Raw genomic sequence first — 57,671 nt, 5'->3', positions numbered from 1 at the left:
GATTCAACTTGTGTATACTGCTCTACTCCTATCCAGAAAAAACAGACTAAATAATGTCACAAGAAAATCATCTCGCGTTAGTCTGCGCCCTCAGTAAATGGGTCGAAACCCATCTAGGGCGGGTCATCTACCTTGAAGAGTTAGCCGTGTATTCAGGCTATTCGCTTTGGCATATGCAGAAAATATTTAAAGAAGTGACCGGGGTATCGCTGGGTAAATACATTCGGGAAAGACGCTTAGCGGGCGCGGTTTATCAACTAAGAAGTAGTGATAGTACGATTTTTGATATCGCATTGGACTTTGGCTTTGGCTCACAGTCACATTTTACTTACATGTTCAGAAAACGTTACGGTATCACTCCGTATGATTTCAGGCAAAATACTGATATTGACCTGAATATCGCGTTGCCCTTGCATGCTATTCATCAGAAGCTGGCATAACACTCCGCAATGCCCACGATTCGCCTGAATGCTTACCACTGCTTTCCGGCGAATAACGCTTTTCAGTTCTTTTTATAGCAATTCTGTACATCAATAGGTTGTGCTTCGTTACGTTGGCGATCCGCCATATAGGTCATCGCAAACATGACACTGACGACAATGAGTGCCGCCAACAGTAAACCGATCAATGCGATGACTTTGTTGTCATCAAACAAGCTCTTATCCATACACTCCCCCTAATTTCTATGGCGTATCATTAGATTAACCATAGGATCGCAATCAATGTTATTGCAATCAGCAAACATGATGTTGTAAGTAAAACCACGAGCGCAAATTGCGCATCGCCAATTCCCGCAGAATAATCACTATTCGGGGTAATATTTTGTTGTTTTTTCAAAGCAATACCTACTGATTGGCGCACACCAATCCTAACTCTATATAAGAAAAATCGCATTTTATAATGGATACATTTCTATCGGATATCAACCTAATCATTAGTTATTCCAACGCGATCCTGTCGTACTCTGTGTTATAGATCAAGCCCATCCATTGTAAAGTTAGGGATAGGCGCAAAATACATTAGCTTTGATTAAGTGTTTGTGGCGATAATATAATGTCATCTCTGTTCAGTGGACAATTACTGTATCACCGACGTTATTATACCGTAATTACCCCTGTGGCGAGGCTATACAGAGCGGCTAAAGCGGTAATCATGGCCACGGCAAAAAGACATTTTTCAATCGGCGCGAATATTGCTCTCTTTTGCTCACGCTTCGCGATGATAAACAGCACAGTTCCCGGACCATATATCACTGCTGACAGTAATATGTATTTCAACCCGCCCGCGTAGACCATTAATATGGCATATAGTGTTGCTATCAAAGCAAAAATAAAATCTTTCTTCAGCTCGACCGAACCTACCGAATAGGTTTCTCGGGTCCAGGCCAATTTCAGCCCATAAGCCGCAACCAGCAAATAGGGGATCAAAACTAATGAGCTGGTGAGTTCCAGTGCCAACTGGAACGCATACTCAGTGAAGAGCGTAACAATTAAGAATAATTGGATAAAAATATTCGACATCCAAACCGCTGCCGATGGCACCCCGCGCTTATTCTCCGTTGCAAATATCTGCGGCATGATATTACTTTTTGCTGCGGAATAGAGTGCTTCAGCCGCCAATAGGGTCCATGACAGATACGCACCCATAACGGAGATAATCAGCCCGATGCTGATAAATATAGCGCCCCATCGACCCACTATATGTTCTAACACCCCAGCCATTGAGGGTTGCCGTAAAGCAGCAAGATCAGGACGAAGCAGCACGCCATAGGAAAGCATTGTCACTAATACCAGTAAACATAAAACACCAATAAAACCGAGAACAGTAGCAATACCAACATGCTTTCTTTCTTTAGCGTAACGGGAATAAACACTCGCCCCTTCAATACCCACAAAAACAAATACGGTGACCAACATAGTACTGCGCACTTGAGCAAATAGTGTCTCTGATGTTGCACCAATATCTAATGCCGCATGACCGGTATAACCATAGTCATCCAAATGGGAGAGATCACCGACACCAGACAAAGATTGGGAACCCCAGAAGTTTAATGCAAACGTATCTGTATGAAATGCAAATGCCAGCACAATAACAAAAATAAATATCGGAATAACTTTAGCAAAGGTGGCAATAGTATTGATTGCTGCGGCTTCTTTGATGCCGCGCAACACCATAAAATGAAAACTCCACAAGATTAATGACGCAATTAAGACAGCGGATAACGTATTACCATCACCAAATAGTGGGAAGAAGGCTCCCAATGTTGATTTGATCAAAACAAAATAGGAAACACTTCCGATACAGGCGCCAGCCCAAAAACCAATGGCTGAGGCAAAACCGGCATAATCACCAAACCCAGTTTTAGCATAAATATAAACACCGGAATCCAAATCTGGCTTACGTTGTGCCAAAGTCTGAAAAACAAAGGCCAGAGTTAACATTCCGCCACCAGCAATAATCCACGCGATGATGGCACCCAATCCTCCGGTTGCTCGGCCGAATGTAGCAGGTAAAGAGAAAATACCAGCACCTATCATTGAACCCACGACCAGCGAGGTTAATGACCACAGCGAGAGCTTTTTATTTGATGAAGCCGCCATATTCATTTCCATTTACATTAACTAATCCAATGTAAAACAGAATAACCTAATAGAAGACCCACGCCTATAGATGCAATTCAGAGAAAATGTGAGCCTCCTTTAAAAGCTGAATATTCACTGTTGAGTGGGCGTGACACTAATATTAAGGCGTATATACACTCACAGCGGTAGCCTCTTTATGTATCAGTGACAAAATAGACCTATTAGACATAGGTCTTGATACCATTTGAATTTAAACTGCGCATAGTCGGTTTGTGCTGCCAAACTAGTTAATCAGATTTTTAGTCAAATAATAACGGTGGTACTCACCCAGTACATTTTCTAGCGTCATTTTCAATTGATAACCCTGTTTTTCATAGAACGGGCGAGCCTGGAAGCTGAATGTATCTACTTGGGCAAACTTGCATCCCCGCTGTATTGCTTCCTGTTCGGCTGCGTTCATCAAGTTAGTACCAGCCCCTGAGTGACGTAATGCATCCGATACCCATAACAACTCAATACTCAGGCAATTACCTAATGTATATCCGGTAATCCCTCCCAACTTTTCGCCACCTTCTCCTGTGATAAATACGGCTAATGGTTTACGACCATTATCACCAACAAATTTACGGTTAAAAGCCTTCAACCCCTCAATGATTTCTGCAATATCTTCAGTCGTTGGGGCATCTGTCATGGTCAAATTCATTGCTACTGCTCCTCGCTATTATCTGACTAACAATACTCGATATAATCTTGGCTTCAATGCATATTCTCACAGATAAGAATTCTATTATCGGATAATAAATAGCAAAATAAATGCTATTAAGAACCATTTACATTTATAATGCAGCGAACAGCTTTTCCGACATTTGTACCGATTTCTCCTCTGTAATTGTAAGGATACCCCAATGCTCCGCCGTTTCTTTTCTTATTATGCCCCGTACAAAGGGCTTTTTTATCTAGACTTTGGCTGTGCCATTTTGGCCGGGCTGCTGGAGCTGAGTTTCCCGATGGCGGTAAAACTGTTCATTGATAAATTACTTCCCAATCAAGATTGGGTGTTGATCGTTTGGGCGGCAACTGGCCTGTTGATGATTTATCTGCTCAATACTGCGCTAATGGCGATTGTTAACTACTGGGGGCACGCATTGGGTGTGGGTATCGAAACCGACATGCGTCGCCAGGCTTTTAGCCATCTGCAAAAATTATCATTTAGCTATTACGACAATATGAAGACCGGCCATATTATCACCCACGTCACCAAAGACCTTGAAGAGGTTGGAGAAATTGCCCACCACGGTCCTGAAGATCTTTTTATTGCCATTATGACCTTTATCGGTGCATTCATTTTGATGGCATCCGTCCATTTACCACTGGCGATGCTCACCATCATCATCGTACCCTTTATGACCTATCTGGTCAGCCGCTACGGTTCACAGATGACCGAAACCTGGCGCAAACTGTTTGGTCAAGTTGGCAATTTTAATGCCCGCATTGAGGAAAGTATCGGCGGTATTCGTGTCGTCAAAGCTTTCGCTAATGAATCTCATGAAAAGAAATTGTTCGCCGCAGATAACGAAAGCTACCGCACCACCAAATTGCGGGCTTACCGCATCATGACCACCAGTATGACTATGAGCTACCTCAGTACCCGTCTGGTGCAGTTAATTGTGATGGTTGCCGGTACCTGGTACGTCGTGCATGACCAGTTGAGTTACGGCGGTTTTGTCGGATTTCTGTTATTAGTTGAAGTGTTTTTTCGCCCGGTGGCGAAAATAACCTCAGTCCTGGAAAGTTATCCGAAAGGAATTGCCGGTTTTAAGCGATTCACTCAATTGATAGATACACTGCCTGATATTGTTGACCGACCAAACGCTCGCCCTGTTGGCCATTTGCATGGCGATATTTGTTATCACAATGTCAGTTTCGGTTATTCACCGCAGAATAAAATTTTCACCCATTTGAACCTGCAAATCCGGGCTGGCGAAACCGTGGCATTCGTCGGGCCATCGGGGGCGGGTAAAACCACGTTATGCTCACTGCTGCCCCGCTTTTATGAACTCGATGAGGGGGCAATCACGATTGATGGTATTGATATCCGTGATATGACTCAGCAATCATTGCGTAATAATATCGGTATTGTTCAGCAGGACGTTTTCTTATTCGGCGGATCTATCCGTGAGAATATTGCTTACGGTAAACTCGATGCCAGCGACGATGAAATAATGGTTGCAGCACAACAAGCCCGGCTAGATGAGTTGATTGAAAGCTTGCCTGATGGACTGGATACCGTTGTTGGTGAGCGCGGAGTGAAATTATCCGGTGGGCAGAAACAGCGCTTGTCAATTGCACGTATTTTCCTGAAAAATCCACCGATTTTGATTCTGGATGAAGCCACCTCCGCGCTTGATACTGCCACTGAACAAGCCATCCAGCTTGCGCTAACGGAATTATCACAAGGCAGAACGACGTTGGTGATTGCCCATCGCTTAGCCACAATTCAAAATGCCGATCGTATCATTGTGGTCGATAAGGAAGGGATTGTGGAACAGGGCGACCATTATGAATTGCTGGCCCGTAAAGGTGCCTATGCAAAATTGCATAATGCCCAGTTCAGTGCTGCCTGATACTCAGTAAAAACCCACCCGCTGATGGGCGCGAATGGTAAACTGAAGGAAAATTCAGCCAAAGCCATTCCATCGCGGGCTTAAATAGGGTACAAGGACGCCATGAAAATTCCAAAACGAATCCAACCGCTGGTTGATGACGGCTTGGTTGACGAAGTCATCCGTCGTTTGAAAAGTGGCAAAGAAGCTGATGTATACGTTGTCCGTTGTGGGCAGGATATCCGCTGCGCTAAAGTCTATAAAGAAGCTGAAAACCGCAGTTTCAAACAGGCTGTTCAGTATCAGGAAGGGCGTAAGGTTCGTAACAGTCGTGACGCGCGAGCCATGGCCAAAGGTTCTAAATTTGGCCGCAAGCAACAGGAAGAGACCTGGCAAACTGCCGAGGTGGATGCCTTGTACCTGCTCGCCAATGCCGGTGTTCGGGTACCTCAACCTTATGCATGCCTTGATGGTGTTTTATTGATGGAACTGGTCACCGATGCAGATGGCCTTGCCGCCCCCCGCCTGAGTGATGTGCCATTTAGCAGAGAACAAGCGCTGATTGACCATGCGTTGATGATCCAATATGTGGTACGGATGCTTTGCGCCGGTCTGGTTCATGGCGATTTATCAGAGTTTAATGTCTTAATTGATAAAGAGGGCCCGGTCATTATCGATTTACCGCAAGCCGTCAATGCTGCGGCGAACAATCATGCTAAAGCCATGCTGGAGCGGGATGTCGCAAACATGACACACTATTATGGCCAATACGCACCAGAACTGCTTAATCGTAAGTATGCCAAAGAGATGTGGGCACTTTATGAGGATGGTAAACTGCATCCAGAAACGCAACTGACTGGTGAGTTTGCAGAAAGCACCGAAGCAGCTGATGTTGAGGGTGTACTGGAGGAAATCAAAGCGGTTATAGCTGAAGAGCAAGAACGCCTGCGTGAAGCTCAGGATCACGACAACTAGACATTAACTATCCTAAATCGACTCTCTGTGGGGCAGTAATGACTCTCTTCCCTGCCCCACACGCTCTTTACGTATCAGTTCAGCACCACCGCTTCCACGCGGTTTTTCCCCGTGGTTTTCGCCCGATATAACGCTTTATCCGCAGCATCCGACAAGTCTGTCGCCGAAATAGACTCACCCGGCGCGGATACCGAAGCCACACCAATGCTGATGGTCACCCGCCCCTCTGGCGATATCCCATGGGGAATATCTAACTCCTCAATGGAGTGACGCATGCGCTCGGCAACCGCTTTCGCATCCGCCAGGGTACTGGGTGCTAGCAATACAATAAACTCCTCGCCGCCATAGCGCGCCAAAATGTCTGAACCACCACGAATAGATTTTGACAAAGTTTCGACAATGGATTTCAAACAAACATCCCCCATTGCATGACCATAAAGGTCGTTAAAGCTTTTGAAATTATCAAAATCGATCATCAACACAGACAGAGAACCGCCTTCGATCTGGTTTTTTTGCCAGATGTGCTGATAGATATCATCAAAGTGGCGACGATTGGCTACCCCAGTTAATACATCGGTTTGTGACAACGCCTTGAGGATCGATTCTGACTGTTTAAGTTCAGTAATATCGAAAAACGAGCCATACCAAATAACAGCCCCATCATCCTGAAGCGTCGGGAAAGACTCACCATGGAGCCAGTGTGTACCTTTGCCCGGCAACACCACGCGAAAATCGCAGCGCCAGACAGATAGATTCTGTTGAGAGATGGCTACCGCCTGTTTTAGCATATCCATATCGTCAGTATGCACGCGGCTAAACAGAGGGTTTTCCTCTCTGGGCACATACAAAACATCAGCCGGTGACAGAGCAAATATTTTCCTGACACCCTCGCTACAATATTTAAAATAAGATTTACCCTCTGCATCTAAATAATAAGCATAAATCATTGCTGGTAAATTCTTAGTTAAACGATCCATCATCTGCTTACTTTCTTCCAGCTTCATCAGCAGGAATTTTCTTTCCGAAACATCAGCAATCACACTAATATAACCCACGGTCTGGTTATTATCGGCAGTTATTTCATGGACACTAAGTGCTCCCCAGAAACGTTTCCCATCTTGGCGCTGATAACACCACTCGCTGGCATCACGCCGATTAAGCAATAAATAATCCAGCTCAGCTTGATCCTTACCAAACTCTGGAATGTGCAGTATATCCGAAATAGGGCTTCCCAAGACTTCATCTTTAGAATAGCCAAACATTCGCTCCGCACCCACATTAAATATGGTGATCCGACTATCTAAGTCGGTGGTAATAATCGCGACCTGTTTTTCCGCATTCAACAGTACATCCAGTTGAAGATTAGATAATTTATCTTTCCCATTCTCTCTCTTCACTGGTTCACCTTTACGGTGCTGACCAAATACTTTCCCAGTCAAAGCATTCAGGCAGTTATGATAAAAAGAAAATAAAGACATAAAGTAAATCACCTATAATTTAGAACAAGAAAAAATGAAATTATAACCAGTCTACTGATGGCGCTAATAATAACACTGTGAACTATAACATACACCAATGAATCAGTGTAGGTTTGGAATGATGATACTCTCTAATAGATAACTACAGACACTCAACTTGATAATATCATTACAAATCTCGCCAAGAAAACTGAAAGAACAATCCGTTATGGTGATGATGTATTCCTATTGAATAACTGGAGCGAGAATGAAGAAGTTACTGATGTTTTGTGGTGTATCAATGTTGCTATTGAATGCAGCCTCTAGCTTTGCCACACAACCTATTAATAAAGAAGCACAAAAACAATCGGGGGTGAGATGTAAACGCCCACCTGAACCGCCGAAAGACAAGAGTGGCCGCCCGTTGCCGCCAGCGAAAGAACATCATGATAGCCAACCAGCAAAAAACCAGCCGCAACATGATGGCAAGTATCCATGCCCTCCACCGCTATCAGATAAAAACCACAAAGTTTAAAATGTTATATTTATTAGTATCGCTAATAGTATTGTAGCAACAGATAAATTGAAAGCAGGCATATTTTGTTGCTCTGCTTTTTATTTCAAAATAAATAGCCATGTCATAGTTAATAAAGAAACAAAAAATATAAACAATTACTATTGATAGCTACGTTTACCAATCTTATATAAATCGCTATTAAATCTCTTTCATGCAAATCAGACACATAAGAGGAACGCTAGCAGAAAATAATAATCCGTCTTATCCCTCATCCCGATAATTTAAGCTTGGCGCTGGCAAGATATACCTTTATAGCTCATGCTAAATAACGAGATATAACTCTCATCCATGTAACAATAATATCAGTTGAAATTTAATATATAGATAAGGAAATAGTCATGTTCTATAAATCACTGCTTAAGAGTGTCATTGTGACACTCATGCGGCGTTGTTGAATAAATCGAACTTTTGGCCGTAGTTAGGATCAGATCACCACACTCCTGATCCTGCAGCGATATCACGTGGCAAAACAAAAGTTCAAAATCACCAACTGGGCCACCTACAACAAGGCGCTTGTCAATCGGGGCTCACTGACATTCTGGCTTGATGAGTCGGCCATTCAGGCCTGGTATGACGAGCCCAACACGTCTTTACGCGGTCGTCCGCAACGTTATTCTGAGCTGGCCATTTCAACCGTTCTGATGCTCAAACGCGTTTTTCGCCTCACACTTCGCGCTGCGCAGGGATTCATTGACTCCATCTTTACCCTAATGAAGCTCCCGCTCCGTTGCCCGGATTATTCCTGCGTCAGCAGGCGGGCTAAATCCGTCAGCATCCCTTTCAAAAACCCAACACGCGGTGAAATTGCCCATCTGGTTATCGATTCCACCGGCTTAAAAGTCTTCGGTGAGGGTGAGTGGAAGGTGAAAAAACACGGCCAGGAAAAGCGCCGCGTCTGGCGGAAACTGCACCTGGCGGTGGATGCTGATACGCATGAGATTATCTGCGCTGACCTGTCCCTAAACAACGTGACTGATGCAGAGGCATTCCCGGGGCTTATCCGTCAGACGCACAGGAAAATCAGGGCTGCCTGTGCCGACGGGGCTTATGACACAAAGCGGTGCCACGACGAGTTGCGGCGCAAGAAAATTAAGGCGCTTATCCCGCCGCGAACGCGCGCCGGCTACTGGCCGGTGGAGTATGCCGACAGAAATCAGGCGGTGGCGAGGCAACGGCTTACTGGGAGCAATGCGTACTGGAAATGGCACACGGCTTATAACCGGCGTTCAGTGGCCGAAACGGCGATGTACCGCGTAAAACAGCTGTTTGGTGGGCATCTTACGTTGAGGGATTACGATGCGCAGGTTGGAGAAACTATGGCCATGATCCGTGCCTTAAACAAAATGACGCGTGCAGGGATGCCAGAAAGTGTGCGGATTGCCTGAGGAAGTCAGTGACGAGAGGCGCTTTTATCTAAATCCGAATTATTCAACAAAGCCCACTCATGCTCGTAACCGTTAACACAGTATTCGCAGCATCATCACCCACCACCCCAACAGAAATGACCTGCAAAGAATTCCTTGATCTTAATCCGAAAAGTATGACCCCCGTCGCTTTCTGGATCCTAAACCGGGATATCCAGTATAAAAAAGGCGATAGCGTAGATTTCCAGGAAATAGACCAGGTCTACACACCAAAAGTGATTGATGTTTGTAAAAAATCACCGAACAAAAAAATTACTGAGATGAAAAAAGAGATTGAGTGGGCACCTAAGAAACCAATGTAATATAATTCTGAGCCTCACATTATTCAATGTGGGGCTAACATTATCTTTTGACTATTATTTGGGAAAAATAATCATGTTAAAGAAGATCATATTGATATCGCTACTGGCATTACCCGTCGACCAAGCATTGGCACTTGACTGCCAGAACGCACTGACACAACTGGATATAAACCAGTGCGCAAATTTAGATTATAAGAAAGCCGATACCGAACTAAACCGTATTTATAAACAAGTTTTGGCCAAAACCCCAGTTGCCCAAAGAGCATTATTAAAGAGTGCGCAACTTACTTGGATAAAATACCGTGACGCAGATTGTACCTTCCAATCCTCAGCCACCGAAGGCGGTTCAGTGCATCCTATGATTATCTCGGCTTGTTTGACCCACAAAACTGAAGCTCGCTCGGCAGAACTACAGTCATTCCTTGATTGTGCTGAAGGTGACCTAAGTTGCCCCTTATAGCGTGCTGTGATTAGCGTTGCCGAATAGTCGAGGGCGTTAGGCCATAGGCCACTTTAAAACAGTTACTGAAGTGGCTGGCAGAGCTGAAACCACACTCCAGGGCAATGTGAATAAGCGGCATCATGCTATGTCTTAATAGCTGGTCTGCGCGAGATAACCGCGCTTTCAACACAAATTGATGTGGTGACAGCCCAGTGCTCTGCTTAAACATCCGTGCGAAATGGAACTCACTCAACCCTGCCTGTTCAGCAAGATCTGACAACAGCAACGGCTGTGAAAGATGTTCGTCAATATACTCTTTCACCCGTTTTAACACTGCCGGAGACAACCCACCGCGAATTACGGGGATCGCCCACTGCAACTGGGTGTAATTTTTTAATAAATGGGTCATCAACAAGGTAGCAGCACTACTGAGGGCTAAATGATTGGCCTGTTCTTGCCAGTTACAATTCAGTAAAAATTGGCGATATAACAACGTTATTTGCGGATCTTCTGCGAAAATTCGTTCATCAACCTGAATTGACTGGGGGCTGCGCTCCCAAATTTGTTCAGCTAGCTGGCGCAGATGCTTATCGGTGCAATACAAATGTACAAATGACAGGTCATCCCGCACATCCCAACTGGATAAGCTGCCCTTTGGCATAATACAAAAACGATCCGGTCCACCGCCATTTTTCCAGCCAGCGCGCGTTTTGTGATAGCACTCATAGCCATCTGCAACATACAGGCTCAAGGTGTGGTGATCAGGGCTTTCTTGTGTAATACAGTCATCACGGTTAGACCAGGCTGCCAATTGAATACCCGAGCCGAGTTGCACACAATCATGCAAGCACGCTTTGTGTTCTTTTAGGGTTTCAAAGGCTTGATACCGTTCCAACATTGCGCTGACTTCCTTTCGGTACGCGGATGCAACCAGTTTAATGGCTTGCCAGACGGCAGACTATATTTTCCAGCGATTTATCGTAAAAATGCGCAAGATTTTGCAATTTAAAGCAAGCCGCTGAAAGCGCCTCTCCTTCCTATACCGGATACTGCTGTTTTCTAGCTGTGATGAGAAATAACGATGAACGCGCTGCTATATTTGTTAGTTGTACTGATCTGGGGAACGACCTGGATTGCCATTACCCTACAACAGCAAGGTGATGTTGCTATTACTGTGTCCATTTTTTATCGGTTTGTGCTGGCGGCCGGTGTCATGATGCTCGTTTTACTGCTCGCCCGCCGACTGCACCAGCTCACGGTGCGTGACCACCTTTTTTGTCTGGCACAAGGGGTTTGTGTCTTTGCTTTTAATTTTTACTGTTTTTATCATGCTGCGGCTTATATCAGTAGCGGCCTGGAATCGGTTATTTTCTCAATGGCGGTACTGTTTAATGCCATCAATGGCATGCTTTTCTTTCGCCAACGCCTTAGCCCTAACCTGCTGCCAGCCAGTATCCTCGGCATGATAGGTATTGTTGCTTTGTTCTGGCAAGATCTGACCGCCACACAAATAGCCCCGGAATTACTTAAAGGTATTGGCTTAAGTTTGCTGGGTACCTATGGTTTTTCTCTGGGTAATATGATCAGTAGCCGCCACCAACGCAAGGGATTGGATATTCTGTCAACCAATGCTTATGCCATGACTTATGGTGCGGCAGTGATGGGACTTTTCAGTATGATTCAACAACACTCTTTTACTCTCGAACTCACGCCACGTTACCTTGGCTCATTGTTGTATCTGGCTATCTTCGGTTCCGTGATTGCATTTGCCGCCTATTTCAGCTTGATTGGACGAATCGGAGCCAGTGGTGCGGCTTATAGTACCTTGTTATTTCCGCTGGTGGCCCTAACCATATCAACCTTCTATGAAGGCTATCACTGGCACCTGAATGCCATTATTGGTTTACTGCTCATCCTATTGGGTAATTTAGTGATGTTCTCACGCCCAGGCATGATGCAATCCTGGTTTAAGCGCCGCCATCATTGCCAGCCACAAAGATAACCAAGAAAGGCCGATCGTTATCTCATCGAGAGTTCTGATCGGCCTTGCTCATTTTATTTTGCGGTATCTAAAATGGGTTCACGTACAATGAATATGTAAGACAGAGCCCCGAGGACAGTAACGCAAGAACAGATGGTTAATGCCAGGCTAAATGAGTGAGTGGTATCAACTATCCAACCCGTTATCACCGGTGCAAATGATGCAAATATGAAACTGGCAAAATTCTGTATGCTGCCAACCGATGCAGTCATACGAGAAGAGACCGCGACATGTATAAGCCCCCAGCATGATGTCCCAGCGAAGTGAATACAGAACAGTGCCATGCCTATTAATATAACCGCACTCCCGGTAGTGTCAGCACGGACGACGACAGAGGTAAATGCCGCTGACAGCAACATACCGACCGCAATGCATATTTTGCGGCTTTTTAAAGGAGCCATACCCTGGCGGACCAGAAAATCGGTAACGAATCCATTACATAACATGCCTGCCGCGCCGAAAATAAAGGGAATAGAAGCAAACATGCCAGTGCTAGCAAGATTTAAATGATACGTTGTCTGCAAATAGCCCGGCAGCCATGCCAGATAGAGCCATGCAGTATAATTGACGCCACTGAAGCCCAGCATCATGCCCCACATAGTGCGATTACGGAATAAGCCACGCCATTCTTTAAAATTCATAGGCTTACGACTTACATTAACACTGCCTGCATCAAGATATTTTTGTTCTGCTTCGGTTAAATTGATACTGTCACGATTACGGTAAAGCAGATACCAACCGATAGAAAGTACGATCCCCAAAAGACCAATGGTAATAAACATCCCACGCCAACCGATAACCATCATCATGGCGGCCAGAATAGGTGGACTGATGGCTAAACCGATTGTCGACGCAGAATTAAATATCCCCATAGGCAGGCCACGTTCTTTAATATTGAACCAGTCATTTATCACCTTCACACCGCAAGGATTCATGGGTGCCTCACCGATACCTAACCCAATACGTACCAGAATAAATTGCGTAAAGGTATGAACAGCCCCGGATAGCGCCTGAAAGAATGACCATACAAACATGCCTAGCCCTAACATAATGCGCGGGCCTTTACGGTCTAACAACGGGCCACACGGCAGTTGAGCAATACCGTATGCCAGAGAAAATGCGGAAAGCAGAAAACCAATCTCCGTGGCACTTAGCCCTAGCTCTTCACGAATGGTTAAATTCGCTACAGATAAAGAACTACGGTCAAGAAAGTTAATGACTGCGGCCAAGAATAATAAAACCATCGATACGGTTTGAATTCTTTTAATACGACTAGAACGCTCTGTATGTAGTATAGCCTTGGGGGTTTCATCTGATGTTGGGTTTAATACACCCGCATCATTATTTATCACGACATTATTTTTTTCCACGCCCAGCTCCTGAACTTTATAATATATTCACATTGCGATTCATAAAAAAACCTGTCCGATATGAATCTATTAGGAAATAAAAATCTCAAGAAAAAAGACTTATTACAGCGTCAACTATAGAGAGAAAAGTTAACTGAAATTCAGATTAGTGTGGGCATTCTATATACAGCATATCTTTGTGATGAATACGTGAGATGATTAATAGTTTGCTGGATTTTATCTGTCCTTAATGGTTTTTTATGCGGTTTTTTATCTTAGTATGCGCTTTCAGCAATACTCTCTAGGTGGTTAATCATTCGCTGTATTGCGTGATCGAGCGAATCATTGATTGCTTAGCAGTATCCAGATGACGCCGTAACTCGCGCACCGCATCCAAATCATTGCGAAAGATTAACGCACTTAAAATCGCCATATGCTCTTCTATCGCCACGATATTGCGCTGCTTTAAATCGCTCTCATCCCATTGATAATGGAAGTGGAAAATAACTGAAATAATCTCCAGAGATTGATTAAAAAATGGGTTATTAGCGGCAGAAAGTATCAGGGTATGAAAATCACGATCTAACTGTGAAAACATGCGATAGCTGCTGCCAATGGTATCCCGCAATTGCCGATGGCGAGCCAATAGCTCTTTGGCTTGCAGCCAACGTTCATCACTATGTGCAAGATTTAAAAAGCGATTTAGCGCATGCGTTTCCAACATTTCACGTAACTCAAATAATTTTTCAGCATAGTTTTGATCAAATTTTTTCATGCTCCACTGACCACGGCGGATATTAACAATGAGGTCATAACGACAAAAACGCAGTAAGAACTCACGAACCACCACGGCGCTGACATTGGCGGCACGAGCAAGTTGTAACTCTGAAAATGAATCTCCTGCACGAAGCTGACGTTGATTAATCATCTGAAAAAAAGCACGTTCAAATACGTCGGCCTGAGCGTCTGGTGACTGACTGATACAATCAAAACCGTCCTCTGATTGGGGTGTTCTGACAATAATGTAGTAGTCGCCGACCTTCTCCAACACGCCACAGTGATCTAAATGACTCAGGGTATTACGCACAGTTGTCCGGCTGATACTGTACATTTCCGCTAGGGAAGCTTGAGAAGGAAGTGGTGATGTAATATGCCCTTTGGCAATAGCGTCGATCATCTGATTGATGACATTGTGACGAAGATTTTGTGTTCTGCTCATGATTATCCTTAGCTGTTTTTTATTCATTTAAAACCAATTTAAAACAGAATAATTCGTCATCCCTCACAAATATCACATTCGATTTAAACCTGGTTGTGATTTTTAATGAATATCAAACCTCACCTTTTGGAGGAATAGTCATGACCACGATGAATACTTTAGTTTGCCTTGAACCAACCAAACTTATTTATCAAAAACGAACTCAACCGTTACCGAGAATTAATGAAGCCTTAATAAAGGTTTTAAATGTTGGTATTTGTGGCACAGATATACATGCCTGGGCAGGTAATCAACCGTTCTTTAGTTATCCCCGAGTATTGGGTCATGAAATTTGTGGCGAAATAATAGCGCTAGGGGATAACGTCAATAATATGCATGCCGGGCAACGCGTTGCCGTTATTCCTTATGTTGCTTGCCAGCACTGTAATTCCTGTCTCAGCGGTAAAACCAATTGCTGCGAAAACATTTCTGTTATTGGCGTCCATCAAGACGGGGGTTTCAGTGAGTATTTATCCGTCCCAGTCAGTAATTTATTGGTGGTCGACGATGTAGATCCCGTCTCGGCTGCATTGATTGAACCTTTTGCCATCAGCGCCCATGCTGTGCGCCGTGCCGATGTTCATCCTGATGAGCATGTTTTGGTGGTCGGTGCTGGCCCAATTGGCTTGGGTGTGGCCGCCATTGCGCAAGCCGATGGTGCCTATGTAGTGATGGCCGACACCAGTGCACAACGCCGTGAACATGTAGAAAACCTGTTGGATATCCGGACATTAGATCCCAGTGATGCCGGATTTGAGCAAAATTTACGCCAGCAATTTGCTGGCATGTTGCCACTAAAAGTTATTGATGCCACAGGTAACCAACGAGCAATGAATAACACCCTCAACTTTATCCGTCACGGGGGCAGCATTGTATTTGTGGGCTTATTCAAAGGTGATCTCAGTTTCCCTGATCCTGACTTCCATAAGAAAGAGACCACCATGATGGGCAGCAGAAATGCCACCTTTGAGGATTTTGACAAAGTGGGGAAATTAATGGCCGCTGGCAAATTATCGGCGGACATGATCCTGACACATCGTTTTGAATTCAATACCTTGGCAGATATTTATGAACAGCAGGTCGTGAAGAATAAAGATCTTATCAAAGGCGTTATTCAATTCTGATCTCACTCATTTTAAGGATATAACACCATGCTAACGTTAAACCGCGAAAACTTTCCTGGCCGTACTCACCCAGATAAAGTGATTCAATTTGGTGAAGGAAACTTCCTGCGCGCCTTTGTCGATTGGCAATTGGACCGACTAAATGAACATACCGACCTTAATGCCGGTGTCGTAGTGGTCCGCCCGATTAACAGTGATTTCCCCCCATCACTTAATACTCAGGATGGCTTATACACCACAATTATTCGCGGTTTAAACGAACAAGGTGAGAAAGTCAGTGATGCACGCATCATTCGCTCGGTTAACCGCGAAATCAATATTTATCAGGACTTTGACAGCTACCTCGCCCTCGCCCGTAATGAAGATATTCGCTGGGTGTTCTCCAATACTACGGAGGCTGGGATAAGTTATCTGGAAGATGATAAGTTTAGTGATACGCCTCCCGCCAGTTATCCTGCGAAATTAACGCGGCTCATGTTTGAGCGCTTTCAACATTTTTCCGGGGCAGCCGATAAGGGGTGGGTGCTATTGCCATGTGAGTTGATCGATTATAACGGCGAAGCATTGCTGGAGTTAGTCCTACGCTATGCGCAGTGCTGGAATTTAGGCGAAGGTTTCAGTCAATGGTTATTACAGCACAATACGTTTTGCTCTACATTGGTCGATCGTATCGTGACCGGCTATCCCCGTGATGAAGCTGTCGCCCTGGAAAACCACCTGGGTTATCACGATGCATTCCTCGATACCGCAGAACACTTTTACCTGTTGGTGATCCAAGGACCGCAATCATTAGCGCAGGAACTGCGTCTGAATCAATACCCACTAAACATTCGAATCGTCGATGATATTAAGCCCTATAAAGAACGCAAAGTGGCAATTCTCAATGGGGCTCATACCGCATTGGTGCCGGTCGCATTTCTGGCGGGTTTAAATACAGTCGGCGAGGCCATGGCCGACACGCAAATCAGTCAATTCGTCGCACAACTGATCAGCGAAGAGATTATTCCAGTCTTGGATTTACCCGCGGATGAGCTACAAACCTTTGCTCAAGCCGTGTTGAGCCGTTTTCGTAACCCGTTTATTCAGCACCAACTGCTGTCTATTGCCCTCAATAGCATGACCAAATTCCGTACCCGTATTTTGCCTCAGTTGCTCTCCAGCCAGCAAAATAACGGGCAGTTACCGCCACGACTCACCTTTGCCTTTGCCGCCTTACTGATGTTTTATCGAGGAAAACGTGACGATGAATGTTTTGCATTACAGGATGATGCCCACTGGCTAAATTGTTTCGCCTCTATGTGGCACGACGTTGACGCCGGTTCACTGCCGATGGAGGGATTAGTGCGATTGGTATTAGCCGACGCCACCCATTGGGGGCAAGACCTCAATCACATCCCGCAGCTCACCAATAGCATTACTGAACAGTTGCAAACAATTAAACGTGTGGGGATGCGAGCTGCTTTAGCCGCTTACCGTTAAATATGTTTATCCGGGCAGATGATTTTATTTTCTGCCCGCCATCTAGTGCAGTCACCGTGCGGTTTAAGCACCATCGTGATGGATAAACTCAATACCATACAACCCACCAATAGCATTGATGGTTTCTAATAGATGCGCACCATCCGCTTGATGCGGGACGGTATCGCTCGCGGCTGAATGCGCTGGCCACCACAGGGGAAGCCCGATAAACCATGCTGTAATCTTAGCCATTGCTACCTCTGCGTTATTTATCTAGCGGGATGAAACTGATGCTTTAAGGGTAGATGCTGCCGCGCGCAAAGGTGAAATAACGATTATGGCTTTGGATATGCCAAATTTATCTATGAAGGCCAAAACTTAAGATAAAAATTAATAATTATGCATTTTAAAGATGCCAGCCATCAGCCAAGGCGTTATCTTAATTAGACATTCGCCCTGAAGGAGTTTCGCATGTTTGTTGTCAGTCTGACTTACCATCAACCTATCGATGTGGTCGAAGCACTCACTGAAAGTCATAAAGAGTGGTTGAAAAAGTACTATACACAAGGTGTTTTTATCGCATCAGGCCGTAAAGTGCCGCGTACCGGTGGCATTATTTTGGCCAAAAGTATTGCCCGTGAAGAGCTGGATAAGATATTGGCCGAAGATCCGTTTAATGCGGTTGCCGATTATAGCGTGACCGAGTTTATCGCCTCCATGGCTATCGAGTCGGTGGAAGCGTTGAAAACTCTGTGATGCTTTTATGCGATAAATCCTAACAGCAGCTATGGTTGATGCCATGGCTGCTGTTACAACGTATTGGTAGTTAATTCTGCCCGCTGTTGTCGTTGCGCCATAATACGGTGCAGATTGGCCTCAAGCCATACAGTCAGCCCTTCCACCTGCTCCTGAATCTCTTTCCCCAACGGCGTTAATTTATATTCCACATGAGGTGGTACTACCGGATAAGCAATACGCTCAACAAAACCATCTTCTTCAAGGTGTTGCAGAGTTTGTGCCAGCATCTTTTCACTAACACCGCCAATCTTTCTGCGCAACGCACTGAAACGCAGAGTCTCATTGCTTAACGCAATCAAGGCTAACACCCCCCAACGGCTGGTTACGCGCTTGAGCACTTCTCTTGAGGGACAATCAGCATTGAGTAATTCACCCCGCCGAACTTGTTCGGGAAACGAAACAGTGTGACTCAAATTTTGCGGCTCTATTATTTTCATACTAACCTTTTGGTGCGTACTTACGTAAAGTTAGTATATTGCATATGATGAACTTAAGGGCAACTTTCTGGCCAATTATGCGGTTTTATTCTTTGCCAACTGTCTGTCATCTTTCTCATAACATCAAATCTGGAGTGTCATTATGATCGCAGTAACCGGTGCCACAGGCCAATTGGGCCGCCTTGTTATCAATGCATTACTTAAAAAAGTGCCAGCCAGTGAGATTATTGCTGCGGTACGTACCCCGGACAAAGCCCACGAGCTGGCGGCGTTAGGTGTTCAAATCCGCAAAGCTGACTATAGCCAGCCAGCCACGCTGGATACCGCCTTTCAAGGTGTTGATAAACTACTGTTAATTTCATCGAGTGAAGTGGGTCAGCGTATTGCCCAACATAGCGCCGTGATCGCGGCGGCCAAGCGTGCAGGTGTTAAATTGTTGGCATATACCAGTTTGTTACATGCGGATAAAAGCCCACTGGGGTTAGGCGAAGAACACCGGGCCACCGAAGCACTATTACGTGAATCAGGTCTGCCCGTGGTGTTATTGCGTAACGGCTGGTATACCGAGAACTATGCAGCAAGTATCGCGCCAGCCCTGGCACACGGCGCATTTATCGGCGCAGTAGCTGAGGGGCGTATCGCCTCTGCCGCACGTGAAGACTATGCCGAAGCGGCCGCTGTGGTGCTAACGCAGGGAAACCAGGCGGGTAAAGTTTACGAATTAGCCGGTGACGATATCTATACACTGGCTGAATTCTCGGCAGAAATTGCCCGCCAGTCAGGTAAAGCTGTGGTGTACCACGATTTGTCTGAAGCCGATTTCAAGCAAGCATTGCTCGATGCCGGTTTACCTGATGTTTTCGCCAGCCTATTAGCAGATTCTGATGCTGGCGCAGCTAAAGGGGGGCTGTTTGATGACAGTCATACATTGAGCAAACTGATTGGCCGACCGCCAACGCCTTATGCAGATGTCATTGCAGCAACGCTAGCGACACGTTAAATCTATTCAAATATTCTCGGCCGGTTCCCCTTAAGTTACCGGCCGTTCTCCATTAGAACTTATAATAATGCCGGACTAAGACTTGGCAGCATCCAGTGCCTGAGCAAGATCATTGAGAATGTCATCAATATGCTCAATACCAATCGATAGACGCACCATATCCCGTGGTACGCCCGCCTTGATCAGCTCTTCATCGTTAAGCTGACGGTGGGTGGTTGACGCTGGGTGGCAAGCCAGTGATTTGGCATCACCAATATTCACTAAGCGCACGATCAAATTCAGCGCATCTATAAAACGCCCGCCCGCCTCCTGGCCGCCATGAATACCAAATGACAATATTGAGGCTGGTTTGCCACCTAAATAGCGCTGGGCCAGTTCATGCTCAGGATGATCAGGTAAGCCTGCGTATTTAACCCAACTGACTTGTGGATGGTTTTGCAAATAGTGCGCGACTTTCAGCGCATTTTCAGTATGACGCTCCATACGCAAAGCCAATGTTTCCAGCCCCTGCAAAATCAGGAAAGCATTGAACGGCGATAACGCAGCGCCAGTATTGCGCAATGGCACCACCCGGCAACGGCCAATATAGGCAGCCGCGCCGAATTGCTCGGTATAGGTCACGCCATGATATGACGGATCAGGGGTATTTAATTGAGCAAAACGCTCAGGGTATTGCGTCCAAGGGAACTTACCCGAATCCACCACGATACCGCCAATACTGGAACCATGACCGCCGATATATTTGGTCAATGAATGAACCACAATATCCGCACCGTGTTCAAATGGTCGACACAAGATTGGTGTTGCGACGGTATTATCGACAATCAATGGCACACCATGGCGATGAACCGCATCAGCCAATTTTTTCAAATCAACAATATTCCCAGCAGGATTACCAATTGATTCACAGAAAACTGCTTTAGTTCGGTCATCGATTAAGGCTTCCAATGCGGCGATATCATCATGATCGGCAAAACGGGTTTCTATCCCATAACGCGGTAACGTATGCGCCAGCAGATTGTAAGTCCCGCCGTACAACTTGGCCACCGACACAATATTATCCCCCACTTCGGCAATGGTTTGGATAGCATAAGTAATCGCCGCCATACCGGAAGCCACGGCCAGAGCGGCAATCCCCCCTTCGAGAGCGGCAACCCGTTTCTCCAGTACATCATTGGTGGGGTTCATGATGCGCGAGTAAATATTGCCGGCGACTTTTAAATCAAACAGATCAGCGCCATGCTGGGTATCGTCAAAAGCAAAGGAGGAAGTCTGGTAAATAGGTACCGCAACGGCTTTGGTGGTGGGGTCCGGTGAATAACCTGCATGAATAGATAATGTTTCTAATTTCATTCTTTATCCCTTGTTATATGACAATAGCCAGCGCCGCTGCCAACACGATGATATAACGTGACTAGTCATATTCTTAACTGGCGACGGAGGTGATGAAGAGAATAACAATAGAGGAATTAATGAGCAGTACCTACCTACAAAAGTAATTATTTAGCTATTAATTATAATTAAACGATATCGACATCCTCTCAGCCGCCATTCAGCCAGGTAGCGCTACGTTTCATCTATTCCATCCTGATAGATAACTTTCTCTTCTTATAAATCAATATACTGAATAAAAATATCTCTTCAGGGCTTTTCTGTCCACACCTCGCCGCATATACTGTATGCATAACCAGTTATTTTGTAAATCAGTCGTTTTTTTGTTATCACGCTCTCCCCTTAGATAACGCATTTGGAGGCTTTATGGGTGCATTCGGCAATGCTGCACAGGACTATATTGAAAAGAGAATCGACCTTAATGAACACTGCATTGAGCACCCAGCCGCCACCTTTTTCATGACCGCCAAGGGTGACGCCCTGAGTGATGCAGGTATTAACAACGGCGCACTGCTGGTGATAGATCGCAGTTTGCAGGCACAGCACGGCGATATTGTCGTTGCAACCATCGGGGGTGAGTTCAATATTAAGCGGCTTTATTTACGACCGGTTCCCCGCCTTGAGGCGCTGAATGCAGCCACTCCCCCACTCATATTATGTGAAGGGGATGAAGAGTGGGTTATCTTTGGCGTCATTGTATTTAGCATCAATAAGTTACGATAATGTTTGCTCTCGTTGACGTGAACTCATTTTATGCCAGTTGTGAAACGGTATTCAGGCCTGATTTGTATGGTCGCCCTGTGGTGGTGTTATCCAATAACGATGGCTGCGTGATTGCCCGTAGCCGGGAGGCTAAGGTCGTGGGTATTCCAATGGGGGCACCCTATTTCAAGATACAGCAAGTTATCCATCAGCATCGTGTTGTCGCGTTTAGCAGTAATTACGCACTCTACAGTGATATGTCTGCGCGGGTCATGACTATTCTTGAACAACTGGCCCCAGGGATTGAAATTTACTCAATCGATGAGGCATTTCTCAATCTTAATGGTGTACAGCATTGCATTACACTAGAAGAGTTTGGTCAGGGCGTGCGTGATAAAGTACGCAAATTGACTGGCCTAAATGTCGGTGTAGGCATCGCCCCAAGCAAGACTCTCGCCAAGCTGGCAAACCATGCTGCTAAGTTATGGCATAAAACGGGCGGTGTAGTCGATTTGTCCAATCCCATACGTCAACGCAAATTGCTGGCGCTGATGCCAGCGGCACAGGTATGGGGCGTGGGCCAGCGTACCGCAAAAAAGCTGGCAGTGATGGGGATAACCACCGCCCTTCAATTATCAGAGGCCAGCCCCGCGCTTATTCGCAAAAACTTTAGCGTCGTACTGGAACGGACAGTGCGAGAATTGCGCGGAGAAGCTTGTCTGGCGGTGGCTGAGTTCGCACCTACAAAACAACAAATAATCTGTTCGCGCTCATTTAGTAAACGCATTACAGAATATCAAAGTATGCATGAAGCCGTTTGTAGCTATGCCGAGAAAGCAGCAGAAAAGCTACGCAAGGAGCACCAATACTGTTGCCATGTATCAACCTTTATCAAAACCAGCCCTTTTGCCCGTAACGAGGTCTATTACAGTAACCTCGCCAGCACTCGCCTCAACTTTCCGACCTTGGATTCAAGGGATATTATTGCCGCAGCTCTCAAATGCCTAGCGGCAATTTGGCGACCCGGTCACCATTACCTGAAAGCAGGTATTATGTTGGGAGATTTTTCAAATCAGGGTATCGCGCAATTGGGTCTATTTGATGAGAGCAAACCGTACATTAACAGTGAATCATTGATGGCGGCTATCGACAAAATTAATCAATCCGGTAAAAGTAAAATTGCGTTTATCGGGCAAGGAGTTAATCAAGAATGGCAGATGAAACGTGAAATGTTATCACCTGCATATACTACCCGAATTCAAGATTGTCCTATCGCGGTTATCCGGTAACATAACTTAACGAATACCTCGGTGTACTGCTTATAGATGAATGTCACGTGAAAACGTTGATGGTTGGCAACAGAGGCTTAGTCCGCCCCGCATATAGAAAGGAATATTATGGGTGAATTTACCGGTTTTACTCAACATGGGCTGACATTCTTACAGCACATTGCTCACAACAATAACAAAGAATGGTTCGAGGAACATCGCGATATCTATGATCAGCATCTACTACAGCCAGTGCGAAAACTGGTTACCGACCTGAGTTCAGATATGCTGACTATTGATGAACTGTTTGAAGTTCGTCCGGCGATTGGCAAGACAATTTCTCGCATGAATCGCGATACCCGTTTCTCTCATGATAAGTCACTCTATCGCAGCAATATTTGGTTAACATTTAAAAGATCGCGTAAAAATTGGACGGATGCTCCAACTTACTTTTTCGAATTTGGCCCAGACTGGTGGCGTTATGGGTTGGGGTATTACAGCGCCTCGCGAGAAACAATGGATCTTTTCAGACAACAACTGCTCCGTGCTCCGGCTGATTTTCTCACCATAGCTGACTGTATTTATCCCAATTTCTCGATTGAGGGAGAGAGTTACAAGCGCCCTTTGATTAAAGATCTACCACCGGCATTGGCGGTCTGGTACAACAAGAAGTCGTGGGCATTAATTAGCCACCGCAGAGATATGGATTTATTATTTTCCAGACAACTGGTTGACCGGTTGAGTAAAGACTTTCTCCGTCTTTCACCTATCTATGATTTTTTGATGAAAATTGAAAGCTTGAAGAAAAGTCATAATCACTTTAGCTAGGCGAGAAGATTTACCCTATCCACGGTGCAAAAGTACAATACTCAAATGGGTTTAATCCATTTACAAGCATCAAAACCTTGCAAGCTGCACAGATGAAACATTAGATTTAGAACAGCTTGCTATTAAACGTCCATACGGTCTTATTCATCTTTTACCCCTGCCTTTCAGGGGTTTTACCTTTGATAGCGACTCAACTAATACCCCCACTACTGTAACAAATAGTTATTCATATATTCATAATCAATGGTCAGTTGTAAATAAAAAACTCATGAGCATCATCTTTTGCAACATTCAAACAGATTTGAACTATGTTTTATCTAAATAATAGACAAACAACTAGATGCAAGAGAATTCATTCACTCTTTTCATCAATTATATTTAATGCAGCCCTACAGTAAAGATCCCATCTAGTTGTTTTTAATGTATTTTTATATAACTTACATCACTTTAAATAATAGAATTATAATTGAATAAAAAAATAAATTTAAATATATTAATCATTTAATAAATACAATCTTGCCCCAGAAAAGTGCAATAGCATGAATAATCAGCACCATTATGGGGAATCAATAATTTAATTAATAAAAGTATAAAGTTTTATCTTATGAGGCCGATTACCGTCTGTAGTTATTGTATTCACCTGTTATCAGGGAACTCCCCCATTTACTGAGGTTATTATGAGAGTGAACAAGCCTGTCAGTCGGCAGGAGTATCCCATTGATCGCGATACCACCTTGCAATCCACCACCGATATTCACGGCAATATCGCCTATGCCAATGCCGCCTTTGTTCGCGCCAGTGGTTTTGAATATCAGGACTTACTGAGTCAACCGCACAATGTTGTTCGGCACCCAGATATGCCACCCGCGGCATTTGCTGACATGTGGCAAACCCTGAATGCTGGCTTATCCTGGTCATCACTGGTTAAGAATCGCCGTAAAAATGGTGACTACTATTGGGTACGCGCTAATGCTACGCCATTACGTCATGATGGCCGTCTGACCGGTTATATTTCGGTACGCATTGCCCCCACTCGCGAAGAAGTTAAACAAGCGGAAGCACTGTATGTCGATTTTAATTCGGGTAAGGCCAGGCAGCGCCACATAGCACTATATCGAGGGTTAGTTGTTCGTACCGGTTGGTTGTCTTTATTGTCGTTGTTCCAAAAATTACCATTACGCTGGCGCTTGCGCGGGGCATTATTGGGGGCAGCTTTACTCCCTACTGTGGCCGCCGGAGTGATAGGGATAACCGGTTTGCCATTACTCGTTTTGGCCGCAGTTAGCGTTGCCAGCAGCGTGGTGACCTCCTGGTGGTTAGAACGTCAGGTTGCCCACCCTATCGCCGCAATTTTGCAACAAGCGCAAGATGTCTCTTCTGGGCAAGCGGGTGATTACGTACAGCTAAATCGCGTTGATGAAATTGGTTACTTGATGCGGAGTGTCAATCAATTAGGGCTGAATCTCCGTTCTCTGACGGATGACGTTAGCGGCCAGGTTGATGGTATTAACACTGCCAGCAGTGAAATTGCCGCAGGGAATCGTGAGTTAAAAGTTAGAACTGAACAGGCTACCGCCAACTTGCAGCATATCGTCAGCGCCACAGAACAATTAGTGGCCACAGTACAGCACAGTGCTAATAGTGCCAATGAAACCACATCGTTGGCCGCGATGAGCAGCCATGCTGCAGAACAAGGCAGCGAGTTGATGCATCAAGTCATTGAAACTATGGGTACGATTAATGCCTCCAGTCATCGTATTGTAGATATTATCAGTGTCATTGAAGGAATCGCCTTTCAGACCAACATTCTGGCGCTCAATGCGGCGGTTGAAGCGGCACGTGCTGGCGAACAAGGTCGAGGGTTTGCGGTAGTTGCCAGCGAGGTACGCCATCTGGCTCAGCGCTCTTCAACCGCGGCCAAAGAAATAAAACAATTAATTGAAACCAGTGTGGAGCGGGTTCGTGACGGTAGCGCCTTAGTGCAAAATGCTGGGGCCACCATGGATAATATCGTCAAACAAGCGGGTCAAGTTTCTACCCTAATCAGTGAAATCAGCACCTCAACCCATGAACAGACACAGGCACTTGGTCAAATTAACCAATCGATCGGTCAGTTAGATCAAATGACACACCAGAATGCGGCCATGGTTGAACAGTATGCCGGAGCGGCAGAAGAATTGGCGCATCGCACCCTGCGCCTAACAGCGGCTGTTCGAATTTACCGCCCAGTAAAATGAGATAGGTTGTTAGATACATAACGCTGAAATAGTGCCAGCACTGATACTCCAACGCCCTACTTCGGTAGGCTTTGGTGAGGTGTTTAAGAACAGCATCCAGTAATGTTCATATTAAAATTAGCGGAGAGTGTCGCAAGATATTCTCCGCTAATGTCAGATAAGATATGACCCGTCATGACTTAAGGCTATTGGCCTGACATCTCAGATGTAATCCTTTATTTTCAGCATAATATAATATGCCCAGTAGCCATAATACTGCCGCGTTTAACGTCGCCAGAAGGCTGAGTATCATTTTTTAAAAATATCACTTCGCTTTAATAAATAAACATAATTACAACGTTCCATCGTGGGATGAAAATTAATCGCCCCTAAAAAATGATAATAATCAAAATGATGACCAATCCTTAACTCAGCCATGTTCGGTAACTGTGTTAAATATAATAGCAGTGAAGATATACATAATTTACTCATAGAGTAACAATTAAAGGATTTGATAAATGAATTATCACACCACATACTTATAAAAAAATTAAACACAAAATAATATATTAAACGATAATTCCCCACAAAAAACACAATGTCATCATGTGCACCAAACTTAGCATTAACGATATTTATCACAAACAAATTAATAATAAGTTTGATAATTAAATAAACAGTAGAATAAGGTTATTTACAAAATATCAAACTGCAATATTACCAATTAATACTTATATATTGTTGCATAAAAATCTAAAAAAACACTTAACTATCGAGGTAAAAATCATGAGTAACAATAAATTACAACTTCGGCATGGCCGGGTCACTGATCCTCAAACACGAGGCTTGGTAGCAACTGATTTAGGATTGATTGCTGAATGGGAAAATAATGAAATGGAAGGAGGAAAAAACTTCCCTGATTTGACAGGCGGTTCTTTCGTCCCCCCTTACGAAATGGATAGTTGGAGCAACCCACCACCCCCTGATGGCCTTATTCTCAGTGGTGGTCACCGCGGTAATCGAGAGGTGGTGAATTTCACCGATAAAGAAATGCAACACAAGCTACGGTCTATCGGTCACCCTAATGATAACTTTACCTGGCCAACTATCGTGGTTAACCCAGGCAGTGACCTTGATATATATTGGGCCTACACTGTTGCTCATGTTACTCGTGGTTATCGTTGGTTTATTACCAAAGATGATTGGAACCCAGCAGAACGTATTACACGGGCTCAATTAGAGCCAGCACCGTTTTATGAAGATATCTATCCTTATGTTCCTTATTACTCGCACAACGATAAGTTAGTGGCTAAAATCGAGCACAAGGTTCATTTACCTAAAGGTAAAAAAGGCCATCACGTCATTATTCTGGCATGGATTGTTGCAGACTCAGGCAATGCGTTTTATCAAGCATGTGATGTCGACTTTGGTCAATAAATAATTAGGCTTTATCTAATTTAGCCAATCTCACTATGCAGGTGGATAAATTTCACCTGTATTTTTATACGATAGCAATAAATAAAAATCCCGCTATAGTAGTCAGGTAGTTACTCAATTATTAAATAAGGAGTTTTATGTCATCACTTAATCAAACATCTGTCCGCGCTCACAAAGGTGAAACTGATGCAAACTTACCTGGTGAAGATCATCTGATCGCCCATGAAGCTTTGCTTGTCGCGTTAATGGTTGAATGTGCTAATGAGTCAGATAACGATCAGTTCCTGGCCAGTGTCCGAGAGACGCTTAGCGGCATCTTACACTCAGCACGTTATCTGGATGCCAGCAAAATAGCCAAAGGCCTGCTCGATGAGGCTGATGATAAAGCCAACCGTTAGTCTATAGCCCTCATCATTGAGGGCTTTTTATTGGTTCATCCTCAGGGTCGTGCCGGTTGTTCAACAATGGCAATAACATGATAATCAACCAATTAAAACGACAACATGATCCATTAAGGTCACACGGTGGTATCGCGTCAGGCGATTAACCTGATTACCCGCATATACAGCAGCACTGTCGTCCTTACTACTGATATCTCCCATCTGAACACCGTATTTTCTGCATCATTGGCTGAAGTATCTACTGGAACATCGCTATCGTGGCGGCTGTACAGGCCTGTGCTAAGGCAAAGGTGAAGGAAATAATAATTGGGTGATCTAGTGACTAAAAAGTCATTTTCGCTCACTCTGTCCATGATTTTTATATGGTTTTACGTTATCGTTATTGTACTTTGCGTATTCGACCTAAAAGATCAATTCGGCAAGGTTTATGAAGCCAAAAAATACAAGGAGGAAAAGTGCTGCTGGATAAATTCTTGCTAGTTGCCATTATGGTTTTATTATCACTTTTTACCTGGTTGTTTTTCTCACCATACCATATGTATTCAATAGTTTATGAGTTTTTAGAGGTATTTGGTTTTAAAGAGGGATACAACAGTTTAGGCATCACTTCAGCCACGGCAACACCGGAATAAACAGATAAATAACAGGTGCCACATCGGGCACCTGTCTTATTTATTTCACAGCCAACTTTATTGACTACTGATTTCATTTTGCTCTTTCGGCGGCAGAACTGAATAACTGGCAACTATCGCCGTAAGAATAATAAACAGATGCCCTTCTGAAGAGTCGAGTAAGAAGGAATTAAACAAGTGGCAAGCCAAATAGGCACCAAGTAATGCAATCAGCACATTTCTAACCTGAGCAGATAAACGCCATGCGGAGCGGAAATAACACCACATCCATCCCAGGAATAAGGCTAACCCGACCAATCCCGACTGAACTGTCTGCATCAGATATTCATTATGTGGATTGATGCTATACGCACTTTGCGAGAAAGAATACCAAAAACCCCCAGCCCCATGACCCAATATCGGCGCATCCTCAATCAACTTCACTGAGGCGAGCATAAATGCGGTACGTAGCCCCATCGAGCTATCACAGGAAACATTAGCATCACCATTCGAGACGGCCAGACAGGTTTTAACCTCAGTCACGCCCTGCTGCAACCGATCTACCGCCCGGTTAGGCACCATAAGTACAATGGCCGCGACGATAAATGCGCAAACGACCATCGCCAAGCGCTGGCGGATTGACAGTGACAGTAACCCCCACAGGCCAAATGCCGCGGCCAATGCAACATAGCCGGTGCGGCCTTGCACCATAAACACAATGTTATAGATAGCCAAACACATCAACAGACCATAACCCCAACGCTTCCATCCTTGGCTTCTAAAAGCCAGAGCAAGCCAGATAACGGCGGCCAGTGCCATAAAGAAATTATGCGTAATTTGCAGTTTAAACACAGAGGGATTCAGTGGATCGATATGCCCCAACGGCAGATGGAGAAGGCCAACCCACAGGCTGGCTGCCAGGATAACGGCATTTGCCAGTAAAAAACCTTTGGCAAAATAGCCAGCCAATGAACGTGACAGCACAAAGAACATCGCTAACGGTAAGATATACAGTAATTTGGAGTACTTGCTGACCATCACTTTGCCGTATAGGTTATGCTGCCAGAGCAACGACAGTGCCAGCAGCATGAACATAATGGCAGGCAACCAAATCAACGGATTCTTTGCCAACGTTTTCACATAGCGAGTATCGCGGTTCAGCAGCAAACAGATGACAGCTAACACCATCGACAAATTCATTATGAAATTAGAAGTGGGTAGACCAATACCTAACAGGAATGCCGTAGCACAGGAAAACATGCCAACATATCGATGCACTGGCGCTGAGCCGGGCAAAGAAGTAGAAACCGGAGAAATCATAAGTCACTCACTTCGAATTGATAATCAGTTGAGGCTATCAGATACCTTTTCGCAAAGGATAGCAGCCCCAATTTACGCCATAACCAACCATCAGATAACCACTAGCTATGGCAATATTTTGTGGCGAGTGCCGTTATGCTGCCAGTGATCTAAACAAGTAACGGAACCACCATAATGGTCGCCACCAAAGCTTGCGTTCAGGCACCGTCGGCACACGTGAATGCACTTTTTTAATTTCCCAGTTAAAGTTAAGAAATATCCGGCTATGGCCATATTCTGCACCAAACCGTGCAATTTCACTCTTCTTCCGGTCATCAATCGGGGCGTTGTGAGTCAAATCACGATCCAGAGAATGGTAGCTTTTCTTCCTATCTACATTACGCTCAATGCATCGGTACTGCTTAGGCAGATAACGTGGTGTGCTACCATGATCTTTATGGAACTTCACAAACCGATAATCCTCCGAGCCATAATGGCCAGCGAACTCTTCATCATACCCATACAACCTAAAGAACCGTGCTCTGGACATGAAGAACAGGTTAGGATGGCCACGATAGGCTTTACCTGTTTTTTCATCTGTGCGGTAGATACGATATAGGGAACGGCCAGGGTTACGGGCATTCACCAAATAACGCAGGGTGTCTGCCGGTAGCAAGCAATCTAAATCAGTAATGATAATCTTATCTGACTTCGCGTATGTCACCCCCAGATTCCGAGAGCCGGCCTGATTCCACTGAATATCAGTGGTTATTCTTAACCACGTGAAATTCAAATCATAATCCTTTACGTCATACTCTAATGGCGAGCAATCATCGACGATGACAAACTCCACTGCATCTTTAATATCATCAGGGTAAGTTTCATATTCCTTCAACAAAGATTCAACAGAATCCATATTTCCCTGATTACAGTAAAAATGAGTTACATAAGTCAGTTTGATATGCTGCTTATCTAACGGATGCCGTGCTTTAACAATTTCTACATCCTTTGTCACAATGTAAACCTCTGTTTTAAGAGAGAAAATAAAGAATAAGATTTTTATAATATCTTGAAAACTGCGAGCTAAATAAGCTCAGTACAATTCGCCAGCAGCTATATGCCAAATAACTTGCGGTAAAGGATAAAGAGTTACCATAATCAGTCAAATATTTTCTTCATATATTCCTACCGCAAGAACAGTTTGAGAGGTGAATAACAATTTAATAACAAATAAGAGATAAATCTGTACTAGTAGATATTTAAGCAATCAACTTCGTCCCTTCTTGGGATAAAAAAAGCCTCACGGTAGCTTAAACTCCCGCGAGGCTTTGTTCTGCTCAACAATTTACATGTTGTCGATGATATCTTGACCAAACTCGCTACATTTGCGCAGTTTAGCGCCATCCATCAGGCGTTCGAAATCATAAGTCACGGTCTTGGCCTGAATTGCGCCTTCGGTGCCTTTGATAATCAAGTCAGCCGCTTCGAACCAACCCATATGACGTAGCATCATTTCTGCGGACAGAATGATTGAGCCTGGGTTCACTTTATCCTGACCAGCATATTTTGGTGCAGTGCCGTGAGTGGCCTCAAACAAAGCACAATCATCACCAATGTTGGCACCCGGAGCAATACCGATACCGCCAACCTGAGCAGCCAAGGCGTCAGAGATGTAATCACCATTCAGGTTCATACAGGCGATAACATCATATTCAGCAGGACGCAGCAGAATTTGTTGCAGGAAGGCATCAGCAATCACATCTTTGATAATGATCTCTTTGCCATTATTGGGGTTCTTGATTTTAACCCAAGGACCGCCATCGATCAGCTCACCACCAAATTCCTCACGTGCTAACTGGTAACCCCAGTCTTTAAAGGCACCTTCGGTGAATTTCATAATGTTGCCTTTATGAACCAGAGTTACTGATTCACGATCGTTGGTAATTGCATACTCAATTGCCGCACGAACCAAGCGCTTAGTCCCTTCTTCTGAGCAAGGTTTGATACCAATACCGCATTGTTCAGGGAAACGGATTTTCTTCACACCCATCTCTTCACGCAGGAACTTAATCACTTTTTCAGCTTCTGGTGAACCGGCTTTCCATTCGATTCCAGCATAGATATCTTCCGCGTTTTCGCGGAAAATCACCATGTTGGTCAATTCAGGGTGTTTTACCGGGCTTGGGGTCCCTTCGTAATAACGCACCGGACGCAGGCACACATACAGATCAAGTTGTTGGCGCAAAGCAACGTTCAACGAACGAATACCGCCACCGACCGGGGTAGTCAATGGGCCTTTAATCGCCACGCGGTACTCACGAATCAGATCCAATGTTTCTTCTGGCAGCCAAACATCTTTGCCATAAACATGCGTTGACTTCTCACCGGTGTAGATTTCCATCCAGGAGATTTTACGCTCACCTTTATAGGCTTTCTTAACCGCGGCATCTACCACGTGGATCATGGCAGGGGTCACATCAACGCCGATACCATCACCTTCAATAAATGGAATGATCGGATTATGCGGAACAACCAGTTTACCCTGAGCATCGACAGTAATTTTCTTACCTTCTGCCGGAACAACTACTTTGCTTTCCATCAACCTTCTCCTTCAGCGCAATTTTGTTAATGCCTTGTAAGATTCGTGTCAATACTACTTGAATATTCGTTCCACGCCAATCCGAAACGGATTGAGGTATAATGCGCTAATCATTCGGAATCGCAATAAACATGAATAAATTCTCTGTTAAAAATCACAAAGTTAACCGATTCAGCACCAAGACGCCGGCCAAACGGGTAAAGCCTGTCGGCCCAAGGAGAGTGTTGTTATTCAACAAACCTTTCGATGTCTTGCCACAATTTACCGATGAGTCTGGCCGTAGCACATTGAAGGAATTTATCCCCTTTAACGACGTTTATGCCGCAGGCAGACTCGATCGCGACAGTGAAGGTTTACTGGTATTAACCAATGATGGCAAGTTGCAAGCCAAACTCACCCAACCGGGCGAGAAAACAGGTAAAATCTATTTTGTACAAGTAGAAGGAATACCTGGCGATGATGCTCTCGGCCAATTACGCCGTGGTGTCACCTTAAAAGATGGCCCTACCTTACCCGCAGGGGCTGAGTTGGTTAATGAACCTGAGTGGCTATGGCCGCGGGTGCCCCCGATCAGAGAGCGCAAAAATAGTCCTACCTGCTGGCTACAGATCACACTTTACGAAGGTCGTAATCGGCAAGTGCGCAGAATGACGGCCCATATTGGCTTCCCTACCCTGCGTCTGATACGGTTTAGTGTAGGAAATTTAAGCCTTGCCGACCTACAGCCCGGCGAATGGAAGGAGATTAACTATGTTTAAGCCCCATGTAACTGTCGCTTGTGTTGTGCACGCACAAGGGAAATTCTTAGTTGTCGAAGAGACGATTAATGGCAAAAAACTATGGAATCAACCGGCTGGACATTTGGAAGCCAATGAAACTCTGTTGCAAGCCGCAGAGAGAGAGTTGTGGGAAGAGACCGGAATTCGCGCCACACCGCAATCTTTTCTGCGAATGCATCAATGGATAGCCCCGGACAAGACCCCATTTTTGCGCTTCGCTTTCGTTATTGAACTGCTGGCCCCCTTACCCACCCATCCTCATGATAGTGATATTGATTGCTGTCGGTGGCTCTTGGCTGATGAAATACTGCAATCAGCCAATTTACGTTCACCATTAGTGGCCGAGAGTATCCGCTGTTACCAACAACCCGAACGTTATTCCCTTGATCTGGTTGGTTCTTTTAACTGGCCTTTATAAAAAGTAGCGTTGATTTACTCAGGTAATTTCGTCGAGAGCGCGAATCTAGAATGCAGCCGAGCGGTCAACGTGATAAAATCCGGCGCTTGTTTTTATAATGCCTTGCCCGTGGCGATAAAGTGTTCGGATAGTGCTATCCGCCTTGGTCTCTATCAGAAGCTTAGGTATTTACGTTAGTGAGACTCCCATGTCAGATAATAGCCAGAAAAAAGTAATCGTCGGTATGTCCGGCGGTGTCGACTCTTCCGTTTCCGCCTACCTGCTTCAGCAACAGGGTTACCAAGTTGCCGGTTTGTTCATGAAGAATTGGGAAGAGGATGATGGCGAAGAGTATTGCTCAGCAGCGACCGATTTGGCCGATGCGCAAGCAGTATGCGACAAACTGGGCATGGAGTTGCACACCGTCAATTTTGCCGCAGAATATTGGGATAACGTGTTCGAATTGTTCCTGGAAGAATATAAAGCCGGGCGCACACCTAACCCTGATATTCTGTGTAATAAAGAGATCAAGTTTAAAGCTTTCCTTGAGTTTGCCGCCGAAGACTTAGGGGCTGACTATATTGCCACTGGCCACTATGTCCGCCGCCAGGATGTCAATGGCAAAAGCCGTTTACTACGTGGTCTGGATGGCAATAAAGATCAAAGTTACTTCCTCTATACATTAAGCCACGAACAACTGGCCCAAAGCCTATTCCCGGTCGGCGAACTGGAAAAACCTGAAGTGCGCCGTATCGCCGAGCAACTTGATCTGGTCACCGCCAAGAAAAAAGACTCCACCGGCATCTGCTTTATCGGTGAGCGCAAATTCCGTGATTTCCTGGGGCGTTATCTGCCCGCACAACCCGGCCCTATCATGACTGTTGACGGTCAGCATATGGGCGAGCATCAGGGGTTGATGTATCACACCTTGGGGCAACGTAAAGGGCTGGGTATCGGTGGCACCAAAGATGGCGGTGATGACCCATGGTATGTGGTAGATAAAGATGTCGCCAATAATATCTTGCTTGTGGCGCAAGGACATGAACATCCACGGTTAATGTCAGTCGGTCTGATAGCCCAACAGTTGCATTGGGTTGACCGTCAACCGATAACCGCCGCTTTTCAGTGTGTGGTGAAAACACGCTACCGTCAGCAGGATATTCCCTGCACCGTCACCCCGCTGGATGATGAGCGTATCGAGGTCAGATTCGATAGCCCGGTTGCCGCAGTAACCCCGGGGCAGTCCGCTGTATTTTATCAAGGTGAAGTCTGCCTTGGCGGCGGTATCATTGAAGAGCGTTATCCACTGACTGACGTAGTAACAAACTAAATCAGCCCAGCAATGAACCAGAACGTTTACAGGAGTGACCGTGGCGAAGAATTATTATGACATTACGCTGGCACTGGCAGGGATCTGCCAGTCCGCTCGCTTGGTTCAGCAACTGGCTCATGAAGGCCAGTGCGATAATGAGGCATTGAACACCATCTTGGGCGGGCTACTACAGACCGACCCACCGTCAACACTTGCGGTGTACGGCGGTAATGAGCAATCGCTGAAAATGGGATTGGAGACGCTACAAACGGTCTTAAATGCCAATCGTCAGGGGCCAGCAGCAGAATTAACTCGCTATACCCTCAGCTTAATGGTGTTAGAACGCAAGCTCAATGGCAATAAGCCTGCCATGAATACATTGGGTGACCGAATCAATCAGCTTGATCGCCAACTGGCACATTTCGATCTTGAATCAGAAACAATGATGAGTTCACTGGCATCCATTTATACTGATGTCATCAGCCCTCTCGGCCCACGCATTCAGGTTACCGGTTCACCCGCTATTTTACAAAGCACGTTGGTGCAGGCAAAAGTTCGTGCCGCCCTGCTGGCGGGTATTCGCTCAGCCGTGCTTTGGCAACAAGTCGGTGGAAGCCGCTTGCAGTTAATGTTTTCGCGAAATCGTCTTTTTAAACAGGCACAGAGTATTCTTGCTCATAATTGAACCATACCAAAGTAATTGGAGTTGCCACCGATGGAATTATCCTCACTGACCGCCGTTTCACCTATTGATGGTCGCTACGGCGACAAAGTCAGCGCACTGCGCCCAATCTTTAGCGAATTCGGTTTGCTGAAATTCCGCGTGCAGGTCGAAGTACGTTGGCTGCAAAAACTGGCCGCCTGCGCAGAGATCAAAGAAGTTCCGGCTTTTGATGCCGACGCAAACGCTTACCTTGACAAGATCGTGCAACAGTTCAACGAACAAGATGCACAGCGCATCAAAACCATTGAGCGCACGACTAATCATGATGTGAAAGCTGTTGAGTATTTCCTGAAAGAAAAAGTAGCGAGTGTTCCGGCGTTGCACGCAGTCTCAGAATTTATTCACTTTGCTTGTACTTCAGAAGATATCAATAACTTATCCCACGCCTTAATGTTGCAAACCGCCCGTCAGGATGTGGTATTGCCAATGTGGCGGCAGATTATTGATTCAATTAAAGCGCTGGCCCACCAGTACCGTGATTTGCCACTGCTGTCCCGTACCCATGGTCAGCCAGCCACACCTTCAACCATCGGTAAAGAACTGGCTAACGTTGCTTACCGTATGGAGCGCCAGTTCCGTCAACTGTCACAAGTGGAAATTCTGGGTAAAATCAACGGTGCAGTAGGTAACTATAATGCTCACATCGTTGCTTATCCTGAAGTGGACTGGCATCAGTTCAGCGAAAGTTTTGTCACGTCGCTGGGGATCAACTGGAACCCATACACTACGCAAATTGAACCTCATGATTACATTGCCGAACTGTTTGATTGTGTTGCCCGTTTCAATACTATCCTGATCGATTTTGACCGTGATATTTGGGGTTACGTTGCCCTAAATCATTTCAAACAAAAAACTATCGCCGGTGAAATCGGTTCAAGCACCATGCCCCATAAAGTGAACCCCATTGATTTCGAAAACTCCGAAGGCAATTTGGGCATGTCCAATGCGGTGCTCGGACATCTGGCCAGTAAATTACCGGTTTCCCGCTGGCAGCGCGACCTGACTGACTCCACAGTGCTCCGTAATTTAGGTGTTGGTTTGGGCTATGCGTTAATAGCCTATCAGGCGACAATGAAAGGCATTAGCAAGTTGGAAGTCAACGAAACGCACCTACTGGATGAGCTTGATCACAACTGGGAAGTTCTGGCTGAGCCGATCCAAACCGTAATGCGCCGTTATGGCATTGAAAAACCGTATGAAAAACTCAAAGAACTCACCCGTGGCAAGCGGGTAGATGCCGCAGGCATGCAGGCATTTATCGATGGCCTTGCCTTACCGGAAGAAGAAAAAACCCGGTTGAAAGCAATGACGCCCGCTAATTATATTGGCCGGGCAGCCACTATGGTCGATGAATTAAAGTAATTTTTTAATCCCTAATACAGGTGGTAGCCCTATGCCACCTGTATTATCCTCCTGATTTCTCTTATTTTCCTGCGTACTCTCCCCTCCTGTTTAGCAACGGTTTAGCCGTTATCATCGATAATATCCGCGATGCCAAAAGGACGTTACAATTGCAGGAGCTATTATTATATGTTGAAGCAAACCTTATTATCTCTCGCCCTGATGGGTACCTGTACAGCCGCAATAGCAGGTGATTACACTTATGTAGCGGGTGGCTTGCAATACGGTGCCATCAGCAATAAGGCCCGTTTTGATAAACAGTTTGACCAAAAAAAGTACAGCCAGACTGGTAATCGCGAGATGGGCGGCATTTATCTGAATGGTGGCTATGGATTTGATAATGATCTCTTTATTGATGCCCGCCTGAACAGTATTGCCAATAACGATCGCGGCCTTGCACAAGCAGTGCTCGGCTTGGGGTACCACTTTGCTTTTTCACCTAATATCGATTTTTATAGCTTAGTGGGTGGCAGCCGCCATGCGATGGTATTTGATGCCAGCAAAGACGGTAAAAAAACCAATACCTACAATAGCGCTACCGGTGAAATCGGTATTAAGAGCAAACTCACGCAAAGTATCGGTATGGATGTTGCCTATCGCCTGGCAAATTATGACCACCGGGCATTCCATGAAGCGCGAATTACGACGAGCTACGCCTTAACACAGAGCCTTGCAGCGGAAGTAGGTTACACCTACCATAACTGGAAAGTGAGTGATCAAGCAATGCAAGCAGGTTTACGTTACAACTTCTAAGTCATTGATTTTAATTATTTACTTGCCGGGTAATATTGAGTTGCCCGGTTAAGTCTTATCGAGGAATGTGGTATGCGGGTTCTGGTTGTGGAAGATAATGCTTTATTGCGTCACCATCTTACCGTGCAAATGCGTGAAATGGGCCATCAGGTTGATGCAGCGGAAGATGCTAAAGAAGCAGACTATTTCTTGCAAGAGCATGCCCCGGATATCGCGATTATTGATCTCGGCCTTCCCGGGGAAGATGGCTTAAGTCTTATTCGTCGCTGGCGCAGTCATCAAACAAACTTACCTATTCTGGTGCTCACAGCACGGGAAAGCTGGCAAGATAAAGTCGCCGTGCTGGAAGCGGGTGCCGATGATTACGTGACTAAGCCCTTTCATCTTGAAGAAGTCATCGCACGGATGCAGGCGTTGATGCGCCGCAATATTGGTTTAGCATCTCAGGTAATTGAATTCCCTCCGTTTCAGATTGACCTCTCGCGCCGAGAGTTGTGTGTCAATCAGCAACAGATTAAACTGACGGCCTTTGAATACACTATCATCGAAACCCTTATTCGTAATGCCGGTAAAGTGGTCAGCAAAGATACGCTCATGCTGCAACTCTATCCTGATGCAGAACTACGTGAGAGCCACACCATCGATGTATTAATGGGCCGTTTGCGTAAAAAGCTACTGGCAGAACATGAAGGCGAAGTGATTACGACCATCCGAGGTCAGGGATACCGTTTTGACGCCAGCTAGACACTATGTTCAGGAAAAATAGCAAACCGTTCTCTCTTCGTGCGCGTTTTCTTATGGCGACAGCAGGTGTCATTTTAGCGCTGTCGTTATCTTATGGCATGGTTGCCGTGGTTGGGTACATTGTCAGCTTTGATAAAAATACCTTCAGTGCCCATCGCGGTGAAAGTAACTTATTTTTCAGTTTGGCTCAGTGGCATGATAATAAACTGAGTATTTCGGTTCCCCCTGAACTTGAACTGAACATCCCAACGTTGGTGCTGATTTATGACAAAGACGGCAATATTTTGTGGCGTCAGCGCCATGTGCCCGAGCTTGAATCGCATATCGAAAAAAGTTGGTTACAAAAACCCGGCTTCTACGAACTGGATACCGGGACACACATCAGTAGCATGATGTTGGGTGATAACCCCAAAGCCCAAGACCAGCTAAAAAAATATGACGATACTGATAACAGCGCCCTAACGCACTCAATCTCCGTCAATACTTATCCTGCGACCTCACGCTTACCACAGCTCACCATTGTGGTCGTAGATACCATCCCGCAGGAGTTACAACGTTCTGACTTGGTGTGGAACTGGTTTAGCTATGTGTTACTGGCTAATTTGCTGTTGGTGGTTCCCTTACTGTGGCTGGCGGCCTACTGGAGCCTGCGGCCAATTAAAGCACTGGTCAGTCAAATCAGTCAGTTGGAAAAAGGTGAACGCGAACAACTGGATGAAAATCCACCGCGTGAATTACAGAGTTTGGTTCGAAACCTCAATATTTTGCTCACCAATGAGCGTCAACGTTACACCAAGTATCGCACAACCTTGTCGGATCTCACCCACAGCCTTAAGACCCCACTGGCGGTATTACAGACCACCCTGCGTTCTTTACGTACCGGCAAGCAGACGACCATCGAAGAGGTCGAACCTATCATGCTAGAGCAGATAAGCCGTATCTCTCAGCAAATTGGCTATTACCTGCACCGCGCCAGTATGCGTTCCGAACAGAATGTACTGGTCCGGGAAATCCACTCGGTACCGGCGCTGTTAGACAGCTTGTGCAGCGCACTGAATAAAGTCTATCAGCGTAAAGGGGTAGTACTCACGCTGGATATCTCACCTGAAGTCACCTTCCTTGGTGATAAAAATGACTTTATGGAAGTGATGGGCAACGTACTGGATAACGCTTGCAAGTATTGTCTTGAATTCGTTGAAATTACCGCCCTACACTCTGAAAAACAGCTAACTATTGTGGTGGATGATGATGGACCGGGTATTCCTGAAAATAAGCGGTTGCTGATTTTCCAGCGCGGCCAGCGAGTTGACACTTTGCGCCCTGGACAAGGGCTGGGGCTATCAGTGGCCGCCGAAATTATTGAACAGTATCAAGGTGAGATTTCCATCACTGAAAGCCCGTTAGGTGGAGCCAAAATGATGGTAACTTTTGGCCAGCAACATGATTATCACGATGATTAACAAAATTTGCCTGCCAACCCCTGATACTAAAGGCCGGCTTCCGTTATAATCACAAGCAAATTCCCTCCTATTCTGGAATAAACATGGATTACCAACTCTGCCTCGATTGGCCTGATTTTCTGCAACGTTACTGGCAGAAACGCCCCGTTATCCTTAAACGCGGTTTTAAAAACTTTATAGACCCGCTTTCGCCGGATGAACTCGCCGGGCTAGCCATGGAAAATGAAGTCGACAGCCGCTTGGTAAGCCATGAAGAGGGGCGTTGGCAAGTAAGTCACGGCCCGTTTGAGAGTTTTGATCACCTGGGTGAAAATAACTGGTCGCTGCTGGTGCAAGCTGTTGACCATTGGCATGAACCTGCTGCTGCATTAATGCGCCCTTTCCGTCAGTTATCTGATTGGCGTATGGATGATTTGATGGTCTCTTTCTCAGTTCCGGGTGGCGGTGTAGGTCCGCACTTTGATCAATATGATGTCTTTATCATTCAGGGTACTGGCCGCCGCCGCTGGCGAGTGGGTGAAAAAACTGAAATGAAGCAGCATTGCCCACACCCTGACTTGCTACAAGTCGATCCCTTTGATGCCATCATTGATGAGGAAATGGAGCCGGGCGATATTCTCTACATTCCACCGGGTTTCCCCCATGAAGGCTATGCACTTGAAAATGCATTGAATTATTCAGTCGGTTTCCGCGCGCCAAATGGCCGTGAATTAGTTAGTGGTTTTGCCGACTATATCCTTTCACGTGAATTGGGGAGTTACCGATACAGTGATCCTGATTTGCAACTGCGTGACCAGCCGGCAGATATTTTGCCACACGAGGTGGATAAACTGCAGGCAATGATGTTGGATTTACTCCAACAACCTGAGCATTTCCAAAACTGGTTTGGTGAGTTTACCTCTCAGTCACGACATGAACTGGATGTTGCACCGCCTGAACCACCTTATCAGGCCAGTGAGATCTATGATTTGCTACAGCAAGGTGAGCCATTACGGCGCCTTAGTGGCCTGCGCGCCCTGCGTATTGGTGATAGCTGCTTTGTTAACGGTGAACTGATTGATACGCCACATTTGAGTGCTGCCAATGCTTTGTGTCAACATTTCAGTGTGGATGCTCAACAACTTGGTGATGCACTGGAAGACCCGGTCTTCCTGGCACTGCTAGCAGAGCTGGTTAACAGCGGTTATTGGTATTTCAACGACTAATATCCGTGAATAGAGATACAAAAACGCCCCATTTACGGGGCGTTTGGTATAGGCGGTTAAGCAGGTAGCAGGCAATTTATGACGCTTTAGCTCGTGCTGCTGTCAGTTCAGAAATCCGCATGATTACTGCAACCGCCTTCTCCATCCCTTCCAGCGTAATAAATTCATGTTTACCATGATAATTATAACCACCAGTAAAGATATTGGGACAAGGTAATCCGAGGAAAGATAACTGCGCGCCATCAGTGCCTCCCCGTATCGGCTTCATGACGGGCGTGATATCGCAATCACGCATCGCCTGTTGTGCTAACTCGATGATATGCGGGTGCTTGATTATATGTTCACGCATATTGTAATAACTGTCATCCATAACGATTTCGATGTAGCAGTCACGATGCAAACCTTTACCAACCCGCTTAGCAATATCCACCATATTCTTCTTACGGGCTTCAAAACCATCACGGTTGAAATCACGTACTATATAGTGCATTTCTGCCCGCTCAACAGTGCCTTTAATACTTTGCAGATGATAGAAACCCTCGTAACCATCTGTACATTCAGGAGTTTCACTTGCAGGAAGTTCCTGATGGAAACGGGTCGCCAGTGATAATGCATTTACCATTACCCCTTTGGCACTGCCGGGATGGACATTATTACCAACAACCTTGATCGTTACTGACGCCGCATTAAAGTTTTCAAACTCTAACTCGCCAACACCACCACCATCAACGGTATAAGCCCACTGGGCATCAAACTCGTCCACATTAAAGAAGCGTGCACCTTTGCCAACCTCTTCATCGGGAGTGAATGCAATGCGGATATCGCCGTGAGGCACATTACTGTGCTTTAACCGCACCATTGCAGTAATAATTTCGGCAATACCGGCTTTATCATCGGCCCCCAGCAAGGTTTTCCCATCAGTGGTAATTAATGTGTGGCCGAGTAGCTGGTGTAATACCGGGAACATGACCGGTGACAACACCTCGTCGCCTATCCCCAAGGCAATATCCCCACCACGGTAACTTTCTACAATCTGTGGATTAACATTTTTGCCCGAAAAATCAGGTGACGTATCGAGATGTGCAATAAAACCAATAGTGGGGACCGGCCAAGAGACATTTGCAGGTAATGTTGCCATTACACAACTGTGATCACTCAAGGTAACCTGAGAAAAACCCAGCGCCTGCAACTCATGCTGTAATGCCAGCGCAAGCTTGTGCTGCCCCTCAGTGCTCGGCACGGATTTTACATTGGCTTTTGCTTGTGTATCAAAAGAGACATAGTTGAAAAAGCGGTCGAGTAATTTGTCCATGGTTCCCACCCTCATAATAGTGAATATCATTATGGGGAAGTGATCGTGATCAAATATTGCGTCAAGTCAGCTTTAGGCAAACTTAAGCCAGAATAATAAGGTGGGATGCTAAAACCCTGCTGGGTGATTTATTCATCAACCCGCAGGGACTATCGTTTATTTATACGCCATTTTGGCTAATTGCCGCTGCTACCCTGGCGATTCTCACCCCGGGTAGTCAAAAACTCGCGCACATATTCCGGTACCACTTTACTGGCAAGCCCATAGTGTTTTTCATCGAACTGACTTTCTACCTGACTGGGTTCCAGATTCAACTCAACGGTATGAGCACCGTGCAAACGTGACTCATGGACAAACCCAGCCGCTGGATAGACGTGGCCTGAAGTTCCTATCGAGATAAAGAAATCAGCCTCAGCCAGCGCCTGATAGATATCATCCATCCCCATCGGCATTTCACCAAACCACACAATATGAGGTCGCAAAGGGGATGGGAACTGGCAGCAATGACAACGCTCGTCAGCCGAGAGATCCCCCGGCCAATCTAATACCTGGCCAGACTGCGTGCAACGCACCTTCAGTAATTCACCGTGCATATGGATAACACGCTTACTGCCTGCCCTTTCATGCAAATTATCAATATTCTGGGTAATCAGAACAAAGTTATCACCCAGCACCGCTTCCAAATCTGCCAGCGCCTGATGCGCCGCATTGGGTGCAATTTCTGGCTGCTGCAATTGACGGCGACGAGCATTATAAAAAGCTTGAACTAACTCAGGGTCGCGACGATACCCTTCCGGCGTTGCAACATCTTCCACCTGATGCTCTTCCCATAGGCCATCTGCGGCACGGAAAGTACGGATGCCTGACTCAGCAGAAATCCCCGCACCAGTAAGCACCACCACAAACGGTTTCTTCATTTCTGCTGTAGCAGCACTGTCCCGATGAAAGATACGGGAGCGAAAACGTTGATGCCGCAAATGCTTATTCTTGCGAAACCGACATAGCCGATGGCGAATACGCATAACTTTTGCCTCTATATTGGATATCGTTATTGTTTGTGACGACTCTATAGCTTGTGACGACTATTATTCACTCAAATGCAGAAACGCAGCGCCACGAACGCCGCCCGCATCACCATAACGCGCTTTTTCAATGCGTGGCAATCGGGCCACTCGCAATAAATGCTGGGGTAAGCGTTTTGGTAGTTCCTGATAAATCTTGTCAAAATTAGATAGCCCGCCACCAATGACAACCAGATGTGGATCAAGCATCGTCAATAGATTACCCAAACATACCGCCAGCACATCCATAAAGCGCTCAATATGGGCTACTGCTTTGGGCTCGCCAGTATTATAGTTGGCGATAATCTCAGTGGCGGGCAGCGATTGTTGGTTAAAGTGCTTATACATCCATTCAAAACCACGCCCTGAGATATAATTCTCTATGCAACCGTTATGGCCGCAACCACAGGGTACGCGCGGAATATCTGCGCCTAAAATATCCAACGCATCTACCGGTAACCGAAAGTGGCCGAATTCGCCGGTAATATGATTCCGCCCGCTAACAATACTGCCATTAACAATCAGGCCACCGCCAACACCGGTGCCAAGAATTAGCCCCAGAACTGTTGGATAAGTGCGAAATTCAGGATCCCACGCTTCGGACAGCGCAAAACAGTTAGCATCGTTATCGATTCGAACTTCACGCTCAATCAGGCGGGAAAGATCACCCTGCAATAATTGCCCCATGGCCGATGGCACATTGGCCGTAAATACTGTGCCATCATCGGCATTGGGTAAACCAGGAATACCAATACCCACACTGCCTTTAACACCACAATATGCATCAGCTTCCAGCGTTAAATCACGCAAAGTTTGCAGTAACTGTTGATAATCTTCACGGGGCGTTGGGACTCGTTTATGCCAGATTCGTTGCAGATTGGCATCAAAAACGCCTAACTCAATCTTGGTGCCGCCCATATCAAAACCGTAATACATAGAATTGTCCTTATATACCCTAAATAATTCGAGCGGTAGGAAGACGGCAACTGAGTAAGTCCCCAGGCGCTTACTGAAGCAAGTGACTGGGGGTAAACGAAAGCAGCCAACGCATATGCGGCTTGAAGTATAACGGGGGGAATTATTGCCCGCTTAATACCCGAGCCGGATCAATACGACTTGCGCGACGTGCAGGATACCAACTGGCAATTAAACTCAGCACCAGCGCGGTGGCTAATACGCAGGCTACATCAAACCAGTGCAATTCTGACGGCAGGAAATCAATGAAATAGATATCGCCAGACAAGAATTGATGGCCAATCAGCCGCTCCAGCCCACGGATAATGTTGGTCAATTGCATTGAGACAATTACCCCCACTATCACCCCGCTGATACTGCCGATAAACCCGGCCAGTAAGCCATACCAGATAAAGATTGCACGGATCAGACCATCTTTGGCCCCTAATGTGCGTAACACGGCTATATCGCTACTTTTATCTTTAACAGCCATAACCAGGGTGGACACAATATTAAAGCTGGCAACACCGATAACCAGCACCATGGCCAAGTACATGATGGTACGAATCATCTGGATATCGCGGTACATATAGCCATAAGTGCCAATCCAACTGCTGATATAAACATATGCATTGCTCACTTCACCGGCACTTCGCACCAGTTTGTTGGCGTTGTATACATCATTGACCTTGATGGCTATACCCGTGACACTGTCACCCATTTCCAAGTATTGCTGGGCATCAGCCAAAGGGACCAGTGCCAGACTGTGATCCAACTGACCACTGAGTTGAAAAACACCGGCGACCTGTAAGCGAATACGCTTAGGTTGCAGCAGTTTCATTTCAGGATCACTATTCGGGATCATTACTGTCAGCCATGACCCCTGCTTCACACCTAATGCGTCAGCCAGACCTTTACCTAAAATAATCTGCTGCTGACCCGCTTTGAAATTATCCCAAGCATGGTCAAGCACAAAGCTGGGTAATGCGCTAAGACGCTGTTCTGCCTGCGGATCAACACCTTTAACCTGTACTGCACGCAGTTGTGTGGCATTTTCAATCAGACCGGTGAAATTGATATAGGGGGCGGCCGCTACGATACCAGGCACTTTTTCAATACGTTGCAGGGTTTGCGGCCAGCCACTGAACGGCTGATTAACCACCGCAATTTCGCCGTGTGGTACCACGGCCAAAATGCGATCTTTCAGCTCACGTTCGAAGCCATTCATCGCACTTAGACCCACGATCAATACTGCAACACCCAAGGCGATACCCAAGGTAGATATCACTGAAATTAATGACACCATACCGCCACGACGGCGGCCACGGCTAAACCGTAAGCCGATTAAAAGTGAAAGTGGCGACACACCCATTACTCAGCCCCCACCAGTGTCAAGTGCTGCTGTAGCTGGCCATCGCGCATTTCCAACTGGCGGCTCATACGTTTTGCTAACTGCAAATCGTGGGTTACCACTAAAAATGCCGTCCCCTGGCGAACATTCAATTCACCTAACAGATTAAAGATGCTGTCAGCATTACGTTGGTCCAGGTTACCGGTCGGTTCATCTGCCAAAACCAGTGACGGGTTGTTCACCAGCGAACGGGCAATCGCCACCCGCTGACGCTCACCACCAGACAACTCAGACGGCCGATGTTTGCTCCGTTTTTCCAACCCTACCGCGGTCAACATCGCCCGGGCTTTATCCTGCGCCTCTGCGGGTTTGGCTCCACCGATTAACAGTGGCATTGCGACATTCTCCAATGCGGTAAAATCAGGCAGTAAATGGTGGAATTGATAGATAAAACCTAACTCTCGGTTACGTAATTCCGCTTTCGCGGTGGAAGAGAGCTGATTCAGTGAACGGCCCTGATAAATAACCTCGCCGGAGGTTGGGGAATCCAGACCACCCAACAGATGCAATAAGGTACTTTTACCTGAACCGGAACTGCCGACAATCGCCATCAGCTCACCAGCTTCGATAGTGAACGACACATTACGCAATACCTCAGTGTGCAATTGCCCTTCCTGATAGCGTTTGCACAAATCTAAACACTGTAATAATGGATGGTTACTCATAGCGTAAAGCCTCGGCAGGTTGTGCGGCGGCAGCGCGCCAGGAAGGATAAAGCGTGGACAACAAGGCAATCGCCATCGCCAACAGAGCAATCACGGTGACCTGTACCGGGTTAATCTCCACCGGCAAGGTGGCACCATCAATCAATAAACCGAGAATCGGGATAATCGTGTTCAATTGGCTGGCGAGCAAAATACCCAGCCCGGCACCAAGTAATGCGCCAATTACCCCGGCGGTAGCCCCCTGCACCATAAAGACCAGCATGATTTGGCGGCGGCTCAAGCCTTGAGTTTGCAAAATCGCCACTTCACCCTGCTTCTCCATCACTAACAGGCCCAACGAGGTAATTATATTAAAGGCTGCGACGGCAATAATCAGGCTAAGTAGCAACCCCATCATATTTTTTTCCATACGCACCGCCTGGAACAATTCGCCTTTACGCTCCCGCCAATCTTTCCATACCGTGCCTTCAGGCAACGCCTGTTGGCTCAGGCTATCAACAGACAAAGGTTGTGCAAGGAATAGACGCCAGCCGGTAATATTGCCAGCCGGATAACGCATCAGACGTGATGCATCCTGCTGATTAACCAGCATTTGATAGCCATCAACCTCGCTGTCTGCGGCGAATGTTCCAATGATATTAAACAGCCGCTGGCTAGGAATGCGCCCCATTGGCGTGAACTGACTGGCGCTAGGGACCATCAAACGCAATGTTTCACCACGTTTAACACCCAACTGGCCCGCCAGTTTTTCGCCCAGGATAATATTGTAGCTCCCCGGCTGTAAATCCTTCAGGTGCACGTTAACCAAATAATCAGCCAGTGGTTCATGACGCTCGGGATCAACACCCAGCATCACACCAGCCGCCAGATTGCGGGCACTCTGCAACACCACATCCGCAGTGGTTAGCGGCACAATATCAGTAACGCCAGTCAGCGATTTAAGTGCAGAGGCAGGGATCTTATTCGGGTCAAGAGAGCCTTGTGGCGTGGTAATCAGCGCCTGCGGCATCAACCCCAAAATATTATTCTGCAAATCACGCTCAAAACCATTCATCACCGACAGTACCGTGATCAGCGCCATCACGCCAAGCGTGATGCCAATAGTAGAAAGCCATGAGACGAACCGACCGAAGCGGTCAGATGCACGCCCGCGCATATAACGCAGGCCAATAAATAGTGCGACAGGTTGATACATGAAATCTGTTTAGATCCTGTTGCTAAAGCAAAGTGATCGAGGATAATAAAGGGTACTACGCCTTTATGGAACCATTAACCGCCTATATCCTTCATATTTCAAGTTACAGGTGTGTTGGCCGCACTCGTTTACCCGAATCACTTACTTTAGTAAGCTCATCGGGATTTTCTCGCTTGCCGCCGTCCTGCACCTTGAGATCTATTGGATATATCTCTGGCTTTTATTCCAAATCAGAGCGCCCAGTCTGTGGCTATGCCCCCTCACGTGCTAGGATAGCCGCCGAGATAATTTGTCGTCTGCCATGCTGATACTGTCCTGCTGAACGGCAACATGGGTTAACGCTATCCCTGTTACTTGGTCATGCCGGTAGGCAGCACCCAAGTAAAAAGTCGGTAAGCAACTGATTTTGATATCATTTATGCTAGCCCATAGGGTGAAGGCTCATTAATACTCAAGCGCTTAGATAACTAAGTGATTGGGGTGAGCAAGGGCAGCCAACACCTCTGCCTCTTGAAGGGCGGCGGGTATACAAACTAAGAGACTGTTTAACTGCTTATGTCCCAACAATATCGTTATTCATTGCCGCAGCGGCCTGGTGATACCCGTCAATTAGGTCAGTTGACTGGCTCAGCCTGCGCGGTGGAATGTGCGGAAATCATTGAGCGCCATGATGGCCCGGTAATGTTAATTACCCCTGACATGCAAACGGCCCTGCGCTTGCGTGATGAGGTGCAACAATTCTCACTCCGCCCAGTAAGCACCCTATCCGATTGGGAAACACTGCCTTACGACAGTTTCTCGCCGCATCAGGATATTATTTCAGCGCGCCTTTCCTGTTTGTATCATCTGCCCGCGATGGATCGCGGTGTTATTATTCTCCCGATTAATACCCTGATGCAACGCGTATGCCCGCATGAATTCCTACACGGCCATGCGCTGGTGATGAAAAAAGGCCAGCATCTGTCGCGTGATAAACTACGCGCGCAACTTGAGCAGGCAGGATACCGCAGTGTTGATCAGGTAATGGAACATGGTGAGTTTGCGACCCGTGGGGCATTGCTTGATTTGTATCCGATGGGCAGCGAAGAGCCGTATCGAATTGATTTCTTTGATGATGACATTGACAGTCTGCGCGTGTTTGATGTTGATTCGCAGCGCACGCTGTCTGAAGTTGAACAGATAAACCTCCTGCCTGCGCATGAATTTCCGATAGACAAAACCGCAATCGAGTTATTCCGTAGCCAATGGCGTGAACAATTTGAAGTTCGCCGCGACGCTGAACACATCTATCAGCAAGTGAGTAAAGGCATCTGGCCTGCGGGTATCGAATATTGGCAACCCTTGTTCTTTAGCCAACCGTTGCCCTCACTGTTCAGTTATTTACCTGAAAATACCTTATTGGTAAATACCGGCGATCTGGAAGGTTCTGCTGAGCGTTTCTGGCTAGATGTGAATCAGCGCTTTGAAAGCCGCCGTGTTGACCCAATGCGCCCATTGCTGGCACCCGATACGCTCTGGTTACGGGTTGATTCGCTGTTCACTGAGCTAAAAAAGTGGCCTCGGCTGCAGTTCAAGACAGACCCACTGCCGACTAAAGCTGCCAATACCAATTTGCACTATCAGCCCCTGCCTGATGTGGCTGTGCAAGCACAGCAAAAAGCGCCACTGGATAACCTGCGCCGCTTTATCGAAACATTCAGTGGCAGCATCGTGTTTTCAGTCGAAAGCGAAGGCCGACGAGAAACGCTACAAGACCTGTTGGCCCGGATAAAAATCAGTCCGAGCCTGATTACAGCGTTACCACAAGCGGCGGCTCCCGGTCATTATCTGATGATCGGCGCCAGTGAACGCGGCTTCCTCGATACCGATAAACAATTAGCGCTGATTTGTGAAAGTGACCTACTTGGCGAGCGCGTCAGCCGCCGTCGGCAGGATAATCGGCGTACCATCAATACCGATACCCTAATCCGCAATCTGGCCGAGCTGCGCCCCGGTCAGCCAGTGGTTCATCTGGAACATGGTGTCGGCCGCTATCTGGGCTTAACCACGCTCGAAGCTGGCGGCATCAAAGCTGAATACCTGATACTGACCTACGCCGGTGAAGATAAGTTGTATGTGCCAGTCTCATCTTTGCATCTGATTAGCCGTTATTCCGGCGGTGCTGATGAAAATGCGCCACTGCATAAACTGGGCGGAGAAGCCTGGGGTCGGGCACGACAAAAAGCGGCCGAGAAAGTGCGAGACGTGGCAGCCGAACTGCTGGATATCTATGCCCAACGCGCCGCCAAGTCTGGTTTTAAATTCAAACATGACCGCGAGCAATACCAGTTATTTTGCCAAAGCTTCCCGTTTGAAACCACGCCAGATCAGGAACAGGCCATTAATGCGGTTCTCAGCGATATGTGTCGGCCGCTGGCGATGGATCGCCTGATATGTGGCGATGTTGGTTTCGGTAAAACCGAAGTGGCAATGCGTGCTGCGTTCCTCGCAGTTGCCAATAATAAGCAAGTAGCCGTATTGGTCCCCACTACACTACTTGCCCAACAGCATTTCGATAACTTCCGTGATCGCTTCGCCACTTGGCCGGTCAGGATAGAAATGATGTCCCGTTTCCGCAGTGCCAAAGAGCAGCAAGTGATTCTGGAGCAAGCCGCTGAAGGTAAAGTCGATATCATTATCGGCACCCATAAGTTGCTGCAAAGTGACCTGCGCTGGCAAGATCTCGGCCTGCTGATTGTCGATGAAGAGCATCGCTTCGGTGTTCGTCATAAAGAGCGGATCAAAGCGATGCGTGCCGATGTGGATATTCTGACCCTAACAGCCACACCGATTCCGCGTACCTTGAATATGGCGATGAGCGGTATGCGCGACTTGTCGATTATTGCCACCCCACCGGCGCGGCGCCTGGCAGTGAAAACCTTTGTACGGGAGTACGACAGCCTGGTTATTCGCGAAGCCATCCTGCGTGAGGTTCTGCGCGGTGGGCAGGTTTATTACCTGTATAACGACGTGGAAAACATTGAGAAAGCCACACAACGTCTGGCGGAGCTGGTTCCTGAGGCGCGTATCGCTATCGGTCACGGCCAGATGCGTGAACGGGATCTGGAGCGGGTGATGAATGATTTCCATCATCAGCGCTTCAACGTTTTGGTCTGTACCACCATTATCGAAACAGGTATTGATATTCCTAGCGCCAATACCATTATCATCGAGCGCGCGGATCACTTTGGCCTGGCGCAGCTACACCAATTGCGCGGCCGGGTTGGGCGTTCACATCATCAAGCTTATGCTTACCTACTGACGCCGAATCCGAAAGCGATGACCACGGACGCTAAAAAGCGGCTGGAAGCGATTGCCTCACTGGAAGATCTTGGTGCCGGCTTTGCGCTGGCAACCCATGATCTGGAGATTCGCGGCGCGGGTGAACTGTTAGGTGAAGACCAAAGCGGCCAGATGACCACCATTGGCTTCTCACTCTATATGGAGCTGCTGGAAAGCGCGGTTGATGCTTTGAAAGAAGGCAGAGAGCCATCTCTGGAAGATTTGACCAGCAATCAGACTGAAATTGAATTGCGCATGCCGGTGCTGCTGCCAGAAGATTTCATTCCAGATGTGAATGTTCGACTTTCATTCTATAAGCGTATCGCCAGTGCCCGCAATGAGACGGAACTTGATGAGCTAAAAGTGGAGTTAATCGATCGTTTTGGCAAACTGCCCGACCCAGCACGTTATCTGTTGCACACCGCAGAGTTACGCCAGCAGGCACAAAAATTGGGCATCAAACGAATTGAAGGTAATGAGCGCGGTGGCTTTATTGAATTTAGTGATAAGAACAAAGTCGATCCTGTCTATCTGATTGGGCTATTACAGCGCCAGCCACAGATATACCGCCTGGAAGGGCCAACCAAGCTGAAGTTTATGCAAGATTTAACTGATCGTTCACAGCGACTGAAATTTATCAGTGAGTTGTTGGCCGCCTTTGCGCAGCATCGGGTAGGTTAATCAGCGAGTTAATGCGGGTTTCTCAGCAATGAGAGACCCGCGTTAATGCTAATGCCACTCGCTTAAATTTTTTGCCGGGTTTGCGGCAAAAACATGTTCTGTTTAAACGATCAGAATTAGCACTAAATCGCGGGTTCTTGGTACCAGGTCTTGGACAACAGATTTTGTATTATGCTCGGTCGTTCAGTATTAGTTGACCATTTTTATCGATCGGGATCTGCGTACCTGGATCACGATCCATACGAATTTTTCCCTGCTGATCACCAATTTTGTAGGTTACGTCATATCCCAGCATTTTTTGTGACTTGTCATAGACAGTCTGGCAACGCTGTTGAGTGGTGGTATAGGTATCACCTTCCTGCATATTACTTTGCACGCGGTTACCGGCATATCCGCCAGCCAACGCACCGGCAACAGTAGCGATATCCTTCCCTCGCCCGCCCCCTACCTGATGTCCCAGAACCCCACCAGCAACCGCACCCAACACTGAGCCAGCAATCTGATTCTCGTCTTGTACGGGTTTACGGTGAGTAACCGTGACATTACGACATTCCTGCCGAGGCGTTTTGACCGTTTCTTTAATCGGTGTCGCCGCAATAACTTGTGCATATTGCGGCGCGCCAGAGAAAACATTCATACTCGCAACTGCGGCAATTCCCAGAGCGGCCGCAATACCGATACCCACGCCTGCTAACATTGATTTGTTCACAGGAAATCCTCCTGAAAGTGTTACCACGCATCTTCTGCCCCAGAATTCCAGCGTAAAAACAGAAAATCTGACAGTTTCCGACACCAAAGGCTGTCTCTGATTAGCGGAATACGGCGTGCGTGACTCGCCGTCTGTAAACACCATGGAGTCTGCACAAAGTCGTTTGAGCTAGCAATAAGACAAATGGACTAAAAACCCAGATAATAGGTGTAAATGAATATGTTTAGGAGGAATCCGACTGTGGGTATTTGCGACCGCGAAATTTTATGCTGCAAATTTCATATTACGGGCGAACATTTTTAACGTTAAGTGCCTGAGATTGAGCAAAAAAAAACCGCCACCTTTGACTAACGGCAGCGGTTTGTTTAAGTGAGAAGACGATTAGTGCAACTTCAAGCGCGGGCGAATAACCCGATTAATCCCACCCACCAGCATCATCAGGCCAGTCTTGGTATAGCCATGTAATGCCACCTGGTGCATACGATACAGTGAGATATACACCACACGAGCAACACGCCCTTCGACCATCATTGAACCGCGCATCAGGTTGCCCATTAGGCTACCCACAGTGCTGAACTTCGACAGAGAAACCAGTGAACCGTGGTCTTTATAGATATACGGCTTCAACGGTTGCTCATTAAGCAACGCCAGAATATTGCTGTAGCAACGGCTGGCCATCTGGTGAGCCGACTGCGCGCGCGGGGGAACAAAACCGCCACTTGCCTGCGGGCAAGAAGCACAGTCACCAATAGCAAAGATATTCGCATCACGCGTCGTTTGCAGCGTTGGTTCCACCACTAACTGATTAATACGGTTGGTTTCCAGCCCAGCGATATCTTTCATAAAGTCCGGTGCTTTGATCCCCGCCGCCCACACCATCAGGTCAGCGTTAATGAACTCACCCTCTTTGGTGTTCAGACCTTTTTCGTCCGCACTGGTCACCATGGTTTTGGTCAGCACGCGCACGCCGAGTTTAATCAATTCCTGATGCGCGGCCGCTGAAATGCGCGGGGGTAATGCGGGTAGAATCCGCTCGCCAGCTTCCACCAGCGTCACATTCAGTGCTTGATTGTCCAAACCCTCAAAACCGTAGCTATGCAGTTGTTTCACCGCATTGTGCAGTTCCGCAGAGAGTTCCACACCGGTAGCCCCCCCACCGACGATCGCAATGTTAACTTTCCCTTTTTCACCCGGTTGCGCTGAATATTTCAGGAACAGGTTCAGCATTTCATTATGGAAACGGTGTGCCTGATGCGGGTTATCAAGGAAAATGCAGTTCTCTTTTACGCCTGGCGTACCAAAATCGTTAGAGGTACTGCCTAAGGCCATGACCAGAATGTCATAGGTCAATTCACGTTGGGTCACCAGCACATCACCGTGTTCATCGCAAATCTCAGCCAAACTGAGTGTTTTGGTTTCACGGTTAATGTCAGTTAAGGAACCTAACTGGAAGTTAAAGTGATGGTTACGCGCATGAGCCAGATAGCTCAATGCATCGACGCCATCATCAAGAGAACCTGTGGCTACTTCGTGTAACAGTGGTTTCCACAGATGACTGTGATTGCGATCAACCAGAACGATGTCCGCTTTCTTGCTGCGGCCCAGCTTATGACCCAGACTCGTCGCCAGCTCAAGACCGCCGGCACCACCACCAATAATAACGATTTTCTTCTTCGGCGTTGTCAAAATGACCCCCTAAATGTGAACCAATTGTTAGCTAAGGGTAAAAGAATAATATCCTTATATAACATAGGGTTCGCTGATGCTGAATCAATAATCTGTAGCCAGAATATCATGCAGGGTTATTTGGTCATACCAAAATTGATATATATCAACTTTTTTTGATTAAAGTGGCAGCATAGGGAATCTTTCTGGAATAGGATTCAAATAGTTAGCGTTTAGTCACAGTTTAGAATTTTTCTATTTGCAGCGAGGAAAAATCTTATTTTGCCGTTTTTAAGCAACAAAACGGCCTGGATAAAGGATTTAAACTCCCTTCCCCAAACCGGTTAGCAGAACGTTATAAGCTTTACAATTAACCAATCTTTAACAAACCGACAGTTTTAGGCTCAGCAGTCACTTTACGCTAGCCAAGAGTTTTAAAGGCTTTAATGCGCTGAAGGTGGGGTGAAAGATCCTTAAACTTGTGGTTTTGTTTCTCGTCCCAAACAATTTCATAATAAGGATGTAGGTCACCCGCAGTTCGCTGGCTATCAAGCATTTCATCATGACGAGACAACACCACCAGGCAACGATCGCGATTTTTCTCGCGAAAGTCATTAATACACTTGCTGGCGATATCAACATACTCTTCTGGGCGATCGATTTTACCGCCCATATTGTCCTGCGGATACAGATTCGGGTTGAAAGCAACCTGTCGAATACCGCACAGGAAACCAATGCGCTCGGCCCAAAACCCGCCTAAACCAACACCACAAATCAGTGGTTTGACATCACCGCCCTGCTGAATAGCTTTATCCACTTCTTTCAGTAAATGCTGCATATCATGTCGAGGATGCAAGGTGCTGTAACTGATAAAACGCACATCTGGATCGATAAATTGCAGTTGCAGGACTTTCTCGTGATTACCGGGGCTATTGGAATCAAAACCATGTAAATAGACAATCATATTTATCCTCGCGACTTATACTTGTCATACGTCAAGCTGCATGTGCGTTGGCTACACTCAACTACTCGGCCCATCCGTGAGCCTCACCTCGTTGAGGCCGCTGCAACTCGAATTATTTAGAGTATATAACTTATTTCAATTGGCTCTTATGTGCATCCCAACGTGCGCTGAGTGCAGTTAATGCCTTATTCGCCTGTTGCCAGCGTGATGACCCCATCAATGATTGACGCTCAAACTGCCCAGAATGATACAAGCGCGCAACCTGATCCGCTTTGACCGGAGACAGGTTATCTAGCACGCTGATAGCACCCTGGCGGTTATTACACACCAAAATCATATCGCAACCGGCATCCAGCGAAGCCTGCCCGCGCTCGGCGTAACTGCCCATTATCGCAGCACCTTCCATCGATAAATCATCTGAGAAGATAATGCCATCAAAACCTAATTCCTGACGCAATATCTGCTGGAGCCAATACGCCGAGCCGCTGGCCGGGCGCGCATCAGCTTCAGTATAAATCACGTGAGCAGGCATGATGGCATCCAGCAGTCGCCGCTCGATCAACTCGCGAAATATAACCATATCATGAGTACGGATTTCTGCCAGTGGTCGATTATCATGTGGCGTCTCCTTATGGGAATCGGCGGTGACCGCACCATGACCGGGGAAATGCTTACCGGTGGTCTTCATCCCGGCACTATGCATTCCTCGGATAAAGCATTCCGCCATTGCCAGAGCCTGTTGTGGCTCGCTGTGGAAAGAGCGCTCACCAATAGCGGCGCTAACATGGCCGATATCCAGTACCGGCGCAAAACTGATATCGATATCCATCGCTATCATCTCTGCCGCCATCAGCCAACCGGCCTCTTGCGCCAGCTTAGCTGCCGTAGCTGCATCATTAATAGCGGCAAACGACTGGGCCGCAGGCAGGCGAGTAAAGCCATCACGAAAACGCTGCACCCGGCCCCCTTCCTGGTCAACGGCCACCACCAGACGCTCACGAGAGGCCGCCCTGATTTGACGAACTAGCTCACGCAACTGCTCCGCATCATGAAAGTTACGGCTGAACAAAATCAGACCGCCCACCAGTGGGTGTTTTAAAATCTCACGCTCTTCAGCATCCAGCTCATAGCTGGCGACGTCTAACATTACTGGTCCCACAACAACCTCACTTCATTCAATAAAATACCCCTCGGACGGGGCCGCCACAGGGGGTTGATTTGCCTGGCTGCTACGCCAATTTCTTTGGGTAACGCTACGAATTAAAACGATAAATTAAACCGCTGGCGCAGTGGCGACGCCCATTGTAAAAATGTCTCATCACCCGTTTGCTGCCAGCGCACCTCAAACCACATCAGCATCAGGTAATCAATCCACGGTAACCAGCGCTGTATCTGCTGTGATAAGCGTTTGATGTCAGGGTATCCCTGCTCACTCGCGCAGTAGTGCTGTAAAAAGGCATGTTGTTGTGGCAATAACCAGTTATTGCCGCGAAACAGCGCCGCAATATCCAATGCGATATCCCCATCGGCAGCATATTCCCAATCAATCAGTTTCAGCCCGGTTGGGGTCATTAACACATTGCCGGGATGGACATCCATATGCAACGGCGCCAACTTAATAGGCTGCGGTAGCGGGCGGCGCAGAAAGTCATGTTGGCGGCGCAACCAGGCAGGTGAGCGGCGCGTTGAGTCAATCAATTGCCCATAGCGGGTTAACTGACGGCGCAAGTCGAAACGGTAGCCGCTGATGGGCAGATGATGCAGACGGGCCAATAACTGTGGCAACTGCCCATTATCTGATAATTCAATAAATTGCTCATTAGTGACAACGTCACCTTCAAGCCAATTAACCACTAACCAGTACTGATCGGCGGCAATAATGGCCGGTGAGAAATGCTGATTGGCCACGTGTCGTAACAGTTTTCGTTCCCGCCGCCGGTTCACCCCCAACTGACGCTTGGCTAGTGATTGTTGACGTGCCAACCAGTCAATATTGGGTGCTGTAATACGCCAGCTTTCACCGGTTAGCCCCGCGACCGGACTAAAGTGATAATCGGCGATTTTCATCGCCGGATTTATGCTGTCAATGAATGCATACAGAGAGGGATCAGCGCTGAACCGGGCCATTACCTGACCAAATAATTTCGCCTGATTGCGCCTGCATCAATTGCATTTCAATGGTTGGCGACTTCACATCACCACTCACATCGCTGTACAGCACATATTGAGCGCCGACATAGCGGGCCAAACCAATCGCTTTGCTGCGCGACCCCAGGCTATCTTCTTCCGAAAGCCCCAGCGTTTGCTTAGCAACGGCTAATTGTTGCGGCGAGATCAAGACAAACTTTTTATTCGACGCTAGCACTTGATGTAATGCG

General features: G+C 46.6%; 55 protein-coding genes and 1 pseudogene (1 of these 56 running past the window's edge). 29 read left to right on the top strand and 27 right to left on the bottom strand.

Going from position 1 to position 57,671, the window contains the following annotated elements; translation table 11 throughout:
* Nucleotides 1-53 precede the first annotated feature (53 nt).
* The gene (locus tag V2A84_RS05975) at nt 54-440 is read left to right on the top strand and encodes a helix-turn-helix domain-containing protein (RefSeq protein WP_038632374.1); all 387 of its coding nucleotides are present in this window, start codon (nt 54-56) and stop codon (nt 438-440) included.
* 62 nt (nt 441-502) lie between these two features.
* On the opposite strand, the gene V2A84_RS05970 is transcribed toward V2A84_RS05975, so the two are convergent.
* The 4 genes from V2A84_RS05970 to V2A84_RS05955 all read right to left on the bottom strand — a co-directional run bounded on the left by V2A84_RS05970 (nt 503) and on the right by V2A84_RS05955 (nt 3,285).
* Complete coding sequence (locus V2A84_RS05970; RefSeq protein WP_083158578.1) at nt 503-667, bottom strand: hypothetical protein; 165 nt, start codon at nt 665-667, stop codon at nt 503-505.
* 29 nt (nt 668-696) lie between these two features.
* The gene (locus V2A84_RS05965; RefSeq protein WP_083158577.1) at nt 697-894 is read right to left on the bottom strand and encodes a hypothetical protein; all 198 of its coding nucleotides are present in this window, start codon (nt 892-894) and stop codon (nt 697-699) included.
* Nucleotides 895-1,097: 203 nt separating this feature from the next.
* Nucleotides 1,098-2,600 (bottom strand): basic amino acid/polyamine antiporter, encoded by a 1,503-nt coding sequence (locus V2A84_RS05960; RefSeq protein WP_083158576.1) that lies wholly within the window; start codon nt 2,598-2,600, stop codon nt 1,098-1,100.
* A 265-nt stretch (nt 2,601-2,865) separates the two neighbouring features.
* Entirely contained in the window at nt 2,866-3,285 is a 420-nt protein-coding gene (locus V2A84_RS05955; RefSeq protein ID WP_083158575.1) for a GNAT family N-acetyltransferase, read from the bottom strand.
* 202 nt (nt 3,286-3,487) lie between these two features.
* Here V2A84_RS05955 and V2A84_RS05950 point away from each other — a divergent pair, with 202 nt between their 5' ends.
* Both V2A84_RS05950 and V2A84_RS05945 read left to right on the top strand, forming a co-directional pair.
* The gene (locus V2A84_RS05950) at nt 3,488-5,206 is read left to right on the top strand and encodes an ABC transporter ATP-binding protein (RefSeq protein ID WP_442820809.1); all 1,719 of its coding nucleotides are present in this window, start codon (nt 3,488-3,490) and stop codon (nt 5,204-5,206) included.
* Between the two features lie 102 nt (nt 5,207-5,308).
* Nucleotides 5,309-6,160: a PA4780 family RIO1-like protein kinase gene (locus V2A84_RS05945; protein ID WP_083158573.1), complete on the top strand. Its 852-nt coding sequence runs from the start codon at nt 5,309-5,311 to the stop codon at nt 6,158-6,160.
* Nucleotides 6,161-6,234: 74 nt separating this feature from the next.
* Here V2A84_RS05945 and V2A84_RS05940 read toward each other — a convergent pair whose 3' ends face one another.
* Entirely contained in the window at nt 6,235-7,638 is a 1,404-nt protein-coding gene (locus V2A84_RS05940; RefSeq protein ID WP_193784643.1) for a sensor domain-containing diguanylate cyclase, read from the bottom strand.
* A 247-nt stretch (nt 7,639-7,885) separates the two neighbouring features.
* Between V2A84_RS05940 and V2A84_RS05935 the strand changes: the two genes are divergently transcribed.
* From V2A84_RS05935 to V2A84_RS05920, 4 genes are all read left to right on the top strand, one after another.
* The gene (locus tag V2A84_RS05935; RefSeq protein WP_083158572.1) at nt 7,886-8,152 is read left to right on the top strand and encodes a hypothetical protein; all 267 of its coding nucleotides are present in this window, start codon (nt 7,886-7,888) and stop codon (nt 8,150-8,152) included.
* Nucleotides 8,153-8,655: 503 nt separating this feature from the next.
* Nucleotides 8,656-9,579, top strand: a complete 924-nt coding sequence (locus V2A84_RS05930) for an IS5 family transposase (RefSeq protein WP_226717630.1) — start codon at nt 8,656-8,658, stop codon at nt 9,577-9,579.
* 59 nt (nt 9,580-9,638) lie between these two features.
* Nucleotides 9,639-9,920 (top strand): acid-activated periplasmic chaperone HdeB, encoded by a 282-nt coding sequence (gene hdeB, locus V2A84_RS05925; RefSeq protein ID WP_442848651.1) that lies wholly within the window; start codon nt 9,639-9,641, stop codon nt 9,918-9,920.
* Between the two features lie 73 nt (nt 9,921-9,993).
* Complete coding sequence (locus tag V2A84_RS05920) at nt 9,994-10,380, top strand: lysozyme inhibitor LprI family protein (RefSeq protein ID WP_372569271.1); 387 nt, start codon at nt 9,994-9,996, stop codon at nt 10,378-10,380.
* A gap of 10 nt (nt 10,381-10,390) precedes the next feature.
* On the opposite strand, the gene V2A84_RS05915 is transcribed toward V2A84_RS05920, so the two are convergent.
* A complete protein-coding gene (locus V2A84_RS05915) occupies nt 10,391-11,260 on the bottom strand; it encodes a helix-turn-helix domain-containing protein (protein ID WP_083158569.1) in 870 nt (289 codons plus the stop codon).
* A gap of 183 nt (nt 11,261-11,443) precedes the next feature.
* Between V2A84_RS05915 and V2A84_RS05910 the strand changes: the two genes are divergently transcribed.
* The gene (locus V2A84_RS05910; protein ID WP_083158568.1) at nt 11,444-12,364 is read left to right on the top strand and encodes a DMT family transporter; all 921 of its coding nucleotides are present in this window, start codon (nt 11,444-11,446) and stop codon (nt 12,362-12,364) included.
* 53 nt (nt 12,365-12,417) lie between these two features.
* Here the strand turns inward: V2A84_RS05910 and V2A84_RS05905 are convergent, their stop codons facing one another.
* Nucleotides 12,418-13,647: an MFS transporter gene (locus tag V2A84_RS05905; RefSeq protein WP_372569887.1), complete on the bottom strand. Its 1,230-nt coding sequence runs from the start codon at nt 13,645-13,647 to the stop codon at nt 12,418-12,420.
* A gap of 418 nt (nt 13,648-14,065) precedes the next feature.
* A complete protein-coding gene (locus V2A84_RS05900; RefSeq protein ID WP_083158567.1) occupies nt 14,066-14,971 on the bottom strand; it encodes a GntR family transcriptional regulator in 906 nt (301 codons plus the stop codon).
* A gap of 140 nt (nt 14,972-15,111) precedes the next feature.
* On the opposite strand from V2A84_RS05900, the gene V2A84_RS05895 reads away from it, so the two are divergent.
* Complete coding sequence (locus V2A84_RS05895; protein WP_083158566.1) at nt 15,112-16,134, top strand: zinc-binding alcohol dehydrogenase family protein; 1,023 nt, start codon at nt 15,112-15,114, stop codon at nt 16,132-16,134.
* A 27-nt stretch (nt 16,135-16,161) separates the two neighbouring features.
* Entirely contained in the window at nt 16,162-17,613 is a 1,452-nt protein-coding gene (locus V2A84_RS05890; protein ID WP_083158565.1) for a tagaturonate reductase, read from the top strand.
* A gap of 63 nt (nt 17,614-17,676) precedes the next feature.
* Here V2A84_RS05890 and V2A84_RS05885 read toward each other — a convergent pair whose 3' ends face one another.
* A complete protein-coding gene (locus V2A84_RS05885) occupies nt 17,677-17,844 on the bottom strand; it encodes a hypothetical protein (protein WP_193784642.1) in 168 nt (55 codons plus the stop codon).
* A 219-nt stretch (nt 17,845-18,063) separates the two neighbouring features.
* Between V2A84_RS05885 and V2A84_RS05880 the strand changes: the two genes are divergently transcribed.
* Nucleotides 18,064-18,348, top strand: a complete 285-nt coding sequence (locus V2A84_RS05880; protein WP_083158564.1) for a YciI family protein — start codon at nt 18,064-18,066, stop codon at nt 18,346-18,348.
* A 53-nt stretch (nt 18,349-18,401) separates the two neighbouring features.
* Here the strand turns inward: V2A84_RS05880 and V2A84_RS05875 are convergent, their stop codons facing one another.
* Nucleotides 18,402-18,827: a winged helix-turn-helix transcriptional regulator gene (locus tag V2A84_RS05875; RefSeq protein WP_083158563.1), complete on the bottom strand. Its 426-nt coding sequence runs from the start codon at nt 18,825-18,827 to the stop codon at nt 18,402-18,404.
* 142 nt (nt 18,828-18,969) lie between these two features.
* On the opposite strand from V2A84_RS05875, the gene V2A84_RS05870 reads away from it, so the two are divergent.
* On the top strand, nt 18,970-19,827 hold the full coding sequence (locus V2A84_RS05870; RefSeq protein ID WP_083158562.1) for an SDR family oxidoreductase: 858 nt from the start codon (nt 18,970-18,972) through the stop codon (nt 19,825-19,827).
* Nucleotides 19,828-19,902: 75 nt separating this feature from the next.
* Here the strand turns inward: V2A84_RS05870 and V2A84_RS05865 are convergent, their stop codons facing one another.
* Nucleotides 19,903-21,180 carry a bifunctional O-acetylhomoserine aminocarboxypropyltransferase/cysteine synthase gene (locus tag V2A84_RS05865; RefSeq protein WP_083158561.1) on the bottom strand — a complete coding sequence of 426 codons (1,278 nt, stop codon included), beginning with the start codon at nt 21,178-21,180 and terminating at the stop codon, nt 19,903-19,905.
* Between the two features lie 405 nt (nt 21,181-21,585).
* Between V2A84_RS05865 and umuD the strand changes: the two genes are divergently transcribed.
* The 4 genes from umuD (at nt 21,586) to V2A84_RS05845 (ending at nt 26,254) form a co-directional block, all read left to right on the top strand.
* Nucleotides 21,586-21,942, top strand: a complete 357-nt coding sequence (umuD, locus tag V2A84_RS05860) for a translesion error-prone DNA polymerase V autoproteolytic subunit (protein ID WP_032905840.1) — start codon at nt 21,586-21,588, stop codon at nt 21,940-21,942.
* Nucleotides 21,942-23,210 (top strand): translesion error-prone DNA polymerase V subunit UmuC, encoded by a 1,269-nt coding sequence (umuC, locus tag V2A84_RS05855; protein WP_083158560.1) that lies wholly within the window; start codon nt 21,942-21,944, stop codon nt 23,208-23,210. Before umuD ends, umuC begins: the two co-directional genes overlap by 1 nt.
* A gap of 108 nt (nt 23,211-23,318) precedes the next feature.
* Nucleotides 23,319-24,017 (top strand): DUF2461 domain-containing protein, encoded by a 699-nt coding sequence (locus tag V2A84_RS05850; RefSeq protein ID WP_083158559.1) that lies wholly within the window; start codon nt 23,319-23,321, stop codon nt 24,015-24,017.
* A 677-nt stretch (nt 24,018-24,694) separates the two neighbouring features.
* Nucleotides 24,695-26,254 carry a methyl-accepting chemotaxis protein gene (locus V2A84_RS05845; protein ID WP_083158558.1) on the top strand — a complete coding sequence of 520 codons (1,560 nt, stop codon included), beginning with the start codon at nt 24,695-24,697 and terminating at the stop codon, nt 26,252-26,254.
* Nucleotides 26,255-26,297: 43 nt separating this feature from the next.
* Here the strand turns inward: V2A84_RS05845 and V2A84_RS05840 are convergent.
* Nucleotides 26,298-26,546, bottom strand: a pseudogene (locus V2A84_RS05840) (IS4 family transposase); the annotation flags it as partial.
* Between the two features lie 473 nt (nt 26,547-27,019).
* Between V2A84_RS05840 and V2A84_RS05835 the strand changes: the two are divergent.
* From V2A84_RS05835 to V2A84_RS05825, 3 genes are all read left to right on the top strand, one after another.
* On the top strand, nt 27,020-27,670 hold the full coding sequence (locus V2A84_RS05835) for a lytic polysaccharide monooxygenase auxiliary activity family 9 protein (protein WP_083158557.1): 651 nt from the start codon (nt 27,020-27,022) through the stop codon (nt 27,668-27,670).
* 137 nt (nt 27,671-27,807) lie between these two features.
* On the top strand, nt 27,808-28,068 hold the full coding sequence (locus V2A84_RS05830; protein WP_083158556.1) for a hypothetical protein: 261 nt from the start codon (nt 27,808-27,810) through the stop codon (nt 28,066-28,068).
* A gap of 458 nt (nt 28,069-28,526) precedes the next feature.
* Entirely contained in the window at nt 28,527-28,703 is a 177-nt protein-coding gene (locus tag V2A84_RS05825; protein ID WP_193784641.1) for a hypothetical protein, read from the top strand.
* Nucleotides 28,704-28,760: 57 nt separating this feature from the next.
* Here V2A84_RS05825 and V2A84_RS05820 read toward each other — a convergent pair whose 3' ends face one another.
* From V2A84_RS05820 to icd, 3 genes are all read right to left on the bottom strand, one after another.
* Nucleotides 28,761-30,002, bottom strand: coding sequence for an O-antigen ligase family protein (locus tag V2A84_RS05820; protein ID WP_372569279.1), 1,242 nt, complete (start codon nt 30,000-30,002; stop codon nt 28,761-28,763).
* Nucleotides 30,003-30,135: 133 nt separating this feature from the next.
* Nucleotides 30,136-30,996, bottom strand: coding sequence for a glycosyltransferase family A protein (locus V2A84_RS05815; RefSeq protein ID WP_083158555.1), 861 nt, complete (start codon nt 30,994-30,996; stop codon nt 30,136-30,138).
* Nucleotides 30,997-31,326: 330 nt separating this feature from the next.
* Nucleotides 31,327-32,580, bottom strand: coding sequence for an NADP-dependent isocitrate dehydrogenase (gene icd, locus V2A84_RS05810; RefSeq protein WP_005183101.1), 1,254 nt, complete (start codon nt 32,578-32,580; stop codon nt 31,327-31,329).
* A 131-nt stretch (nt 32,581-32,711) separates the two neighbouring features.
* On the opposite strand from icd, the gene rluE reads away from it, so the two are divergent.
* The 9 genes from rluE to V2A84_RS05765 all read left to right on the top strand — a co-directional run bounded on the left by rluE (nt 32,712) and on the right by V2A84_RS05765 (nt 41,355).
* Nucleotides 32,712-33,338, top strand: a complete 627-nt coding sequence (gene rluE / locus V2A84_RS05805; RefSeq protein ID WP_083158554.1) for a 23S rRNA pseudouridine(2457) synthase RluE — start codon at nt 32,712-32,714, stop codon at nt 33,336-33,338.
* On the top strand, nt 33,331-33,777 hold the full coding sequence (locus V2A84_RS05800; protein ID WP_083158553.1) for an NUDIX hydrolase: 447 nt from the start codon (nt 33,331-33,333) through the stop codon (nt 33,775-33,777). Before rluE ends, V2A84_RS05800 begins: the two co-directional genes overlap by 8 nt.
* A gap of 187 nt (nt 33,778-33,964) precedes the next feature.
* On the top strand, nt 33,965-35,086 hold the full coding sequence (mnmA, locus tag V2A84_RS05795; RefSeq protein ID WP_442847748.1) for a tRNA 2-thiouridine(34) synthase MnmA: 1,122 nt from the start codon (nt 33,965-33,967) through the stop codon (nt 35,084-35,086).
* A 40-nt stretch (nt 35,087-35,126) separates the two neighbouring features.
* On the top strand, nt 35,127-35,753 hold the full coding sequence (hflD, locus tag V2A84_RS05790) for a high frequency lysogenization protein HflD (RefSeq protein WP_083158551.1): 627 nt from the start codon (nt 35,127-35,129) through the stop codon (nt 35,751-35,753).
* A 30-nt stretch (nt 35,754-35,783) separates the two neighbouring features.
* A complete protein-coding gene (gene purB, locus V2A84_RS05785; RefSeq protein WP_083158550.1) occupies nt 35,784-37,154 on the top strand; it encodes an adenylosuccinate lyase in 1,371 nt (456 codons plus the stop codon).
* 168 nt (nt 37,155-37,322) lie between these two features.
* Nucleotides 37,323-37,946, top strand: coding sequence for a YPO1635 family putative outer membrane beta-barrel protein (locus V2A84_RS05780; RefSeq protein ID WP_083158549.1), 624 nt, complete (start codon nt 37,323-37,325; stop codon nt 37,944-37,946).
* A 72-nt stretch (nt 37,947-38,018) separates the two neighbouring features.
* The gene (phoP, locus tag V2A84_RS05775; protein ID WP_042569971.1) at nt 38,019-38,690 is read left to right on the top strand and encodes a two-component system response regulator PhoP; all 672 of its coding nucleotides are present in this window, start codon (nt 38,019-38,021) and stop codon (nt 38,688-38,690) included.
* Between the two features lie 5 nt (nt 38,691-38,695).
* On the top strand, nt 38,696-40,150 hold the full coding sequence (gene phoQ, locus V2A84_RS05770; RefSeq protein WP_083158547.1) for a two-component system sensor histidine kinase PhoQ: 1,455 nt from the start codon (nt 38,696-38,698) through the stop codon (nt 40,148-40,150).
* An 83-nt stretch (nt 40,151-40,233) separates the two neighbouring features.
* Nucleotides 40,234-41,355, top strand: a complete 1,122-nt coding sequence (locus V2A84_RS05765; protein ID WP_083158546.1) for a ribosomal protein uL16 3-hydroxylase — start codon at nt 40,234-40,236, stop codon at nt 41,353-41,355.
* 76 nt (nt 41,356-41,431) lie between these two features.
* On the opposite strand, the gene pepT is transcribed toward V2A84_RS05765, so the two are convergent.
* The 6 genes from pepT to lolC form a co-directional block, all read right to left on the bottom strand.
* Nucleotides 41,432-42,667, bottom strand: a complete 1,236-nt coding sequence (pepT, locus tag V2A84_RS05760; protein WP_083158545.1) for a peptidase T — start codon at nt 42,665-42,667, stop codon at nt 41,432-41,434.
* Between the two features lie 176 nt (nt 42,668-42,843).
* The gene (gene cobB / locus V2A84_RS05755) at nt 42,844-43,689 is read right to left on the bottom strand and encodes a Sir2 family NAD+-dependent deacetylase (RefSeq protein WP_083158544.1); all 846 of its coding nucleotides are present in this window, start codon (nt 43,687-43,689) and stop codon (nt 42,844-42,846) included.
* A gap of 63 nt (nt 43,690-43,752) precedes the next feature.
* A complete protein-coding gene (nagK, locus tag V2A84_RS05750) occupies nt 43,753-44,664 on the bottom strand; it encodes an N-acetylglucosamine kinase (RefSeq protein WP_083158543.1) in 912 nt (303 codons plus the stop codon).
* Between the two features lie 142 nt (nt 44,665-44,806).
* Nucleotides 44,807-46,054 carry a lipoprotein-releasing ABC transporter permease subunit LolE gene (lolE, locus tag V2A84_RS05745; protein WP_442847745.1) on the bottom strand — a complete coding sequence of 416 codons (1,248 nt, stop codon included), beginning with the start codon at nt 46,052-46,054 and terminating at the stop codon, nt 44,807-44,809.
* On the bottom strand, nt 46,054-46,758 hold the full coding sequence (gene lolD, locus V2A84_RS05740) for a lipoprotein-releasing ABC transporter ATP-binding protein LolD (RefSeq protein WP_442820803.1): 705 nt from the start codon (nt 46,756-46,758) through the stop codon (nt 46,054-46,056). Before lolD ends, lolE begins: the two co-directional genes overlap by 1 nt.
* Nucleotides 46,751-47,953 carry a lipoprotein-releasing ABC transporter permease subunit LolC gene (lolC, locus tag V2A84_RS05735; RefSeq protein WP_420072955.1) on the bottom strand — a complete coding sequence of 401 codons (1,203 nt, stop codon included), beginning with the start codon at nt 47,951-47,953 and terminating at the stop codon, nt 46,751-46,753. Before lolC ends, lolD begins: the two co-directional genes overlap by 8 nt.
* A gap of 555 nt (nt 47,954-48,508) precedes the next feature.
* On the opposite strand from lolC, the gene mfd reads away from it, so the two are divergent.
* Nucleotides 48,509-51,955 carry a transcription-repair coupling factor gene (gene mfd, locus V2A84_RS05730; protein ID WP_442848650.1) on the top strand — a complete coding sequence of 1,149 codons (3,447 nt, stop codon included), beginning with the start codon at nt 48,509-48,511 and terminating at the stop codon, nt 51,953-51,955.
* A gap of 169 nt (nt 51,956-52,124) precedes the next feature.
* On the opposite strand, the gene V2A84_RS05725 is transcribed toward mfd, so the two are convergent.
* The 6 genes from V2A84_RS05725 to lpoB form a co-directional block, all read right to left on the bottom strand.
* Entirely contained in the window at nt 52,125-52,664 is a 540-nt protein-coding gene (locus V2A84_RS05725; protein ID WP_005183154.1) for a glycine zipper 2TM domain-containing protein, read from the bottom strand.
* A 381-nt stretch (nt 52,665-53,045) separates the two neighbouring features.
* Complete coding sequence (locus V2A84_RS05720; RefSeq protein WP_083158537.1) at nt 53,046-54,350, bottom strand: NAD(P)/FAD-dependent oxidoreductase; 1,305 nt, start codon at nt 54,348-54,350, stop codon at nt 53,046-53,048.
* A gap of 400 nt (nt 54,351-54,750) precedes the next feature.
* Complete coding sequence (gene ycfP / locus V2A84_RS05715) at nt 54,751-55,293, bottom strand: alpha/beta hydrolase YcfP (RefSeq protein ID WP_083158536.1); 543 nt, start codon at nt 55,291-55,293, stop codon at nt 54,751-54,753.
* A gap of 130 nt (nt 55,294-55,423) precedes the next feature.
* Nucleotides 55,424-56,440, bottom strand: a complete 1,017-nt coding sequence (nagZ, locus tag V2A84_RS05710; protein ID WP_193784640.1) for a beta-N-acetylhexosaminidase — start codon at nt 56,438-56,440, stop codon at nt 55,424-55,426.
* 113 nt (nt 56,441-56,553) lie between these two features.
* Entirely contained in the window at nt 56,554-57,360 is an 807-nt protein-coding gene (gene thiK, locus V2A84_RS05705; RefSeq protein WP_102970553.1) for a thiamine kinase, read from the bottom strand.
* Between the two features lie 40 nt (nt 57,361-57,400).
* A protein-coding gene (gene lpoB / locus V2A84_RS05700) for a penicillin-binding protein activator LpoB (RefSeq protein ID WP_083158533.1) crosses the window boundary here: on the bottom strand, nt 57,401-57,671 show its final stretch. It continues 308 nt past the right edge of the window; the window shows 271 of its 579 coding nt (coding positions 309-579); its start codon lies beyond the right edge, outside the window; the stop codon is at nt 57,401-57,403.

Origin of the sequence: Yersinia sp. 2553 StPb PI (assembly GCF_052217105.1) — a bacterium.
Taxonomy (GTDB): Bacteria; Pseudomonadota; Gammaproteobacteria; order Enterobacterales; family Enterobacteriaceae; genus Yersinia; species Yersinia enterocolitica_E.
The sequence above is the reverse complement of the archived record's forward strand: the minus strand, read 5'-3'. Positions and strand labels throughout refer to the sequence as shown.

Coding starts and splice junctions, on each gene's coding strand:
- V2A84_RS05920 (WP_372569271.1), top strand. CDS start 9,994: ATGTTAAAGAAGATCATATTGATATCGCTACTGGCATTACCCGTCGAC.
- V2A84_RS05965 (WP_083158577.1), bottom strand. CDS start 894: ATGCGATTTTTCTTATATAGAGTTAGGATTGGTGTGCGCCAATCAGTA.
- thiK (WP_102970553.1), bottom strand. CDS start 57,360: ATGAAAATCGCCGATTATCACTTTAGTCCGGTCGCGGGGCTAACCGGT.
- V2A84_RS05765 (WP_083158546.1), top strand. CDS start 40,234: ATGGATTACCAACTCTGCCTCGATTGGCCTGATTTTCTGCAACGTTAC.
- V2A84_RS05945 (WP_083158573.1), top strand. CDS start 5,309: ATGAAAATTCCAAAACGAATCCAACCGCTGGTTGATGACGGCTTGGTT.
- V2A84_RS05845 (WP_083158558.1), top strand. CDS start 24,695: ATGAGAGTGAACAAGCCTGTCAGTCGGCAGGAGTATCCCATTGATCGC.
- V2A84_RS05820 (WP_372569279.1), bottom strand. CDS start 30,002: ATGATTTCTCCGGTTTCTACTTCTTTGCCCGGCTCAGCGCCAGTGCAT.
- icd (WP_005183101.1), bottom strand. CDS start 32,580: ATGGAAAGCAAAGTAGTTGTTCCGGCAGAAGGTAAGAAAATTACTGTC.
- phoP (WP_042569971.1), top strand. CDS start 38,019: ATGCGGGTTCTGGTTGTGGAAGATAATGCTTTATTGCGTCACCATCTT.
- purB (WP_083158550.1), top strand. CDS start 35,784: ATGGAATTATCCTCACTGACCGCCGTTTCACCTATTGATGGTCGCTAC.
- V2A84_RS05885 (WP_193784642.1), bottom strand. CDS start 17,844: ATGGCTAAGATTACAGCATGGTTTATCGGGCTTCCCCTGTGGTGGCCA.
- V2A84_RS05780 (WP_083158549.1), top strand. CDS start 37,323: ATGTTGAAGCAAACCTTATTATCTCTCGCCCTGATGGGTACCTGTACA.
- V2A84_RS05970 (WP_083158578.1), bottom strand. CDS start 667: ATGGATAAGAGCTTGTTTGATGACAACAAAGTCATCGCATTGATCGGT.
- V2A84_RS05835 (WP_083158557.1), top strand. CDS start 27,020: ATGAGTAACAATAAATTACAACTTCGGCATGGCCGGGTCACTGATCCT.
- mfd (WP_442848650.1), top strand. CDS start 48,509: ATGTCCCAACAATATCGTTATTCATTGCCGCAGCGGCCTGGTGATACC.
- V2A84_RS05890 (WP_083158565.1), top strand. CDS start 16,162: ATGCTAACGTTAAACCGCGAAAACTTTCCTGGCCGTACTCACCCAGAT.
- hdeB (WP_442848651.1), top strand. CDS start 9,639: ATGCTCGTAACCGTTAACACAGTATTCGCAGCATCATCACCCACCACC.
- nagK (WP_083158543.1), bottom strand. CDS start 44,664: ATGTATTACGGTTTTGATATGGGCGGCACCAAGATTGAGTTAGGCGTT.
- cobB (WP_083158544.1), bottom strand. CDS start 43,689: ATGCGTATTCGCCATCGGCTATGTCGGTTTCGCAAGAATAAGCATTTG.
- pepT (WP_083158545.1), bottom strand. CDS start 42,667: ATGGACAAATTACTCGACCGCTTTTTCAACTATGTCTCTTTTGATACA.
- V2A84_RS05955 (WP_083158575.1), bottom strand. CDS start 3,285: ATGAATTTGACCATGACAGATGCCCCAACGACTGAAGATATTGCAGAA.
- V2A84_RS05830 (WP_083158556.1), top strand. CDS start 27,808: ATGTCATCACTTAATCAAACATCTGTCCGCGCTCACAAAGGTGAAACT.
- V2A84_RS05870 (WP_083158562.1), top strand. CDS start 18,970: ATGATCGCAGTAACCGGTGCCACAGGCCAATTGGGCCGCCTTGTTATC.
- V2A84_RS05900 (WP_083158567.1), bottom strand. CDS start 14,971: ATGAGCAGAACACAAAATCTTCGTCACAATGTCATCAATCAGATGATC.
- V2A84_RS05960 (WP_083158576.1), bottom strand. CDS start 2,600: ATGGCGGCTTCATCAAATAAAAAGCTCTCGCTGTGGTCATTAACCTCG.
- V2A84_RS05800 (WP_083158553.1), top strand. CDS start 33,331: ATGTTTAAGCCCCATGTAACTGTCGCTTGTGTTGTGCACGCACAAGGG.
- V2A84_RS05875 (WP_083158563.1), bottom strand. CDS start 18,827: ATGAAAATAATAGAGCCGCAAAATTTGAGTCACACTGTTTCGTTTCCC.
- V2A84_RS05895 (WP_083158566.1), top strand. CDS start 15,112: ATGACCACGATGAATACTTTAGTTTGCCTTGAACCAACCAAACTTATT.
- umuD (WP_032905840.1), top strand. CDS start 21,586: ATGGGTGCATTCGGCAATGCTGCACAGGACTATATTGAAAAGAGAATC.
- V2A84_RS05950 (WP_442820809.1), top strand. CDS start 3,488: ATGCTCCGCCGTTTCTTTTCTTATTATGCCCCGTACAAAGGGCTTTTT.
- V2A84_RS05880 (WP_083158564.1), top strand. CDS start 18,064: ATGTTTGTTGTCAGTCTGACTTACCATCAACCTATCGATGTGGTCGAA.
- lolD (WP_442820803.1), bottom strand. CDS start 46,758: ATGAGTAACCATCCATTATTACAGTGTTTAGATTTGTGCAAACGCTAT.
- nagZ (WP_193784640.1), bottom strand. CDS start 56,440: ATGTTAGACGTCGCCAGCTATGAGCTGGATGCTGAAGAGCGTGAGATT.
- ycfP (WP_083158536.1), bottom strand. CDS start 55,293: ATGATTGTCTATTTACATGGTTTTGATTCCAATAGCCCCGGTAATCAC.
- mnmA (WP_442847748.1), top strand. CDS start 33,965: ATGTCAGATAATAGCCAGAAAAAAGTAATCGTCGGTATGTCCGGCGGT.
- V2A84_RS05905 (WP_372569887.1), bottom strand. CDS start 13,647: ATGGTTTTATTATTCTTGGCCGCAGTCATTAACTTTCTTGACCGTAGT.
- V2A84_RS05940 (WP_193784643.1), bottom strand. CDS start 7,638: ATGTCTTTATTTTCTTTTTATCATAACTGCCTGAATGCTTTGACTGGG.
- V2A84_RS05910 (WP_083158568.1), top strand. CDS start 11,444: ATGAACGCGCTGCTATATTTGTTAGTTGTACTGATCTGGGGAACGACC.
- V2A84_RS05865 (WP_083158561.1), bottom strand. CDS start 21,180: ATGAAATTAGAAACATTATCTATTCATGCAGGTTATTCACCGGACCCC.
- lolC (WP_420072955.1), bottom strand. CDS start 47,953: ATGTATCAACCTGTCGCACTATTTATTGGCCTGCGTTATATGCGCGGG.
- V2A84_RS05975 (WP_038632374.1), top strand. CDS start 54: ATGTCACAAGAAAATCATCTCGCGTTAGTCTGCGCCCTCAGTAAATGG.
- V2A84_RS05915 (WP_083158569.1), bottom strand. CDS start 11,260: ATGTTGGAACGGTATCAAGCCTTTGAAACCCTAAAAGAACACAAAGCG.
- V2A84_RS05850 (WP_083158559.1), top strand. CDS start 23,319: ATGGGTGAATTTACCGGTTTTACTCAACATGGGCTGACATTCTTACAG.
- rluE (WP_083158554.1), top strand. CDS start 32,712: ATGAATAAATTCTCTGTTAAAAATCACAAAGTTAACCGATTCAGCACC.
- V2A84_RS05935 (WP_083158572.1), top strand. CDS start 7,886: ATGAAGAAGTTACTGATGTTTTGTGGTGTATCAATGTTGCTATTGAAT.
- umuC (WP_083158560.1), top strand. CDS start 21,942: ATGTTTGCTCTCGTTGACGTGAACTCATTTTATGCCAGTTGTGAAACG.
- phoQ (WP_083158547.1), top strand. CDS start 38,696: ATGTTCAGGAAAAATAGCAAACCGTTCTCTCTTCGTGCGCGTTTTCTT.
- lolE (WP_442847745.1), bottom strand. CDS start 46,054: ATGGGTGTGTCGCCACTTTCACTTTTAATCGGCTTACGGTTTAGCCGT.